Below are 56858 nucleotides of genomic sequence, written 5' to 3'. Positions count from 1 at the left end.
CGCCCAGAATGGGTGGGTCTGACGGTCGTGGCCGGCTCGGATAGGGAATGATTTTCTGCGTAAGGAGATCGTTCATGCCGGGCCGTCATGTCACCGACCAACAGATGAGGCTTTTCATGACGCTCAGACAGACCCACACCGTTCCTGTGGCCGCGGCCAAGGCGGGGATCAGCCAGGCAACTGGCTATCGGCTGCAAGCCGACCCAACTTTACCATCCCAGAAGAAGACCCCGCGTGGCCGACGTCGCCCGGATCCGCTTGCCGATATTTTCGATACGGATGTCGTGCCGCTGCTGCGGTCCTCACCGGGGTTCCGTCCTGTCGCCGTTTACGAAGAGCTGCTGCGGCGACACCCCGAGCTGGGCACCGGCATCCGGCGCACTTTGGAACGGCGGATACGCGCCTGGAACGCCGAGCATGGCCCCGAACAGGAAGTCATTTTCCGGCAGGTCCACACGCCGGGCAAGATGGGCCTGTCGGATTTCACCGCCATGGGCAAACTGGGGGTGACCGTGGCCGGTGAGCCGTTGGATCATCGGCTATATCACTTCCGGCTTGCTTATAGCGGGTTTCAGCACGCCCATGTTGTGCTGGGCGGCGAAAGCTATGTGGCGCTGGCTGAGGGATTGCAGAACGCCCTCTGGGCGCTCGGTGGTGTGCCGCACGCACATAGGACCGACAGCCTGTCGGCGGCCTTCAAGAACTTGGACAAGTCCGCCCAGGCTGATCTCACCGACCGTTTCGATGCTCTGTGCAGTCATTACGGCATGACGCCAACGCGTAACACCAAAGGTGTCGCGCACGAGAACGGCTCGATCGAAAGCCCCAATGGCCATCTCAAGCGCGCCATCGAAGATGCGTTGCTCATGCGTGGGTCGCGCGACTTCCAGACTTTGCCGGACTACCGCCGCTTCATCGATGAGATCGTTGGGCGGATCAACGCGCGCAATGCAAAACGCATCGATGTGGAGCGCGCCAGCCTCAGGCCTTTGCCTGCGCGTCGCACCACGGATTATGAAGAGGTCAGGCTGCGCGTCACGTCCTCCGGTGGCTTCACCTTGCGCAAGGTGTTCTACACCGTGCCGTCCCGGCTGATCGGTCATCATCTGCGCATACGGCTCTACGATGATCGGCTGGAGCTGTTTCTCGGAGGCACCTCCCTGCTGACGCTGCCACGCGGGCGCGCATCGAGCAACGGCAGCCATGGTCACGTGGTCAATTACCACCATGTCATCCATTCGTTGCGCAAAAAGCCGATGGCCTTGATGGGACTGATCTATCGTGACCAGCTGTTTCCGCGCCGGGCGTTCGGCGACATGTTCGCAGTCCTGCTGGAACAGACCGGCGAGAAGAAGGCTTGTCGCATGACCGTCGATCTTCTGGCGCTGGCCCACGACCGGGGGTGCGAGGCCGAATTGGCCGCTCAGATCGAGGAGGATCTTCGTCAGAACCGCCTGCCTGACATGGCAGCCCTGCGCGTGCTCTTCAGCCCGTCGACCGAGGCGCTCCCCCAAGTCGAGGTGCGCCTGGCCGACCTGTCATCCTACGACCAGCTGGTCGGCAATGCGGCATCCGCCGAGGAGGTTGCAGCATGACGTCGTCGCAGATCGACACCGCCCGTCTCACCCTCGCTCTGAACGAATTGCGCCTGCCAGCCATCAAGGCGCTCTGGCCGCGCTTCGCTGAACAGGCCGACAAGGAAGGTTGGCCCGCCGCCCGGCTGCTCAGCACCCTGGTGGAGCACGAGCTGGCCGAACGCGTTCGCCGCCGTATCGAGCGACATCTCGCACAGGCCCGCTTGTTGCCCGGAAAGACCCTCGAGACCTTCGACTTCTCAGCCGTCCCCATGCTGTCCAAGGCCCATGTCAGCGCCATCACCGCGGGTGACAGTTGGATCGGAAAGGGCAGCAACATCATGCTGTTTGGCCCGCCGGGCGTAGGCAAGTCGCATCTCGGCTCCGCCATCGGGCTCGCACTTGTCGAGAAAGGCTACCGCGTCCTCTTCACCCGCACCACCGATCTGGTCCAAAAGCTCCAGCAGGCGCGCCGCGATCTCGTCCTCGAAAGTGCAATCGCGAAACTCGATAAGTTCCACCTGCTCATCCTCGATGACATCACCTACGTCACCAAGGACCAAGCCGAGACCAGCGTGCTCTTCGAACTCATCAGTGCAAGATACGAACGCCGCTCCATGCTGATCACGGCCAACCAGCCTTTCGGGGAATGGAATACGATCTTTCCTGACCCGGCAATGACACTGGCCGCCGTCGACCGGCTCGTCCACCACGCGACGATCTTCGAGATGAATGTCGAAAGCTACCGCCGGAGAGCCGCCGAAAAGGCAAAGGGGCCGGGGCGGCCCGCGCACAGGGCCTCACCGACAGATATGAAAGCTGATTGACGCGCCGCGACAATCAAAAACACAAATCCCTTGATCGCGGCTGAAAAGGCCACCATCGTTACCAGTGTCGCGACCAAGGATTCTCATCCTGATTGACGCGCTCTTCTCACCCAGATTGTCGCGCTACATTCGATCGCGTTGTCGATCCATGCTGGGAGCGGGTCTGCTTGGCGGCTGCGCAGGATACCGTTGAACCGCATGGCGAGACTTCGCATCGTTGCGAAGGCGGGAGAACCGGCCTTGAGCGCGTCGACTTTCCGCGCTTGATCCGGGGTGAGCTTTCCGCGGGGTTTGATGCACAGCGCGGCTGCGATGACCGGGGAAATCGCGTGCCCCGTTTCCGGGTCCCGGACTGGCTTAAGGATTTCGTGCTCTACCTTGGAGTCGCTCCCTTGCTGTTCTGCTTTTCGCCAGCCCGCCAACAGACGCTGCAAATGCGACTGACTCCCCTCGTAACCGCGCTCTCGGATCAGACGGAACAGGGCGCTGCCAGTTCGAATGCCCTCCTTCCAGCTTTGGCTCAGGAACTCTTCAAAGTACCACGGCGATGTCGGCTTCAAAGCGGCCCGCCTGCGGTCCGGTGGTGTCTCGAACTGCAGCCATTTCGCGATGCTGCGACGCGGGAACCCTGTTCGCCGCCCGATCTCGCTGCATGAAAGCCCCTGATTTCGGAGCGCATGAATGGTGGCGAAAATCTCTTCCCGAGACGTCCTATGCGCCAGGCGTGACTTCAGAAGGCTGCCGGCTGCGGTGATGTTGTCGGCGTCGGACAGCAGCGCCCTGCCGGTCGCACGGCCGTGAAGGTTCATTTGCTCCTCGATGGCCTGCCGCAGGTTTTGTACGATATGGAACCGGTCAGCGACCTGCTTCGCCTGCGGTGCCCCTTGCCGTGCTGCCTGGGCGTAGAGACCGCAGCGATCTCTGCTGATCACTTCCACCTCGGGGTGTCGCTTCAGCCAGTTGGTGCAGCTGACGACATCTCGATCCTCAAGAATGTCGATCACCACGCGACGCTCCAGATCCACAATGATCGTGCCGTAGGTTTGCGATTTCCGCCAACTCCAGTCGTCGATCCCGATGACTGTCGGCGACTCGCCACTGTCTTGGGCACGGTTCTTCAGCTGCCTAAGCACCGTGTCATCGCTGACTCCAAGGCCCAAACGATGCAACAACCGCTCGGCTGGCCGTCCGCCGCTCGCATGCCCAAGATGGGTGACAATCTCCCCGACACGCGAAGTACGACGTGCAAATGGACGCGCAATCGAGGCGATTTGGTCTGAGAATGTCCGGCGTGGGCAAGCGGGTGCCTGACATCGCCAACGGCAAATTGCGAGATCAACCGTTACCTCGTCTCCATGCGCGGGATAATCCTGCAGCCGCCGACGCCGCCAGCCGTGACGTCGGCGTGAATGCAATCCACAGTCTGGGCAAATGCCGTTGGGAGCCAAGACGCCAGATACAATCCACCCGCCTCTTTCACTTCGCTCAACGCTTTGAACGGCAACATCGCTCCCGGGCGACCAGTGCTTCTTCGAACTCACAACTATACCTCCTGAATTTTCCAGTTTCAGGATAGTTGCGCCACACAAAGTGAGGCAGAACCGATTAAAGGGCAACGCGACAGCTGCGCTCTTGAGCCCCTGTTTTTATATATTTCTAACCAAACTCTTATATCTTCAAGCTTCATTCCGAACCGACGACCTCGCAAGATCAGCTTGAACCGCGCGATCTGTTTGCGATCATAACTTCGTTCACGCCCTTGTAGCGTGGGTTTGAGAAGTTCGAGATATTCGTAATACCGCAGGGTTCGGGGGGTGACGTCGAATTTCCCGACCATCTCTTTGAAGGTGAGCGTTTCGTCATCGGACTTGTTCATGGCGTCACTCCGTTCTGATATATGGTCGTGTTAGCGTCTCGTCGTCTAATCCTAACGTGAACTGGCGAATAACCCTTTGCTGGTTTTTCGATATGCGGACGGCGAATCCCCTGAAACCCGCCGGAAAAATCGCGACAGGCTGGCAGTTTCCGAAAAACCGAGGCGATCTGCAACTTCAGCCAGCGGTAACTCGGATGTATCAAGAAGCTCCCGTGCGCGGCGCAAGCGCACGCTATCGATAATCTGGCGATAGCTCATCGACTGACTGGCAAGTTTTCGATGTAAAGAGCGTTCTGACAAATGAAGCGTTTCGGCCACTTCCGGCGCATTGGGAAAAACGCCGCGCACCTGCATCAACACCTGATAAACCGAATTTGCTGTTCCGGTATGCTTGGGGCCGGTTTCAAGCATATTCTCGCACAAAACACGATAGTTTACCGCAAGAAGGGCATTCGCCAGCGGCAGTTTCAGCGCGCCTGTTCCAGGATGAAAGTGAATGCAACTGCGCGGTGCGCGATACACGATTTCGGTTTGCCAGCGCGCTTCTAGGTTCATCCAGCCTTTCGGGCGGTCCAACGGGCATTCGATCAGACGGATGGGCAGGTTTTCTTGACGCAGGTCCCGGAAGAAGGTCGGGCCGGACCCAAGCAGCCGTTCATGAACAAAATCCAGAAGATCGGGCGGTACATACTGGTCGTCGGCAACAAACCCTGTTGCAAAACCTTCATCGTCCTCTGTGATGTCATATGCCAGCAGTGCGTATCCCAGCCCCTGCATTTGCGTGAAAACCCTCAGCCCCGCTGTCACATTCTCTGAAACTAGCGTGGCAAGCCCGATAGGGCCATACGAGATCAGGCTGTAACGCAGACCGGTGACAAAAGCGACACCTTCAATATGCGCTGTACTCCGGCAAAAGGCACGCAGGAATGTGAGTTCCTGAATACCGTCCAGCGTGCCCCATGGATCCGAGAGAAGGCTGAGCTGCAAACCTGCTTCTTTGAGCAATGGGTCAGGATCAATGCCGTGTTCGATCAGCACGTCACACATGAACTGGATGCTATGTTTGGGAAGACGCAGGTTTTGGAGCAAGCCCACCTTCATGACGATGACCTCAAAATTCTACTGATGGGTAAATAATATCGATTTGGCAGAAAATGTCAAATTTGTGGCGTTTTCGGACATTCCCTGCCAGTCCTAACCCTGCGATGCTTGATGCAAGAGATGGGGGAGGGTTAGGGACACGGTCGCGATCAGATGCACTTTTGCGCCATTTGCAAATCCATGATTTGTTACCGCCCGATTGCTGATCCGACGTATGATAAAACCCGCCAAACTTGCTGATAGTATTCTGCTTTTCCGGGAACGATTTATCCCGGGCAGCGCATCATTCGCCTTGCAGGAGAAACTTCTTGGGGCGTGAAACCGGGAGGAAAACTATGAAACGTCGGAATTTTCTACGCAGCGCCGGGGCGCTAACTTTGGCCAGTACCTTGCCTGCGCCAATGGTTCTGCGGGCCGCAACGCCCGAAGATTATCACATTGCGGGCATTCTGTCTTTCTCGGGCGCATACGGCTTGATCGGCAATGACATGCGCAAAGGCGCGGAACTTGCCGTGGCCATGCGGGGTGGCGAATTGTTGGGCAAAAAAGTCCGCTTCAGCTGGGAAGACGATGAAACCAAACCCCAGCCCGCCGTACAAAAAGCAAGCCGGCTGTTGGCGGAAGGCACGCAATTGATGTTTGGCGCGGTCAGCTCAGCGTCGACTCTGGCACTGCAAAGCCTGTCCACACAGCGCAAGGTGCCGCATCTGGTCACGATTTCCGCAGACGACAGCATTACCAAGATGGACGGTGCGCGTTACTCATTCCGTACGTCCAACACGTTGGCCATGGAAATGAACATGTGTGTTGAATTCGTAAAGAAACGCGGGATCAAGAGAGTATACGCGGTCACGGCTGATTATCAGGCCACGCGCAGCGCCTTTGACGACTTTGCCGCAAAAGCAAAAGCCGCCGGTGTCGAGATCGTCGGGAATGACTTTGCCCCGCTTGGCAACCGCGACTTTTCGGTCATCATCGACAAGATGGCGCGTTCGGACGCCGATGGTATTCTGGTTGTGGCAACGGGCAATGACGGCGTCACCTTCTGCAAGCAGGCAGGTCAGGTTGGGATGGGTCAGAACAAAGTGCTGTTCGGCCCCGTGCTTCAGGATGAAATCTTTGCAGCCGCGACAGGCGAGGCCGCATTGGGCGTGAACTCCGGCGTGCGTTATCACTTCTCGCTCGACAATCCGGCAAACGCCGAATTCGTGACGGCCTACCGTGACGCAAACGGTGACTACCCTTCGGCCTTCGCGGGCGAGGCATTTGACGGTCTTCGCTGGTGGATGGATGTCATCGAAGCGACTGACAGCTGGGATGTGGAAACCTGGGTCGATGCATTTGAAACATCGGTCTATGAAAATTCGGTCGAAGGGCGCAAGGAAATGCGCGCTTGTGACCATCAGGCCAAACAGGTCGGTCTTTGGGGTGAAGTTGTGAAGGGCGAGGCACCATTGCCGGACCTCACCATGAAAATCACCGAAGAGTTTTCGGCAAATAGCCTGTTTAGCGACTGTTAATCGATCCTCCCTGAACTGGGCGGCGCTGTTCCCTCGCGACATGCGTCGCCCGCTTTTTTGGGGTGAAACTGAGGAACCCTGAATATGTCCATTATCGTGATCGGGCTGAGTCTCAGCTTTCTGCTGTTTCTGCTGGCAGCGGGCTTGACCCTTATTTTTGGCATGTTGGGGGTGATCAACTTTGCCCATGGCGCGCTTTATATGCTTGGCGCGTTTGTCGGGTATCAAATTGTTCATATGACCGGATCGTTCTGGTTGGGACTGCTGTTTGCGCCGCTGATCGTCGCCTGTGTTGGTGCGCTGATCGAAATTTTGGCGCTGAAACAGGTCTATGACCGCGACCACATTTTTCAGCTTTTACTCACTTTCGGATTCATTCTGGTCATCGACGACGCGACAAAGATGATCTGGGGATTTGACTATAAGCAAGTGCCGACACCAGAAATCTTCATGGCACCGATTTCCATGTTTGGCAGTCAAATACCGTCATACCGGCTTTTTGTAATCGGTTTTGGTGCAGCGGTTTCTCTGGCACTGTTCTTGCTGCTGGACCGTAGCAAATGGGGCATGATTATTCGCGCCGCCAGTTCCGATCCGGAAATGGCTCAGACACTCGGTGTAAATGTAAACCAGGTTCGCACCGGCGTCTTTGCGCTTGGTGCGTATCTTGCGGCTCTTGGTGGCGTGGTTAGCGCACCGTTGGTGCCGATCGAACTGGGCATGGGATTCAGCGTTATCATCGACTGTTTTGTCGTGGTGATCATCGGCGGGCTTGGGAACATTCGCGGCGCAATCCTTGCGTCGTTGCTGTTGGGCATGACGCGGGCGGCCGGATATACCTACGCAACTGAATGGGTCGAACTACTTACCTTTGCCCTGTTGATCGGAACGCTGATGTTCCGGCCTGCGGGCTTGTTTAGCACAAAGGGGCGTTCGGCATGACACGCAGGATTATCGGTCAGGCCCTGATGGGCATTATTATCGCAGTTATGATTATCGTTCCGTTTTTTGTGCAGGATGAGCAATGGGTGAACCTTGTCAGCCTGATCCTGATCTGGGCCTTGTTCGCAATCGGCTTTGATCTGGTCTTCGGGGTGACAGGTATGCTGTCATTCGGCCATGCGGCGTTGTTCGGGGCAGGGGGTTATGCGCTCACAATCCTCACCCTCAGCTATGGCGTCGGTTTTATACCGGGCCTTTTTGCAGCGGCGATTGTCGGAGCGGTGCTGGCTTACCTGATGGGGCTTTTTGCGCTTCGGGTTTCGGGGCTTTTTTTTGCACTGCTGACACTGGCCCTGGCGCAGATGATGTACATCCTTGCGTCCAACAAGCTGCGCGCAATCACCGGCGGATTGGACGGTATTCCAGGCGTGCCGCGGCCTGACTTGTTCGGGATCAATTTCTACGACAACCACAACTATTATGGGTTTATCGTGGCGGTTTTCCTGATCGGACTGGCGCTGATGGCATTGCTGCGTGGGTCGCCATTCGGGCGGGCATTGCGCGCGGTACAGGCGAACGACGTGCGCGCCGCGCAACTCGGATACAACGTCCATAGCTTGCGCCAATCGGCGTTTATCGTTTCGGGTGCGTATGCAGGTGTTGCAGGAGCCCTGCTGGCATCGTTGATCTTCTACATCTCTCCGCAAATGCTGCATTGGTCCACATCGGGCGACGTTTTGATCATGACCGTGCTGGGCGGCAAAGGCACATTGCTAGGTCCGATTCTTGGCGTGGCCTTGTTTGAATTACTGAAAGAAGAACTGAGCCAAATCACCCAATATTGGTACGGCATCCTTGGTCTGGTGTTCATTTTTGCCACCATCTTCCTACGCAACGGTATTGCCGGAATGTTCCAAGGTGATCAGGACGAAGGAGACATGCAATGACTGCCGGATCATTGAGTTGCAACGATATTCAGGTCTCCTTCAGCGGGTTGAAAGCTGTCAACGGTGTGACGTTCGACTTCCAGCCGGGTCAGCTTTACGGGATTATCGGACCTAACGGTGCGGGCAAGACCACGTTGATGAATGCGCTTTCGGGTCATGCCAAGCTAAGCGGTGGTCAAGTGATGCTGGACGGGCGCGATGTAACGGGCCTGTCGGTGCATAAACGGACCCGCATCGGTCTGGGCCGCAGTTTCCAGATCACCAAGATCTTCGCCGGCATGTCGGTGCTTGAGAACCTTCAACTTGCTGCTTTTGCGCATCTGTACAGGTTGCAGCCCTTCTGGCTTCCGGCGGGCCGCTTTCCTGCAGTCAGGGAACGGGCCGAAAGCGTTCTCGAAGAGATCGGCCTGACGGTGATGGCGCACCGCCCCGCCGAAACCTTGTCTCACGGCGATCAACGCGCATTGGAAGTCGGGCTGGCATTGCTGAGCAACCCATCGGTCCTGTTGCTCGATGAACCATTGGCCGGTGTTGGACATGACCAGATCGGGCCTGCGATGGAGCTGATAAAACGGATCGTCAAGGGCCGCACCGTGCTGCTGATCGAACACAACATGGACGTTGTAATGCGGGTCTCCAGTGCTTTGGTCGTGATGGTTCAAGGGCAAATTCTGGCGTCTGGCAGCCCTGAAGAAATCCGCGCAAACGCCGAGGTGCGAGCGGCTTATCTGGGAGAAGAGGAATGAAGCTGCTTGCGTTGGAAAGCTGCAATGTCACTTATGGCAAGGCGCAGGCGTTGCATAGCGTGTCGATCGAAGTCGCACAGGGCGAAGTTGTTTCGCTGATCGGGCGCAATGGCGCAGGCAAAAGCACCATTCTCAAGACGATCATCGGTTTAAAGCAACCGGTTTCAGGGCGCAGAGTCTGGAAAGGGGACGACGTTACCGCGCGACTCCCGAACCAACTGGGCCGTCTGGGCATTGGGTATGTCCCCGAAGACAGGCGCATTTTTGACAATCTGACAGTGCATGAAAACCTGCGCATCGCAACCGTCATGGGACGCACTGGCGCATGGACCGAAACCCGGATTTTTGAAATGTTTCCGGTGCTGCTTGATCGCGCGTCACAGGCGGGAAACACGCTTTCGGGCGGCGAACAGCAAATGCTGGCGATTTCGCGCGCGCTTTTGACTAATCCGGAACTGTTGCTGCTGGACGAACCGACTGAAGGCCTTGCCCCGCTGATCGTTGATGAATTGGTCGATTCGATGCGGCGGATCAACGAAGAAGGTATGACGCTTTTGCTGGTTGAACAGAACCTGCGCGTGCCGATGAAATTGGCCCATCGACAGTACGTTGTCGACAACGGGACCGTCCAGTGGAGCGGCACGACAGCAGATTTGCTGGCCAACCGCGAAGAGATCGAAAAGCTCATCAGTGTATGAGTTCAGACTGGCAAGGCGGGAAAATCCCGGAAACCAAGATAGGAAACCGTTATGCGTGTGATCGATTTCTTCGACAGGGGTGTCGCAATCAACCCTAACGTGATCGCTTTGGAAGATGCTAAAATCGGCCGGAGTTACGGCGAAGTTCAGGAACGCACATATCGTTTCGCCAATGCCATCACTGCCGAAGGGTACGGACGCGACAAGATGGCCGGCGTTTACAGCCCCAACTGCGTGAGCGGCCTTGAAGTTATGCTGGGCTTGTTTCGTGCCGGCACGATCTGGGTTCCCGTCAATGCCAAGAACGGCGTAGAAGAAAACGCGTATATCCTGGATCATAATGATGTGGAGATTCTGTTTTATCACAGCGATCTTGCACCGGCGCTGGAACAATTGCGTGAACTTTGCCCAAAGATACAAAAATTCATCTGTCTGGATAAACAAGACGGCGCGGCACCATGGCTGGAAGACTGGATGGCCGCGGCCCCTTCAACCGATCCCGATGTGCCGCTTGGCCCTGATGATCTTGTCGGAATTTTATCCTCTGGTGGGACAACGGGGCGGCCCAAGGGGATCATGCTGACGCAGTTGAACTGGACCACGCTAATCGCGAACTATTATGCCAGTTTTGATGCCGGACCTGACCCTGTGCATTTGCTGATCACGCCTATGACCCACGCGTCAGGGGTGCTTGCCATTGCGTTGATGGCCGCTGGTGCGCGCAGCGTCATCCTGCCGGGATTTGATGCCGCCAACGTTCTAGACACAATTGAAAGCGAGGGAGTGACCCATCTGTTCCTGCCGCCGACCGCCGTTTACATGCTGTTGTCGCAACCGGAAGTTGCGCAACGTAGCTTTCCGTCATTGCGGTTCTTTCTTTATGCCGCCGCACCTATGGCCATTGACAAGCTGCGCCAATGCCTGAAGATTTTTGGGCCGGTCATGGCGCAGTGTTTCGGACAAGCAGAATCGCCGATGTTCTGCGCGCTGCTGACGGCAGAGGATCACAATGTTATCGGAGATCCGGCCCGCGAACACCGGCTTGCAAGTTGCGGCAGGCCCGCACTTTTGACACCGATGGCGATCATGGATGATGACGGTAACATTATGCCGCGTGGTGAGCATGGTGAAATTGTTGTGCGCGGAAATCTGGTGATGAAGGGGTATTACAAAAACCCCGAAGCAACCGCAGAGGTTTCCCAGTTCGGTTGGCACCATACCGGCGACATCGGGTATCTGGATGACGAGGGTTACCTTTATATCGTGGACCGCAAGAAAGACATGATCATTTCGGGCGGCTTCAACGTTTATCCCTCGGAAGTCGAGCAGGTGATCTGGTCGCATCCTGCCGTGCAGGATTGCGCGGTGATCGGTGTGCCTGACGAAAAATGGGGTGAAGCGATCAAGGCGGTGATCGAACTCAAACCCGATGCAACGGTGGAACCCGAAGCAATCATTGCATTGTGCAAGGAAAACCTTGGCAGCGTAAAGGCCCCCAAAACGGTTGACTTCTGGGATGAACTGCCGCGCAGCCCCGTTGGGAAAGTGCGCAAAAAGGACATCAGGGATACGTTCTGGCAGGGGCAAGCGCGCAGAATTTAGGGAGCAGAATTATGAACATCGCGTACATTTTGACACAGTCCGCGCGCGCCTATTGCGATCGACCTGCCGTCTGCTTGGGGTTGTCGACGTTCAGCACCTACACCCAATTACAGGACCGCAGCGCGGCCTTGGCCGCTGCGCTGAAACAGCGCAATCTGGTAAAAGGTGACCGTGTTCTGATCTTCATGGGCAACCGGCCCGAATATATCGAGATCCTGTTTGCCATCTGGACTGCCGGATGTGTTGCCGTTCCGTTGAATGCCAAACTGCACCCTAACGAAGTGACCTATATCCATGCTAACTGTGATGCCGCACTTGCCTTTACCGACCGGCCGGAAGACGTCGAAGGGTTTTCAGCAGTCATTGCGGTCGGTGGACCGGAATATAATGCGGCGTTACAAGCGTCAGCGGATTTGCAGCCTGCACACGCTGCGCAAACCGATCCAGCATGGATTTTTTATACCAGCGGCACGACGGGCCGCCCGAAAGGGGCGATACTGACCCACCGCAACCTCTGGACCATGACCACGAGTTTTCTGGCCGATATGTGTCCGGTTACGGAAATGTCGGCGGCGCTGCATCCGGCACCGCTGTCTCATGCGGCAGGACTGTTTATGCTACCGTTTGCGCAGCGGGGCGCGGCGAATGTTGTGCCGCAAAGCGGTGGATTCGATCCGCATGAAATCGTGACGTTGCTGCATGAATATCCCCATTCATCTTTTTTTGTCGCACCCACGATGCTGACGCGTCTGACGGCCTGTCCTGCGCTTGACACGGCGGCCATCGAAAACCTTGATCTGTTGTTCTGCGGCGGTGCGCCGATTTATGTCGCAGACCTGCGCCGGGCGATGGCGCTGTTGGGCAACCGCATCTGGATCGGATACGGACAAGGCGAGGCACCATGTACGATCACTTATCTACCACCGCATATATTGAGCTGGGAAATTCCGGATAGTTGGCTGGGATCCGTCGGCATTCCACGCACCGGCGTCACGGTCTGTGTGGTGGATGAAACAGGCACACAATGCCCCCCAGATGTCGCGGGCGAAGTGATCGTCAGTGGCGATGTGGTGATGGCGGGATACTGGGGCAATGAAACGGCAACGGCGTCAGCCTTGCGGGACGGCTGGCTCCATACCGGCGACATTGGCAGCGTGGACGCCCACGGTTTCCTGACGCTCAAGGACCGGTCCAAGGACGTGATCATTTCTGGCGGGTCAAATATTTATCCGCGCGAGGTCGAAGAGGTGCTGCTGCGTCATTCCGGCGTGGTCGAAACTAATGTTGTTGGCCGCGAGGAGGCCGAATGGGGCGAGGAAGTCATCGCGTTTGTCGTGGCAGAGCCGGGCGTGACCGCACAGGCGCTGGACCGTTTTTGTCTGGATAACATTGCGCGGTTCAAGCGACCCAAGGCCTATTGCTTTGTTCTCGAACTGCCCAAAAGCAGCTACGGCAAAATACTTAAGACAGAGTTGCGCCAGATGCTGACCGACCCCGATACACAATTCGAAAAACCATAAAAAAGGAGACCCAAAATGACTGCCATTATTGCCGGTGTCGGCATGATCCCTTTTGCAAAACCGGGCGCATCGGCACCTTACGACGAGATGGGCGAGGTGGCGATCCGTCTTGCACTGGATGACGCCGGTATCGCGTTCGAAGACGTGCAACAGGCCTATGCCAGCTATGTTTACGGCGACAGCACAAGCGGGCAGCGTGTGATTTACCGCGTGGGCATGACGGGCATCCCGATTATCAACGTGAACAACAATTGTTCGAGCGGTTCAACAGCGCTTTTCCTCGCACGGCAGGCTGTCGAAAGCGGTGTGGCAGAATGTGTGCTGGCGGTGGGTTTTGAACAGATGGCCCCCGGTGCGTTGGGTGTTGTCTTTCCCGATCGCCCGTCACCGCTGGCGGAATTTGATGCCGCCACGGACCGGCTGATAGGGGACGTCGATCTGCCGATGACGCTTCGGTATTTCGGCGGTGCGGGCAAGGCGCATATGGAACGATTTGGTACGAAGATGGAGACATTCGCCAAAATTCGGGCCAAGGCTAGCCGCCATGCCGCGAACAACCCACTCTCGGTTTTCCGCAAGGAGATGACCACGCAGGATGTAATGGGTGCGCAGGTGATCTGGCCCGGTGTAATGACACGGCCAATGGCTTGTCCGCCCACCTGCGGCGCTGCGGCGGCGCTTGTGGTGTCCAAAGGGTTCGCTGAAAAAATGGGCCTTGATACAACTGTACAAATCCGCGCGCAGGCAATGACAACGGATAAACTGCTGGACCCTGAAACCGGCGACATGATCGAAGTGGTTGGCGCCAGGCTGAGCCGTGATGCCGCGCGCATGGTCTATGAAAAGGCGGGCGTGGGTCCTGACGATATCGACGTGATCGAATTGCATGACTGTTTCGCGCAGAACGAATTGATTTCCTACGAGGCCCTGGGGCTATGTGCCGAAAGTGATGGCGAAAAGTTGGTCGATGATGGCGACAACACCTTTGGCGGGAAATACGTCACGAACCCGTCTGGTGGTCTGCTGTCAAAGGGGCATCCACTGGGTGCTACGGGGCTGGCACAGTGTTTTGAGTTGACCAACCAACTGCGTGGAAAGGCAGAGAACCGGCAGGTCGATAATGCGCGGCTTGCCCTCCAGCATAACGTTGGGCTGGGCGGTGCGGCGGTTGTTACACTTTATGAAAGGATTACAGCATGACAAAACCACCAATGAGAGATCGTGACGATTTCGGCGTGGCACTTGTCACCGGTGCAGGTTCTGGCATCGGACAGGGGATTGCTTTGCGGCTGGCGGAGTTGGGCGCGAGGGTTGTTGTCACTGATATTGCCGAAACAGGCATAGCCGATACGGTCAAGCAGATCGAAGCGGCAGGTGGTACAGCGCTTGGGCAAAAGCTTGATGTGTCGGATCCGGCATCGGTGAATGCGGCATTTGACGAGACGGAACGCTGGGACAAATGCGTGGATGTGCTGGTGAACAATGCGGGTATCGTCGGGATTAATCCGTTCCTCGATTTTCCTTTGGAAGACTGGAACCGCGTTATGGCTATCAACCTGACAGGCAGCATGTTGTGCGCGCAACTTGCTGCGCGTGAAATGGTTCGTCAGCGATATGGCAGGATCATCAATATCACGTCGGTCAGCGGCATCCGCGCAGGGGTCGGGCGCACGGCTTACGGCACGTCCAAGGCGGCCTTGGTGGGGCTGACACGCCAGATTGCGCTTGAAGTTGCGGCGCATGGCGTCACGGCAAACGCGATTGCACCGGGCGCCATTACAACTCCGCTCACCGAAAGCACCTATACCGAAGAAACGGTTGCGCGCCTGTTGCCGATGATTCCGGCGGGTTACATGGCCGACCCTGCGGATATCGCGGCGGCAGTTGCCTATCTGGGCTCGCCTGATGCGCGATATGTGAACGGTGAAACACTGGTCGTTGATGGTGGATATGTCTGTGGCGGCATGATGCAGACTGGCTCGCTGGATCTGGGCACAAAAAGTTCGTCCTGAACACAAGGTGTCGCGCGGCGAGGCATTTTTTCATGTCGCGCGCATCATCGGGGAACGCACTATCTTGATGTCGCCGGATTGCTGATTCTCCGATCAAATCGGACGGGAGAAACCGACAACCTACAAGCCTATGTAACCTAACGTAAATTAGTTCTTGATTTGATTATATATTTTTGATTACTTATTGGTAAGTAAATAGAAAGACGCACGCATGACTCAAGCGAATGTACTGGTCGAATACCGTGGTCCGGTTGCGTGGCTGACGTTGAACAGGGCCAACAGTCTTAATGCACTTTCTGTCGACCTCATTGGGGAACTGCGCGCCGCGATAAGAGAGATCGCTGTGGCAAAACAGGTGCGCGCAATTGTGCTGACGGCTGGGGGGCGTGCGTTTTGCGCCGGTGCCAATCTGAAGGAAGTCCTCGCTGGTCTGGATGATGCCGATACGCAAAAGGGTGATTTTCTTGACGCTATCGGCGCGACGTTTCAAGCGCTGCGTGATTTGCCGAAACCGGTGATCGGCGGGCTGAATGGCATTACCGTTGCGGGCGGGCTGGAACTCGCGATGTGTTGCGATGTGCTGATTGCGGGCGAGAGCGCCAGAATTGGCGATGCTCATTCGAATTTTGGTGTGTTCCCTGGCGCAGGCGGCGCTGCTGTCTTGCCGTGCCGGATCGGACTCGCAAACGCGAAATACCTCTTGTTTTCGGGCCAAAGTCTACCAGCGCGCGAATTGATGCGCATGGGGCTGGTGCAGGAAGTGGTTGGTGATGACGCGCTTGAAGCGCGGCTGCACGAGTTCAGCCAGTTGCTGGCGACCAAAAGCCCGCTGGTCCTGTCGCAGATGAAGCGGGTAGCCAATGCATCCATCGAAATGACGCAGGTGGAGGCGCTGAAACAGGAACTTGCCGTGCTGCGCGAACATCTGAAATCCAACGATGCGGCCGAAGGACTTGCCGCATTCGGTGAAAAACGAAAGCCGGTTTTCACCGGCACATGAGCGGAGATTGAAATGACAAAAATTTACATTGCCGGGGTCGCGATGACCAAAATGGGACGCCTCGACGGGGCAACGGTAAAGTCGCTGACCTGCGAGGCTGTCGATGGCGCGATGGCGGACGCCGGCATTGGCAAGGATGACATTCAGGCTGCCTACTACGCGAACACAACACAGCGACATCTTGAGGCGCAGTTGATGATCCCGGGCCAGATCACCCTGCGCGAGATGGGATTTGAGGGCATCCCGATGGTAAACGTCGAAAATGCATGTGCCAGCGGGTCAACCGCGTTGAACCTTGCGGCTCAATTTCTCAAAGCAGGCGAGGGTGACGTGGCTTTGGCCGTTGGGGCCGAAAAAATGTGGACAGGTGACAAAGCTAAGATGTTCAGCTTTTTCGATGGCGCGTGGGATGTGTCCACCGTTGAGGAAAATACCGAAAAACTGATGGCGCTGGGCAAAGGCATCGACGTGCCGAATGACACCACTTCGGACAAGCCGTTTTCAGTCTTTATGGCGATTTACGGAGCGTTCGGGCTGGCGCATATGCGCACGTTCGGCACGACCCAAAAACAGATTGCTGCGATTGCAGCAAAGAACCACATGCATTCGGTTGAAAATGAAAAGGCGCAATTCCGCGCGCCTTATACCGTTGACGAAATATTAAGCGCACCACCGATCACTTATCCTTTGACCCTGCCAATGTGCGCCCCGATGAGCGATGGCGGTGCCGCTGCGGTTCTGATGACCGAGGCCGGATTGAAAAAGTTCGGGATCAGCCGGGATCGTGCCATCGAAGTGCGCGCCAGCGTGATCCAGACCGGATCAAACCGCGCGCCGGAGGATTATGAGAACCACCTGACCGCGATTGCGGCACGGCGGGCATATGAAATCGCCGGTATCGGTCCCCAAGACGTATCAGTTGCCGAAGTGCATGACGCAACAGCGGTGGGTGAGTTGATCCAGATCGAAAACCTTGGGCTGTTCCCATTTGGCGAAGGGGGTGCTGCATCCGAGCGCGGTGACACCTCCATCGGCGGGCGGGTGCCGGTGAACCCGTCGGGCGGGCTGGAATGCAAAGGCCACCCGATTGGCGCGACTGGGTTGGGCCAGGTTTACGAACTGGTATCGCAACTGCGCGGTGAATGTGGACCTAGACAGGTCGAAGGTGCGCGGATCGCCATCGCGGAAAATGGCGGCGGTTTGATCGGTATCGAAGAGGCCGTGGCCTCCATCCTTATTCTCGGGCGCTAGGAGCGAAAGATGTTCAAAACCGAAGAGCAGATAATGGCTTGCGATTCCTTGCGCCGGTTTCTGGATGACCAGATCGAACCGGAATACCTGAAGGTTAAGGATGCGCCGTTCGAAAAAGAAGTCATTCAGGGTTTCATGACGCGACTTGCCGAGTTCGGTCTGACATCGGCCCCGCATCCCGAAGAAGCGGGCGGTATGGGGCTGGATTGGACCACCCACCTGATGCTGTTCGAAGAGGTTGGTGTTACGGCAATAGATATCGCGCTGCCCATTCTGATCAACGTGGTGGCAGGTGAGATTCTGCTGAAGCTCGGGTCTGATGAGATTCGCAAAAAATATATCGGTCCGTTGCTTGCCGGTGAAATTACCGCGTCGATGGGCATATCGGAACCAAATGTCGGGTCCGATGTGGCCGCTGTCAAAACCCGAGCGCGGCGGGACGGCGATGACTGGGTGATCAATGGCGAAAAGACCTGGATCACCAATGGTCGCTTTTCGGATTTCCTGATATGCACCTGCGCCACCGATGAGGGCCTGACCCATATTCTAGTGGATCGCAAAGAGCATGGCTATGAAACCCGCGACATCAAAAAAATGGGTCTGAACGCACAATCCACGGCACAGATCTTTCTTGATGACGTGCGTGTGCCGATTGCAAACACGATAGGCGAGGTCGGCCGCGGCTTGCAGCAAACGCTTGTGGTGTTTGAACGGGCGCGCGTTCACATGGCCATGTGGGGAATCTCCCTGGCACGGCGCGCGTTGGAAGAGTCGATCAGATATGCGCAGGAACGCAACCAGCACGGCAAGCAGATAGCGGGTCACCAGCTCATCGCAGACAAGATCGCCGTAATGGCCACAGAGATTGATGCTGCGCGGCTTTTGACCCTCCGTGCCGCTGGCATGATCGACCGCGGCGAACGCTGCGACAAGGAATGTGCCATGGCCAAATGGTACGGCACGGAAATCGCAGTGAACGCAACGCGCCAAGCAGTGCAGATCCACGGTGGCAATGGTGTCACCACCGATTTTATCGTCGAACGGCTGGCGCGCGAGGCCATTATCGGGCCGATCCCGGACGGGACTACAGAAATACAAAAATTGCTGATCGCACGGACGCTTACCGGCGTGCAGGCATTCAAATAGGAGCGGTCATGGAAATCGAAGGCAAGACAATCATCGTCACCGGCGGGGCATCGGGTCTTGGCGCGGCGACGGCGAAATATCTGCGAGCACGCGGTGCCAAGATTGGTATTTTCGATATGTCGCAGGGCGCTGGCGATGCGCTGGTCAAGGAACTGGGTGCTTCAAACGCAATGTTCTGCAACGTCGATGTGACCGACGATGAAGGCGTGGACGCGGCAGTTGACGCCGTGGTTTCAAAATTCGGTGCGCTGCATGGGTGCATCAACTGCGCCGGGGTCGTCAGCCCGATGAAAGTGATCGACCGTGACGGCAAGGCCGCGTCGCTCGACACATTCCGCCGCACGGTTGATATCAATCTTGTAGGCACATTCAACGTAATGAGCAAAGCTGTTCAGCGGATGTTGTTGAATGAACCCGAAAACGGCGAAGAGCGCGGTGTTGTTGTCAACGTCTCCTCTGGTGCTGCGATGGAAGGGCAAATCGGCCAGCCGGCTTATTCGTCGTCAAAGGCGGGGGTGATGGGCCTTAACCTGCCTGCCGCGCGCGAACTGGGTGCCAAGGGCATTCGCGTCAACGCGATTGCACCCGGCCTGTTCGGCACGCCGATGGTCATGTCGCTGCCCGACAACGTGATCGCAAACCTCGAAGCCTCTGTCGAAGCGCCCAAGCGTGTCGGCCGGATGGAAGAATTCGCTCATTGCTGTGCCTTTCTGATCGAGAATTCATATATGAACGGCGAAACCGTGCGGCTTGATGCTGCCACGCGCCTGCAGGCGAGATAGGGCGATGCTGCAACGCTCAGGTCCCCTCAAAGGTGTACGCATTGTTGAAATGGCAGGTCTTGGCCCTGCGCCGTTTGCTGCGATGCATCTGGCTGATCTGGGCGCTGAAGTGGTGCGCATCGCGCGGCCCGGTCAGAAATTTCCGTTGCCGATTGATGCGAAATACAATCTGTTCAACCGCTCGCGCCGCAGCCTGACACTTGACCTGACAAAGGCCAGAGATGTCGACCGGCTCTGGCAGTTGATCGAACGTGCCGAGGTGCTGATCGAAGGGTTCAGGCCGGGCAAAATGGAAAAGCTGGGATTTGGTCCGGAACAGGTGCAGGCGCGCAATCCGGCCTTGGTCTATGGCCGATTGACCGGATGGGGACAGGAAGGGCCGCTGGCACATGCAGCGGGCCACGACATGAATTATGCCGCCATAACCGGTGCGGTTTGGGGTTTGGGCGATGCGGACCGCCCGCCACCTGCACCGATGAACCTGATCGCGGATCAGGGCGGCGGCGCGATGATGCTGAACGTTGGTATCCTTGCAGCCCTGACTCATGCGCGCGCCACGGGGCAGGGGCAGGTGGTCGATACGGCCATGACGGACGGGGTTAACCTGCTGATGACCATGCAGCACGGGTTGGTCGCATGTGGCGCTTGGTCTGATAAACGGTCTGGCGATTTTATCAACGGCGGCGTTGCGTGGTATCGTTGTTACGAAACGGGCGATGGCAAATATGTGTCCGTTGGATGTCTCGAACCGCAATTTTTTGCCGAACTTCTGGCACTTCTGGGCCTCACAGACGATCCGCGCTTTGCCGATCAATACGCACCCACCGCGCAGGCCAGTATGATGGACGCGCTTACGGAGATTTTCCTGACTGCGACCCAACAGGAATGGTGCGATATTCTGGAAGGCAGCGACGCGTGTTTCGCACCTGTGGTTTCTCTGGCTGACGCATCGGATCATGCGCATAATCGCGCCCGGGGCAGCTTTGTCACAGTAGGTGGCATCGAGATGCCGACGCCCGCACCGCGATTCTCGCGAACACAACCCGACACACCGACGACCGGAGATGCGGGAGAAATCAGCCTTGATGAAATCCTTGAACACTGGGGGAACAACGCATGACTGCCTTGTCTTTTGCCGATGCGATGCAGCTTTTTGTGGTCGGCCTGTCACAAGGGTGCCTTTATAGCCTGATCGCGATTGGTCTGGTGCTTGTGTATAAGGCGACTGAGCAGGTGAATTTTGCCCAAGGCGAATTCATGATGCTGGGGGCATTTGTCGGGTATCAGTTCATCGTGCTGATGGGGATGCCCTACTGGCTGGGTGCGATGTTGACATTGGTCTTCATGGGCGCATTCGGCTACGGCGTCGAAGCGCTTGTGGTGCGGCGCCTGACGGGCCAGCCGGTGTTCACTGTCTTTATCCTGACGCTGGCATTGGGTATCGCGCTCAGGGCGGTTGCAGGGATAATTTGGGGGTTTGGCAACTATTCGTTGCCTGCTCCGGTTGATGGCAATCTTACACTGGGCCCAGTGATCATTTCTTGGACCAGCGTGTTGTCGATTGTTGTCACCGCGGTTGTCGCCAGCGCGCTGTACCTGTTTTTCCGTTACGCTCGGCAGGGTGTCGCCATGCAGGCGTTGTCCCTGAACCAGTTAGCAGCGTTCTACATGGGTATTCCTGTGAAACGGCTGACATCCTCGATCTGGGCAATGTCCGCGATCTTTGGCGGGATTGCCGGACTGCTCCTGGGGCCAATGACGTTGGTTTCGACGCAGATGGGTTTTATCGGGTTCAAGGCATTTGCAGGGGCAATTGTCGGTGGTTTCGGCTCCATCCCCGGTGCGGTGATCGGTTGCTTGCTGATCGGTGTGACGGAACCGTTTTTCGATATCATGTTCCCGACCCTCAAAGGAATTGGTGCCTACTTGATCATGTTCCTTGTGCTGTTGATCCGTCCGCAAGGCCTGCTGGCCCAAATTTATGCAAAGAAGGTCTAAGCCATGCGCGTAATTTTTCGCAAATCCTATGTTCAGGACATCCAGCTTTTCCGCGACCGTGGACAGGCATTCTGGTATCTGCTGTTTGCCGCGATCGCACTGGCCGCGCCGCTGTTTCTGGACGGCTATTTTCTGGATGAACTCTCATTCGTATTCATCTATGCTATCGCGGGTCTCGGGCTAATGGTGCTGACCGGATTTTCCGGGCAGGTGAGTTTCGGACAGGCGGCGTTTGTCGCAATCGGTGCCTACACTCACACGATCCTGCTGACCCGTTACAGCGTGCCGTGGCTTTTGTCGCTGCCGATAGCGGCGTTGGTGGCTGGGCTGGTCGGGTTGGCCGTCGGACGGATCTGCGGAAAGATGCACGGGCTGTATCTGGCGATTGCCACGCTTTCGATTGCGATTGTGACCGAACGGCTCATCGGTGGTGCGGGCGATTTCACAGGCGGTCATCGTGGCCTTTCGGTGCCGGAAATCAATATTCTCGGGCTGGCCATCGACGAAAGCTGGAAAGTTTATCTGCTGAATTTTGTCATCTTCGTGGGTTGTATCCTGATCGTTCGCAACCTGACACGCACAAGGTCGGGTCGCGCCATGATTGCGATCCGCGACTCCGAAGTGTCGGCGCGGGCGTTGGGAACCAATGTGGCCTTCTTCAAGGCATATGCGTTCTTCATCTCGGCAGTTTTTGCGGGCCTCGCGGGCGGGCTGCTGGCGCACGCCTTCTTCTACATCACGCCGGAAACCTTCGGAATGGGGGAATCCATCCGTCTGCTGTTGATGATCGTCGTCGGCGGGATCGGAACCATCCACGGCGCGGTTTTTGGGGCGTTCTTTATCGTGCTGCTGCCAACCGTGTTGAGCTGGGTCAAGATCGTGCTGCCCAGTGCAGTCGCCACGTCCGGCGGTTTCGATAGTCTTGCATTCGGTCTGATCCTGCTGGGGTTCATCCTGTTCGAACCTGACGGACTTTATGGACGCTGGACCAAGATCCATCACTATTTCAACGTGTTCCCGATGTACAAGAAGCGCAGTTTCCAGCGTCAGAAGACATTCCTCAAAACGGAGCGTTTAAGATGAACGGGTTGGAGATAGATAACGTATCGCTTTCCTTTGGTGGTTTGAAAGCGGTGGATGGCTTGAGCTTTTCAGTTGAACCGGGGTCGGTGTTCACCATCATTGGCCCCAATGGCGCGGGCAAAAGCACGGTGTTCAACCTCATCTGCCGGATTTACGATCCGTCGCAAGGCGACATCCGGTTCAACGGCAAAAGCCTGCGAAAAGCGAAATCCCATGAGGTAATCAACCACGGCATTGCGCGGACGTTCCAGAATATCGAACTGTTCGAACATGCGTCATTGCTTGATAACTTGCTGATCGGGCGCATCCGTCACGGCAAATTCGGGCCTCTGAGTGAGCTGTTTTTTACCCGTTCGCAGATGCGTCAGGAACTGGCCCACCGCCGCAAAGCCGAAGAAATAATCGAGTTTCTTGATCTCGAAGGCTACCGTCATGCACGGGTTGCGGATTTGCCGTATGGCGTGCGCAAAAAGACCGAAATGGCCCGCGCGTTGGTGTCGGAGCCAAAGATCCTGTTGCTGGACGAACCGTCAAGCGGACTGACCAGCGAGGAAACCGACGATACTGCTTTTGTGATTGAAGATATCCGCGAGGTCCTGGGTGTCACCGTTGTTATGATCGAACACGACATGAAACTGGTGAACAAAGTTTCGGACATGGTGCTGGCCATCAACGAAGGCCGGTTTCTTGCAAGCGGCAGCGCATCCGAAGTTCAAAGCGATCCCGATGTTCAGGCGGCATATCTGGGAGGGCAGGCAGCATGACCGAGGTACTGCGCGCCAGCAACGTCGAAACGATGTATGGCAGGGTGATGGCCATTCGCGGCATCAGCCTGACGGTCAAGGAAGGGTCGGTCGTTACGGTCATGGGCTCCAATGGGGCGGGCAAAACGACGATTTTGAAAACCATCTCCGGCGCGCTTGATCCGTTCAAGGGGCAGGTGGAATTTGAAGGGCGCGATATCACCGCGCTTGACCCAGATGTCATCGCGCGCGCCGGCATCGCCCATTCACCCGAAGGGCGCGAAGTGTTTTCCCTCTTGTCGGTCAAGGACAACCTGATGATGGGTGCCTATTGCCGCAAGGATCGCGATGAAGTGGCGCGTGACTTGGAAAAGGTGCTGGGCTGGTTTCCCGTGCTGCGCACCTTTCTGGAAAAGCAGGCGATCTATCTATCTGGCGGGCAACAACAGATGTTGGCTTTGGGTCGCGCGTTTATGCAGCGTCCGCGCGTGATGTTGCTGGACGAGCCGTCGCTGGGCCTGTCACCGCTCCTGATTTCCGAGATTTTCCAGATCATCAAACGGATCAACGTCGAAGAAGGCGTGACCATGTTGCTGGTTGAACAGAACGCCAGTGTTGCGCTGCCGGCCGCCGATTTCGGGTACGTCCTTGAAACCGGCCGGATCGTTATGGAAGGTGAACGCGACGTTCTCATGAAAAGTGCTGACATTCGCGAATTCTACCTTGGCATCAAAGCAGAAAGTGCGCGCGGCGACCGCCGCTGGAAAGCAAGAAAGACGTGGCGATGAACACAATGCAAGACCAATCCACCGCAGGATGGACGCCGCCGCCGGTCCAGATTGACGGCTGTGACACGTTCTCCAAACTGTTCCGGCAGAACTGCAAGAAGTTCGGCAACAAAATCGCAATCCGCGAAAAGGATTTCGGCATCTGGAAAGAATTCAGCTGGCTGGACTATTACGCATCCGCGCGCAGGGTCGGGTGTTCACTTATGGCGTTGGGCTACCGTGAAGGTGACGTGGCCGCGATCATTAGTGAAGACAACAAGGAGTGGGTGTTTGCCGACCTTGGCATCCAGTGCATCGGGGCCACGACTCACGGGCTATATCCTACTTTGCAGGAAAAGCAAGTTGCCTATCAGTTGAACGATAGCGGAGCGAAGGTGCTATTCGTTGAGGATGAAGAGCAGCTAGATAAGTATCTGGGTGTGGAGGACCAGCTTGATCATCTCGAAAAAGTTATCGTATTTGATATGGAAGGGTTGCGCAGTTTCCAGCATGACAAAGTCATAGGCTGGGAAGAATTTCTCGCACTGTCGGACGCTAAAATCGAAGAACTGAGCGTTGAATTTGAGCGCCGCGTTGATGCGGGCGATCCCGAAGATATCGCAACGCTGATCTATACGTCCGGCACAACCGGTGCTCCCAAAGGTGCCGCGATGTCGCACCGCTTCTTTCTAGCGCAATCGGATAATTACCCCGAATTGCCGCTCGGACCGGGCGATGAAGTTTTGACGTTCCTGCCGCTGTGTCACGCGGCCGAACGGATCCTGTCTGTCTGCGTGCCGATCCGTCACGGCATAACCATCAACATCGCGGAAAGCGGCGATACATTTGCCGCTGACATTCAGGAAGTCGCGCCAACATTCATCTTTGCGGTGCCGCGCGTGTGGGAAAAATTCTATTCCCGTATCAATTTTGTGATGAATGATGCCACCGCATTTGGCCGGTTTGCCTATGACCAAGCCCTGAAAACGGCTGGACGCAGGGAGGCATTGATTGCTGCGGGAAAATCTGTGCCGACGATGCTTAGGCTTAGGCATAAGGTGCTGGACTTTCTGGTGCTTCGAAATATCAGGGTCGAACTGGGACTGGCGCGCGCGCATACGATCGTATCGGGTGCGGCACCGATTTCAGCCCGACTGCTCAGCTGGTTCAATGCCCTTGGGGTGACAGTACAAGAGGCATATGGCCAGACCGAAACCGGCATTGTGACTGCAACCATACCGGGCAGATCACCGATCGGTTCCATCGGCCGGGCAATGCGCAATGTCGAAGCGAAACTGGCCGATGACGGTGAAATCCTCATTCGCTCATCCAGCAATTTTTCGGGTTATCTGAACCAGCCTGAAAAGACGGCGGAAACCGTGGTCGATGGCTGGGTCTATACGGGTGATGTTGGGACGATGGATGCCAATGGTGACCTAACTATTCTGGACCGCAAGAAGGACATCATCATCACCGCAGGCGGCAAGAACATTACGCCTTCGCAGTTGGAAAACGAGCTCAAATTCTCGCCCTATATTTCTGATGCGGTGATCATCGGGGACAAGCGCAAATACCTGAGCGTGCTGATCATGATCGACCACGAAAACGTTGAAAAATACGCGCAGGAAAAGCGTATCCCGTTTTCCAACTACAAATCCCTGTGCGCAAACACCCAAATCCAGGACTTGATCGAAGGCGAGGTGGAACAGGCGAACAGCGGTTTCGCGCCGGTCGAGCAGGTAAAGAAATTCCGGCTGATCGACGTACTTTTGACAGCCGAAGACGACGAGCTGACTCCGACGATGAAGCTTAAGCGCAACGAGATCGAGCGCAAATACAAAGACCTGATCGAAACGATGTATTGAAACACCAAAGGGAGAGACCAATGAAGAAACTAGCAACAGCACTTGCGTTTACCGCAATGACAGCCACCGGCGCGATGGCCGAGGGGCTGCAGGGCGTGACCGACGACATGATCACGCTTGGCACCTATACGGACCTAAGCGGGCCGTTGGCAGTCTGGGGTGTGCCCGAGGCGAATGGCCTGCGCATGCGCGTGGACGAGATCAATGCGGCGGGCGGCATTCACGGTCGCCAGCTTGAGATTATAATCGAGGACACGCAATATCAGGTGCCCCGCGCGATTCAGGTTGCAAACAAACTGATGCGCCGCGACCAGATTTTTGCGATGGTTGGCGCGCTTGGCACACCGATGAACCTAGCGATCATGCCGCAACAAATTGAAGCGGGAATTCCCAACATGTTCCCGATGTCGGCCGAGGTCGAGATGTATGAACCATTGGATCCGATGAAATACGCATTTTTTCGCAGCTATACAGACCAGTTTCGCGCGGGCGTTGCATACTTCAAGGAAAATGGTGATTTCTCAACACCCTGCATTGCGCAACTCGCAAATGAAGCTGGTGAATCAATGGCGCTTGGCGTCACGCAGCAATTGGCAGAGTATGACATGAAAGTCGCGGCCAAAACGGAGCATTCGGCAACCGAATCCGATATGCTCTCGTCTGTAACCACATTGAAAAACGCCGGTTGCGATATCGTGTTTCTGGCGGGTGGGGTGCGCGATACAATTCTAGTTGTTGCAACATCTAAAAAGCTTGGTTTTGAACCGACTTTCGTGACTGGAATGGTGTCCTATATGGATGCAGTTGCGACTGCCGCTGATGGCGCGATGGATGGTCTATATCTGGTATCGCCTTTTGTTTTTGCGAACGCAGGAGACTCCGAAGGGGAAGCAAAACGTATCCTGGAGAGTTACAGCGAAATTTACGGTGAAAAGATGGCCCCACAAGCGCAGCTTGGTTACGTTTTCATCGACCTGATTGCCGTGGCGCTCGAAGCTGCTGGTCGCGATCTGACGACCGAAGGATTTCTGGCCGCAACCGACGCGATCACTAGCTATGTTGATCCGATCGGCGGCCAGTCGGTCAGCTTTGGCCCGGAAGACCATCAGGGCATCGAAAGTCTGATTATGGCAAAAGTCGAAGACGGTAAATGGACTATTGCGGCCCGCGGGCTCGACTACTAATCTGTCAGTGATAAATGCGGGCGGTGCTTCGGTTCCGCCCGTTGGTTTTGAAAGAGTAGCTTTGACTAGAATCCATTGGCACAAAAAAACCAAAGATGCCAAAGGCCAGCAAAAGCTGAAACGGCGGGCCATGCTCAATCTGGCCGCGCATTCGTTTTCAACAGTCGGATACAAACAGACATCGATGGATGACATCGCAGCGGCACTCGCAGTCACCAAGCCCGCGCTTTATTATTACGCCAAAAGCAAAGAAGATATCCTGATGCAATGCGCCCGCATCTCGCTGGAGCGGGTCGAGCTATGCTTCACATCGGCACAGGAAGTTCAGGGTAACGGGCTTGATCGTATCCGCGTATTCTTTAGAGTCTATGCGAACATGGTTGTGAGCGAATTCGGCTCTGCCTTGATGCGCGAAGCGCGGCGCAATCTGACCGGAGAAAATCAGAAGAATTTGCGTCAGACACTGATACACGGTCAGAATTTTCTTGAAAGTATTATCGCAGAAGGGATCAAAGACGGTTCTATCCGCGATTGCGACTCAAAGCGCCTCGCACATGTGCTTTTTTCGGCCTTCAACCAGATGCCGATCTGGTATAATCCGAAAGGGCCGCTTAACCCAGAGAGTATTGCAGATGAAATGCTGGAACTAATCATCCATGGCGTGGGTGCGAAGAATACTTGATTCTAAATTTGTTGCCTATTCAAACAGCGCCGATTTTATTAAAGATTTAACATAAGATGGACTCTCGGATTTTTGAAGGAGCACTTTCATAATTAACATAAACTTCATTATGCGCCTTTATATTTTGTTTCGGGCACATTCTAAACTGATGGATTGGATGCCCCTCCTGCTGGTTCATTATAGAACCGTCCGAGCCATGGTGGTGCGGACGTCTTGCAGGAGGAACAAATGTCAGAAGCATTTATCATCGGTATCGACCTGGCGAAGCGCGTTTTTCAAATACACGGCGCTGATGCCGCAGGTAAAGTCTTATACCGTAGAAAGCTGAGCCGGCCTCAGTTCAATAAGTTTCTAAATGAGCACCCAAGTTGCATTTTTGCGATGGAAGCGTGCGCGTCCGCCCATCATTGGGGGCGTGAAGCGCTTGCTGCAGGTCATGAGGTTCGATTGGTACCGGCACGATATGTGAAACCGTTTGTCAAACGCCACAAGAGTGATGTTGTCGATGCAGAGGCCATTGCAGAAGCCGCGATGCGTCCCTCAATGCGCTTCGTCCCAGTGAAAGCCCCGGAACAGCAAGCACAGGCGATGTTGTTTCGGACGCGCGAATTGTTCGTGCGGCAGCGCACCCAGCTTATCAATTCGCTTCGCGGATACTTGGCGGAGTTTGGGATTGTGCTGCGGCTACGCATTCGGAACGCTGATATTCTCAAACGAGAAGTAGAGGAACAGGCACATAAACTGCCCGACGAAGCCAAAGGCTTGGCGGAACGGCTCCTAGCGCAGATCGAGACTATCAGCGCAGAAGTCGAAGGTCTGGATCATTCCATCAAGATGCATGCAAAAACGTCAGAGGAAACGCGGCTTATGCAAACGATGCCTGGCGTCGGCCCGATGTCCGCCATCGCAATTTCGGCCTTCTGTCCTCCCGCCAAAAACTTTCGCACGGGGCGGGATTTTGCAGCATGGCTTGGTCTTGTACCTCGACAGCATTCGACAGGTGGTAAGGAACGGTTGGGGCGAATTACAAAATGGGCCAGAAAGATGTGAGGCGGTTGCTGATCATCGGTGCAATGTCCGTCATCAATTCCATCGAACGATGGAAGCGTTGTGCCGAACCATGGTTAGCGCGTATGCTTGAAACACGCCCCCGTATGGTTGTTGCTGTTGCTTTGGCAAACCGCATGGCTCGGAGGCTTTGGGCCATGTTGATGACGGGCCAGATTTATCGCATTCGCGGGGCCGTCGCTTAGCGGCAGACCCACGGATACCGGCAGGTATGTGAGGACGAAAGGATCGACTAAGGAAAGCGGATCGACGAGAACGAACATGGAAAAACCAGTGCAACCCTTCGCGGCTTCGAGCCCGATAAACTGATTTGGAGCCAAGTTCGCGCATCTCCATAAGGGCCAGCAGCCAAGTGTGCTGCACAAACAGGCCGGACACGTGACTGCACCCGATCATGCTATCTAAACGTCGAAACAATCACCCACATAAACCGGGGCATCCACACGTGGGTTGCGACAAATCCCCTATCTTGCTGGAAAGCAAGGAGAACGGACATGGCCCACACAGAGTTAGGATTGCGTGAAAGACGCGCGATTGAAGACATGTTGAACGCGAAGATGTCAGTGGACAAGATTGCAGCTGAGATTGGGAGACATCGTTCGACCGTGTTTCGCGAGATCAAGCGAAACAGATACATTGATAATGAGCTCCCCAATCTTAGCGGTTACTACGGTGTGACTGCACAGAGGTCCGCCGTCGACCGGCGCGCGCGTCGACGCAAGCTGGTACGGTTTATTGAATTGCGAGATGCCGTGATCAAACAGCTCAAAGTTGGCTGGTCTCCGGAACAGATCGCGGGTCGACTTCAGTTGGACGGCCAGGAACTTCGTGTCAGCCACGAGACGATCTATGCCTACATTTACGGTCCCGATGGCCAGTCCGAAGAATTGGCGCGGTATCTACCGCATCGCCGTAAGAAGCGGCAACCAAGACGCAGGCGAACACCTCGAGGCCTTGCTTTCCCACCAGATCGGTCGATTCACCAGCGGCCTGACTATGTTAAAACCCGCGAAACATTTGGTGAATGGGAAGGCGACCTCATGATTTTTGAGAGAGCGCACGGTAAAACCAATGTTGCTTCTCTGGTGGAACGCAAAACGCGCTTTGCCGTTCTGTTCCGCAACAACGACCGCAGTACGACGCACCTGATGAACAAGCTGATGAGTGTGATGGAACCCCTGCCCCAGCCGGCGCGAAAATCGATCACCTTTGATCGAGGGATCGAATTCCGCGACTGGCGCAAGCTGAAGCCCGGTATCGGAACCGAGGCGTGGTTCTGCGATCCGCAGGCTCCGTGGCAAAAGGGTGCAGTCGAGAATCTGAATAAGCGCGCACGGCGGTATCTACCACGCGATGCACCCGTGGCCGCGCTCTCAAATCGAGACATGAAATCGATTTGCGATCGCTTGAACGGCACGCCAAGAAAGTGCCTGGGCTGGCGCACGCCAACGGAAGCCTTCAGAGAAGAACTGATGAAAATGAGATAGAGGAACGCGTCGCAACGTGTCTTGAGATTCCAGGGGCGCGCGCTACCCTCAAGTACGACTCTTGTTAGAAAACAGTAGTTTATCTAGTGAGAGGAATCGGTATGGGAGCCGTTTACAGCCAACTGAGTATCACAGAACGACGCAAGATAGAACGCTGGAGACACGCAAAGGTCCCCGTCGATGAGATGGCGCGCGTTCTGAAGCGCTGCAGATCCACGATATTCCGTGAGCTGAAGCGCAACCATTTCTCGGATGAAAACATGCCCGGATGCGATGGCTATTACGGTGCAGCTGCGCACCTGATACAAGCGGAACGCCGTGCTCGGGAGCGCAAACTGATCAAACATCCTGAGCTTCGAAAGCGCGTGATTGAGCGTATCAAGAACGGTTGGACACCAGAGCAGATCAGTAACCGCATGATCCACGAGCGCGCTTCCCTCAGGGTCTGCCAGGAAACCATCTATCGCTACATCTATTCCAAGGAAGGTCAGCGCGAAGACCTGTGGTGGTATCTACCGACCCACCGTGTCGCCCGCAGACCGCGTCGCACCAGAAGGCGCAGAGAACCCAAATTCCACCGCGATGTCAGTATCCTGTTCCGACCCGATGATGTCGCTCATCGCCGTCAGTTTGGCCACTGGGAAGCTGATTTAATGCTGTTCAAACAGAAGCTTGGCCAGTCCAACGTTACCTCATTGGTTGAGCGCGTCAGCCGCTTCACCGTGATCCTGAAAAACCCGAACAGGCGCACCAAGCCGGTCATGGGAAAGATCATAAGGTCTCTCAAAGATCTTCCCCTCGTCGCCCGTCGGTCCATCACTTTTGATCGCGGAACTGAGTTTGTCAGTTGGCCACACCTACAAGCTGAGATCGGAACCCAGACGTGGTTCTGCGACCCCTCCAGCCCCTGGCAGAAAGGCACAGTCGAGAACACAAATCGACGCCTTCGAAGGTGGTTGCCCCGCAAACGCGACCTCCGGCAATGCACAGATCACGATATGAAGGTGATCTGTGATCGCCTCAACAACACGCCGCGCAAGTGCCTCGGATGGAAGACGCCAGCCGAGGTCTTCCGCGAAAAGATGTTGGAGGAAATGCGATGACGCCCCTACCCTGAGCTCGATAAGAGTCGCAGTTCAGGTATCGCTCACAGATCGAAATTGGGGCCGATGTGGTGTTGCGGGTGCCGGGCGATGTTCCGGCGGAGCGAGCAGCAGCGGTGGCGCATGCGTTGCGAGGATCGACATGATTGTCGCGGGGCAGCGCCAGCCTATCTTGATCGCGACGCGGCCGGTAGACTTCCGCTGCGGCCATCGGGCGTTGGCGTTGATCGTACAAACTGAGCTGAAGCTCGATCCTCATTCGGGGGTAACGATCGTGTTCCGTTCGAAACGCGGTGACAGGCTGAAGATTTTGGTTTGGGATGGAACAGGTCTTGTGATGGTTTACAAAGTTCTGGAGCAAGGCAGCTTTGCTTGGCCGAAGGTTCAGGACGGGACAATGCGGCTGTCGCGCGCCCAGCACGAAGCTCTGTTTGAAGGTTTGGACTGGCGCCGGATCATTGCGCAGCGGGTCGCTGCCCCCGTTGCTGCGGGTTGATTTATTAGGCTGTTTTGGCTTTGTTTTATTGGCTTTCCTTGCGGGAACAGCTATAAATCCACATGTCGCAGCCCTTCGATCTCAGCCTATTTCCAGACCTTCCGCCCGAAGTTGTGAAGGCGTTCGAGGCCGCGCAGTTTGAGCTGGCGGTTGAGCGTGCGGCCCGCCAGCATGAGCAGGCGGTCGTCGCCGAAAAGGACACCTTCATCACCGAGTTGAAGGCCCTGATCGAGAAGCTGCAAGGTCAAGTCGGACAATACCGACATGCGAAGTTTGGGCCTAAATCCGAGAAGTTGGACACTGCGCAGCTCGAACTGGCGCTGGAGGATCTGGAAGCCGCCATCGCCGAGACCCAGCAACAGATTGACGCTGTCGAGGCGAAGATTGCGGCCAGTGAGGCCAATCCCGAGAAGAAGGCGCCGCGCAAGAAGCGCAAAGCGCGCGCCTTGCCGGAACACCTGACGCGCGTCGAGCGCATCATTGAGCCAGACAGCATCGTCTGCCCTTGCGGTTGTGGCGACATGGTCAAGATCGGCGAGGATCGGGTCGACCGGCTGGATTACATCCCGGCGCGGTATCAGGTGATCGTCACAATCCGCCCTAAATACGCCTGTCCCAAAGGTCGCGCAGGCGTGGTGCAGGCGAAAGCTCCGGCGCATCTTCTGGAGGGCAGTTGGCCCACCGAGGCGCTGCTGGCGCAGATCGCCGTGTCCAAGCATTCCGAGCACATGCCGCTGAACCGCCAAGCTGTGGTCATGGCGCGGCACGGTGTGCCGATCGACCGATCGGTCCTCGCCGACTGGATGGGTCGGACCGGTGCGCTGATCGCGCCGGTGGTGGACCGAATGGCGGTGCTGCTGAAACAGGGCAGCACCCGGCTTTATGTCGATGAGACGACCGCCCCCGTTTTGGACCCCGGACGTGGCAAGACCAAGACCGGCTATCTTTGGGCGGTGCTGCGCGACGATCGCGGCTGGAACGGCCCGGCGCCACCGGGCGTGGTGTTCCACTATCGGCCCGGCCGAAAGGGCGAATACGCCAATGAACTCCTGACTGGCTTCAATGGCACGATCCAAGTCGACGCCTATGGCGGCTATACCCATCTGGCTAAGCCAAACCGCAAGGGGGGTGAGCCATTGAAGCTGGCATTCTGCTGGGCCCATGGGCGGCGCAAGCTGATCAAGGCCACGCCGCAGAAAGGCTCGCCCATCGTCGATGAGGCGTTGGTGCGCATCGCGGCGCTGTACAAGATCGAGGATGCCATCCGCGGGTCAGCGCCTGAGCATCGTCGGGCGGTCCGCCAAGAATTGTCTCGCCCTCTGGTGGATCAGTTCTTCGCCTGGTTGGCCGCTCAGGCCGCGCGCGTCTCGCGCAAATCCGACCTCGGTGTGGCGCTTGCCTACATGCTGCGGCGACAAGACGGCTTCCAGCTCTTCCTCGAAGATGGCCATGTCGACATGGACTCCAACCTTGTCGAGAACGCTATCCGCAGCCCGGCCATGAACCGCCGCAACGCGCTTTTTGCTGGCCACGATGAGGGCGGCCGTTCTTGGGCGCGCTTCGCAAGCCTGATCGGCAGCTGCAAGATGAACGGCGTGGAGCCCTATGCCTACTTGCGCGACCTCTTCACCAAGCTCGCCAACGGTCATCTCGACCAAGACATCGATGCTTTAATGCCATGGGCCTACGCTGCGGCCTCATCCCCTCATAATGAGCTCATCCGGTAGTCCCCAGTGAGCTCATTCTGAGCACTCACGAAAGCGAAAACCCGACCGCAAGTAGATTCACAATGGGGCGTGGACGCCGCATACAATTGAGACGATGACAATAGGGCTGCAGTTGGATCAGATGGATACGGCAAGCTGACCTGGCAAGGAAAGCTCCGACATCGAGCCCTTTGTGACACCGTTGCTCCAGATGACATGAATGTTTGAGCGCAGATAGATTGCAATTTGCCGCTAGTATCCCCAATTCAGCTAAAACGCAGGAGGCTACCTATGCAATGTCCGATCGATGGAACCCAACTGGTGATGACAGACCGCTCCGGTGTAGAAATTGACTACTGCCCTCAATGTCGTGGGGTTTGGTTAGACCGAGGCGAGCTGGACAAGATCATTGAACGGTCGGATCCCGAACCTGCCCCCCGTGAGGTCGCCTCCCTGCGCAGTTCGGGACAAGATCGCGACCACGGCAAGCCTTATAAAAAGAAGCGTCGCGAAGGCTTTTTGAGCGAGCTTTTTGACTTTTGAAAGGCCTGATGGGCTTAGGTGGTACTTCTTGAAAAATCATGCGTTTCCGACGAGCTGCCTTGGCGTGCTTCTGACTGTCGCTTCTCTCTTTGGCACTTCCGCGATCGGGCAGGAACCGGAGCAGGAGAAGCAATTGCGCATGCTCGGCAGATGTTCCGGTTGTACCTTCGAGCAGATGGACCTCACAGGTCGGAAGTTGACCGGAATTGACCTGACCGAAGCTCAATTAAGGGACGTCGACTTCTCGGAAGCAGGTCTCAACCTTTCGCTGTTTGACCAGGCTACCCTCGAGAATGTTTCGTTTGCCTCTGCCGATTTGACGGGCGCCAGTTTTACCGGTGCCAAGCTCATCAACGTAACATTCGAGAACGCGGTTCTCAAAGCAGCCGTCTTCGAAGATGCCATTCTCATCGACACTGATCTTGATGCTGGGATCTACTGCAACACGCAGGTGCCAGATGAGACGATGGTCAGCACCGAATGCGATTGAGCGGCCATCTAATCGGTCTGGCTTGAGCTACATCTTCATGCGGCCTCGGCCGGGAATATTCAGGAAGGCTAGCTGATCGCGCCGCTTTGGAACAGGTATCCAATGTAAACTGCATAACCCGCTATGAACAGGAAGCCTGCTACTCGACCGATGCGCTTGGCTGCAAACAAGATCACAGCCAGGCCGCAGGACAGTAGTAGCATGAGCACCATATCAAGCCCCTGGAACCGTTCACTGACTTCAATCGGAACGATTGCGGATGTGATCCCAAGGATCGCTAGGACGTTGAAAATATTACTCCCAATCACATTGCCTATGACCACGTCAGACTGTTTTTTGAGGGCCGCAGAGATAGATGTGGCCAGTTCAGGCAGGGAGGTGCCGATGGCTACGAGGGACAGACCAATCACAGCATCGGAAACCCCGAACGTTTTCGCGATGGACCCGGCCCCGGACACCAGCAGATTAGCACCCGCCACGAGCGCTATGATGCCGCCTAGAACAAAGACGGTGGCAACGCTCGTTTTGGTGATGCCGGAACTTTCAAACTCCTCGGTCTCATGCTCGAACATCTGGGAGTCCCGGCTGCGTTTTTCCATCCAGAACGTCGCACCGAGGTAGACAGCTAGAACCGCGAGCAAAAGTGCGCCCTCGAGGCGGTTTAGAAACGCTCCTTTGAGCAGGCCAAACAGCGCGAAAGCGACCAAGGCCGCTACCATCGCTTCCCGTACAGCAGACCTATCCCAACCGGCGATCGGCATGATCAAGGCCCCAGCCCCGATGATAAGTAGGATATTGGCGATATTGCTTCCGACCACATTGCCCAGAGCAATTTCGGGGGATCCGCTGAAAGCGGCCTTCAAGGAGACCAGCAGCTCTGGTGCTGATGTGCCAAACCCAACGATCGTCAAGCCAATGACCATTTTGGAGAGTCCGGCCCGTTCGGCAATCGCAACGCTACCGCGAACAAGACCTTCGCCCCCTGCGAAGAGCAAAACGAGGCCGGCTGCGATGTAGATCAGATCAATGCCCATGCGGTCTCAGTTCATAAGAATATTGCATAGGCTCTTGGTTCCCTCAGGTTCATACCCAAATAGAGTTCCATTCAGCTCCCTACAAGAGTGGAACAGGGCGCATTCCGAAGGGACCTGCCAATCAATACCCCAGGCAGATGGGCCCCCAAGTTAAAGGCAGACCAATGACCACCATCCGAGAGACACTTTTCTATACTCCTCCCCATCGGGGCTTGGGAAAATCGTGACAATCGACTTCAGTTATCCACTGTCGAAAAGGCAAAGGACCGTCAAAAGTCGTTCTCTATCGTTCAATTTGCTTTGCGTGCTTCGGAGTGAGCGCCCGCGCAACGCGATACCCCTTGGTCATCTCTTAGAACAGTTGGGGGAGCGGTCATTCGGTTGGGCCATTCTGCTCTCATCCCTAATTAACCTGTTGCCGCTGCCTCCGGGCGCCACGCTTGTAACGGCCATCCCCCTGGTGTTCTTTAGTGTTCAATTGGTGCTCGGGCGTTCTTATATTTGGCTGCCGCCTTGGATTGCCAAACGGTCATTGTCCCGTTCCGCTCTGAGAAATACTGTGCTGCGTCTACGGCCGATTTCCCGACGCGTTGAGCGCCTGACTCGACCGCGCCTGCAAGGCGTATTCCAAACCAAAACTGAGCGTCTAATCGGATTGCTTCTCTTAGCAATTGCCTTGGCACTGTTTGTTCCTTTACCGCTCAGCGGGTGGTTTCCTGCTATTTCACTTTTCGTCTCAGGTATTGGTTTTGTTGAGCGCGATGGACTTGTTGTACTTGCTGGTATCGGCATGGGGCTGGCTTCGATAGTCCTGACGGTTCTCGTCGCGTTGTCAGTTGCAGCCGGGGCGGATGCCATTATGCATTGAGGGTGTCCTATGCAAATTTAGACCCAATACCTATTACGTCGGGTACTGTCCTTTGGAGCATTAGCCCACCGAGCATGGCAAAGCCGAACGTTAACAGGGTTACCGTCCTTCTTGGACCCCGCTGTGAATAGCAGAAGATGGTAGGATGCGCGGGATAACGGCGAGGATGATCAGCACGATCACCGTCGCTAGGACCGCAGTTGCCTCGAGACCGAGCCCCGCGACGATACCAATCCCAGCGGTAGCCCAAATGTTTGCAGCAGTCGTCAGCCCTTGGACCTTTTGTTCTGCTGCGCGTATAATGATCGCTCCTGCCCCTAAAAAGCCAATACCCTGAATGATACCTTGCAGAACCCGTGACATGTCTGGAGTGGGCATGCCACTCTGTAATGGGCCGATCACGAAGAGTGCCGCCCCAACAGCCACCAGCATATGGGTGCGCACCCCGGCGCTTCGCGCTTTGAGTTCTCGTTCATAGCCAAGCAGCCCGCCCAAAAACGCGGCCAATACCAAACGCAGCGTTATACGCGTCATGGTGGACAAATCGGGAATATCGGAAAATTCGTTGATGATGGTTGCCCAGACTTCTTGCCACACGGGTTTAATCCTTATTCAGCGCAACCTCGGCCGAGGTGCAACAACACCAGGGCGCCTCAGAACACCCTGCGCAGTAATCAGCTAGGGTAACAGCCTTACAAGCGCCACTCAGTATTCAAAGAAAGTTTGGGAACATGAGCGGGCACTCCGATGACCTGAAAAGCTCTATGATCACCTAAAAGCTCAGAGCAGACCGTTAACGAGATTGCTTTTTAGAGAAACGTGCGAAAGTTGGTGATGCCCTGAGGGGCGGCATATCATGGCGGTGTTCAGACGCCGTCGATTCTCTGCTGAGAAAAGGATATGCCACATGTCAGAGTCTACCATCACCCAACTGCCCGATCCATCGGGATTTAGCGCTGATCCGTTCACGGATGTCATCCGCGATGGCGCGCGCAAGCTGATCGAACAGGCGGTCCAGGCCGAGCTGGCCACCCTCATGGCGGCCTTTTCCAATGAAAAGCTTCAGGATGGGCGGGCACGTCTTGTCCGTCATGGTCACCTACCGGAACGCGATGTGATGACCGGCATTGGTCCGGTGCCCGTGAAGGTGCCGCGGGTTCGGGATCGGGGTGCTTACGAAGACAAGATCACCTTCACGCCCAGCATCCTGCCGCGTTACCTGCGCAAAGCGAAATCTATCGAAGAACTCCTGCCGTGGCTTTACCTCAAGGGCGTGTCTACGGGCGATTTTACCGAGGCGCTTGAAGCGCTGCTGGGCCCGAATGCCAAGGGTCTATCCGCTAAGACCGTCACGCGCCTGAAAGCCGATTGGTGGCAGGACTACGAGGCTTGGCAGAAACGCGATCTTGGCTCGCGGCGCTTTCTCTACATCTGGGCAGACGGTGTCTACTTCAAGCCGCGAATGGCTGAGGAAAAACAATGCGTTCTGGTAATCGTGGGTGCTGATGAATATGGCCGCAAGGAACTTCTGGCCATGACCGATGGCTTCCGTGAAAGCACCCAAAGCTGGCGCGAGGTGCTGCTTGATCTCAAGCGGCGTGGCCTGAAACAGGACCCCAAGCTCGCCATCGGGGACGGTGCCCTGGGGTTCTGGACAGCCCTGCGCGAGGTGTTCGCCACGACGCGGGAGCAACGCTGTTGGGTCCACAAGACCATGAACGTGCTGAACGCGATGCCGAAATCTGTGCAAGCCAAGGCCAAGGGTCATCTGCACGACATCTGGCAGGCCGAGACAAAAGCCGAAGCCAACGTCGCCTTCGATTTCTTCGTCGAAACCTACGGCGTGAAATGGGACAAGGCGGTCACCAAGCTGGTCAAGGACCGGGATGCGCTGCTGACCTTCTACGACTATCCGGCGGAACACTGGAAGCACATCCGGACGTCAAACCCGATCGAGAGCACCTTCGCCACTGTCCGGCACCGCACGAAACGCACCAAAGGATGCCTCAGCCGCACGACCGGGTTGGCCATGGCCTTCAAGCTAATGATGTCAGCGCAGAAGAAATGGCGCAAACTCGATGGACAGAACCGTCTGCCCGAGATCATCCAAGGGGTTGAGTTCCGCGATGGGATCCGCCAGCTTCAAACTGCCGCCTGATCAGGCATCACCAACTTTTGCCCATATCTCTGCTTTTTAGAGGTACTTGTTGTGGCCCGTCTGTAGCTGTCCTGTAGGCCTAATGAGGTCATTCTGTAGGCGCCTTGTAGACGTGACGCTGAAGGAGGATTTCTCTCCCGAGACCTTATGCCTATCGGTATAGACGGGGTGGTCGAAATGCAGGTAGCTGCGCATTAGGGAAAAACCAATCTGAAATGCGCAGCTAACCATCAGTCTCGCTCCCCGGATGTCTAGTTACTTTTCGGTCCCGAGATAGTTGAAATTCTAGGTTTCCACCGGTCAGATACGCATAGCATCGGGTGCAGTGCCGCTCTCGACCTGACTACGGAACCAATTTGGCTGTCGGCCCTTACCTGTCCAGGTCTGTTTCTTATCGTCTGGGTTGGCATACATTGGTTTTGAGGGCTTCGAAGTTTTCTTAATCTTGGCCCGCTTTTGCGCAGGAGCTGAGGGTTGCGTCTCTGAAATTTCGCCTAAGGAAAATCCAAATTCTGCGGCCGCTTTAGTAGCAGCTTTTCTTGCCTCTCGCTGATCTCTGTTTCGAGCCGCCTGCAATGCCTTTTTAACATCAGACAGAAGCCTCTCGAGCTCTTTTCGCGACATTGCCTTCAGGTCATTTTTCGTAAACATACCAGCCTCTATTTCAGATACGCCCCATATATGTATCAATAGGCATTAACGTCGACCCTCTAAAGTACATAGGTATCAGTATTTCTCTTTTCCGGGCAAAGTGGCTATAGCACTGGATATGAGGTTTCCCGGTTACATACATGGGGCCAGATCGTAGGCGCCGTCCTGCTCAAGGCAATCCTTCAATCGGGTCGTTCAACGGCAGCCTGCGCGATGAGCTGCTGAATGAGGAGATATTCGACACTCTGGACGATGCGCGGCTGGCCACGCTGCCTCAGCGAGGGACAGAGCTTACCCGTTCCAAGGCAAAAGTTCATGGATGGGCGGTGGATATCTACCAATGCCCGTCTTTCTGATGGGCTGTTCGATCGTTTATCGATGGCCCTATGTGCGCGTACGAAGTTACCCCCGCCTTTTTATCGGTCTGTGATACCGGCCACCGCCGCGAGCACAATGACGAAAAGATCCGTATCGTTGAGGAAAACTGCCTCTTTTGAGACTTCTTTCCGGGCGCACCGTCAAACGGTGATCGGTTGGCTCTTAGCTGGCCCATCGACGATCATCATTGCGCAGCCTCGCGAGCAGCGCTCAACGCGGCTGTTGATACCATAGAGGCGGCGGATCATCGCGGGTGTGAGTACTTCTAGCGTCGGACCGGTGGCGAGGATGCTGCCCTCGCCCAAAGCGATGGTGGTCGTGCTGCACCGCATCACCTGATTTAGGTCATGCAAAGCGAGGATCATCACAGCTCCGCTTTCAGCGGCATAGGATTGCAACGCCTCCAATACCTCGTATTGCCGGTAAAGGTCGAGCGCGGAGGTGGGCTCGTCCATCAGGATAACCTGTGGCCGCGTCACCAGCGTCTGTGCGATCGACACAACCTGACGTTGCCCGCCGGACAGTTCCGGCAACTGCCGCTCAGCAAGTGCGGTGATGCCCAATCTGGCCAAAACGTCGTTCACGGCCGTCAGCTCGGAAGCCGAAAGGCGCCAGCCGCCCCCACCCTGCTTCAGCGCGAGTATGATGGATTCGTAGACCGTCAGCGCTGCATTCATCCCCGTATCCTGAGGCATGTAGCGCAAGTCGTCCGCGGCTGCACCGCTGAGGCGCACAGTTCCTGCCCCCCGCATCTGACCTGCGATGCGCCGAAACAGCGTGGACTTACCAGCCGCATTGGCTCCCACAAGAGCGGTCAAGCTGCCTCCTCGAATTGGCGGTGTTGTTGCCTTGCTGAGGACCTCGTGCCGACCATAGCGCGCACCGAGGTTTTCAAGTTGCAGCGTCACCATGCTTTACGCCCCTTGGTCAGAATAAGAGCGGCAAAGAAGGGAACGCCCACCAATGCCGTGATAATGCCAATGGGCAGGACAGCGCCGGGCAGCAAGGCCTTCGAGAGCACAGATGTGGCCGAAAGGATCAGCGCGCCAGCTAACATCGCTCCAGGCAGGAAGAACCGTTGATCTTCACCCAAGAGAAGCCGTGCCACATGTGGACCGACAATGCCGATGAAACCAATCGTGCCGACGAAGGAAACCGGCACGGCCGCCAAGAGCGAAACGAGAAACAAAGCCTCCAGTCTCAGCCGACGCACCGGCACACCCATTGCCGCCGCGCGCGCTTCACCCAGTCGAATGGCGGTCAGGGCCCATGCCCGGCGAGCAAAGAGCGGCACACAGAGCGCGAGGACCACCGCCGTCACCGCCACCTTGCCCCAAGTGGCTTTGGTGAGGCTGCCCATGGTCCAGAAGACCACAGCAGATAAAGCCTGCTCCGAGGCAAAATATTGCAACAGCGCCAAGGCCGCATTGAAGCTGAAGACCAGTGCAATGCCCAGAAGGATAATGGTTTCGACCGTCACGCCCCGTAGAGTGGACAATCCAAAGATCAGCAAAGCGGCTGCCATCGCCATCAGAAAAGCATTGATCGGCACCATCAGGGAAATCGCCGCCGGAAAGAGTGCGACCCCCAACACCATCGCCAACGCCGCGCCAAAACTGGCTGCTGCCGAAAGGCCGAGCGTGAAGGGACTGGCCAACGGGTTCGCCAGGATGGTCTGCATCTGCGCCCCGGCAAGCGACAGGCTTGCCCCGACCGTCACCGCGAGCATGGCCATCGGCATCCGAATGTCCCAAACGACGACCCGCATCTGCACATCCGCATCGGTTGGAGAGACGAGGGTCCGCAGCACATCTGCCACCGAATAGCGCGCCGGTCCCAGTGATACGTCCACCGCGACAGAAAGTATCAGCAAACAGGCCAGCAGAGCCAGAATGAAGATACGTCGCGTCACCAGCCCGCGGTAGGCGAACGCGGGTGCCGTAGTGTCGGATGTGATACTGGTCATTGATCTGCCTTATTCGACAAGAGGGCTGCGCTGCGCGCCCTGGTTACTTCAGTGAAACCCAATATCCAGGACGGTAGTCGACGGGCAGGAACCGCTCGTGAAGTTCCTTAAGTGTTGCCTCCGCGTCGAGGTCGGCAAACAACTCCGGGTGCAACCATGTCGCCAGCCGTTGGACGGCGACAAAGCTATAGGGCGAATTGTAAAACTGATGCCAAATCGCGTGAACCTCGCCTGCCTCGACGGCCTTAACACCGGTAAAGGCGGGACGCTCCATCAAAGCTTGCAACTTCGCACGGGCCTGCGCTTCGTCCGAGCCTGGCCCGACGCCAACCCATGCGCCACCGGGGACGTAGGCTTCCCAATTACCGCCGGTGACTATGATTTGATCGGGGTTGGAGGCGATCACCTGCTCCGCGTTCACCGTACCAAATGTCCCGGGGATGAACGGGGCAGCCATGTTTTGCCCACCCGCCAGTTCGACCATGCGACCGAAGTTGCCGCTGCCGAATGACATGCAGCAATCCTCGGAGTAGCCCCCTGCCCGTTCGACAAATACCAAAGGACGCTCCAGATCGTTCTGCGCATCGATCACGTCTGTGACACGGGCGATCTGCTCTTGATAGAAGTCGTTGAAGTCAGCGGCACGCTCTTCTTCGCCAAACAATTTACCGATGATTTCCATCGACTTCGCGGTGTGTTCAAACGGCTTTTCGCGGAAATCAACATAAACGATAGGGATGCCGACCTTGGCGAGTTTTTCCTCATAGCCTGCCTCATCGGTAGCCGCCTTGGCTTCGAGGTTCATGAACATCACGTCAGGGGTCAGGGATACGGCCTGTTCAATATCGAATGTGCCATCCTTGAAGCCGCCGAAGGTCGGAATATCAGCGATCTCGGGGAATTTTTCAGCATAGGCCTCATAGCTCTCGGGCGCGGCCTCACGGAAATCGTCCCGCCACCCCACCACGCGCTCGAATGGGTCTTCGCCGTCCAATACGGCCGCAAAGAAAATTTGCCGCCCTTCGCCGAGAATTACCCGGTCCACAGGTGCTTCGAGTGTGACTTCTCGCCCTGCAATATCCGTTATGGTGATCGGGGCTGCAAAGGCAGGAGCGGAGAAAAGACACAGCGCACCGGCGCTCAAGGTGTAGCGAAGGGACATCAGGAGACCTTTATGTTTGAACTGGCCCATCGCCTATTAATTCCGACTTAAATCGTCAAGTTTTAATATTGACAAAAATTGTCGTCTTTAACATGGAAGTCATCGACCCGTCTTGGAGCAGACCTATGACCCAACCGCTTGGCAGCAACCGTGATCTACGCGATGAGATCCGCGACTACTGGTCGGATAGAGCGGCCACTTTCGACGCCGAGCCAGGCCACAAGATTGGGCAAGGTGAAGAACAAGCAGCTTGGCAGGCGCTTGTCCAAAAACACCTCGGACCTGCCGCGGGGCGCCGACTGCTCGATCTGGCGTCCGGAACGGGAGAGATTGCCCGCCTGTGCCACGATCTTGGTTATGCGGTAACAGGTCTCGATTGGTCCGAGCCCATGCTCGAGCGCGCCCGCGCCAAAGTTCCGGCCGCAGTTTTTATGCAGGCTGACGCGGAGCGTACCATGCTGCCCAATGCAAGTTTCGATGTGCTCGTAACCCGCCACCTTGTATGGACCCTCGTCGATCCGGCTGCGGCCTTCGCAGAATGGAAGCGCGTTTTGGTTCCGGGTGGACAGCTGCTGTTGGTCGATGGTGATTTCGTCACCCGTGGCTGGGTTGCGCGCACCCTGGCTCGGCTTTCTCCACGTCGGTCCCAGAACATGGATTCTCGTCATCAGGAAATTCTGTCGCAAGTTCATTTCGCTCAAGGCGCTCGGGCGCAGCAAGTTGCTTTCCTGTTGGCCGAGGCAGGCTTCAAGGATATTCGCATCGATACCGATCTTAGTAAAATACATCGCGCACAGGCACGACAGCTCGGCTGGCGCAGGTCTTTGATCCGTCACAGTGAGCATCGGTATGCTATCAGCGCAAAGATTTAAGCGGAGGGAAGGACGAGCGCTTGTCTCACAGGCATCTCGATACACAAATTGCTCTTGCAACCAGCATGGTCCTGTTCTCTAGTAATTTCTCGTTCATGAATAATGGTGTTATCCATATGCAGGTCAGTGTCCGCGATAATAATGTCGATCAGGCTCTTCGGGTTTTAAAGAAAAAGCTTCAACGCGAAGGCGTTTTCCGCGAAATGAAGCTCAAGCAGCACTTCGAGAAGCCTTCTGAGAAGAAAGCTCGTCAACAAGCGGAAGCAATCCGCCGGGCTCGCAAAGCGGCGCGCAAGCGCTTGGAGCGTGAAGGCGTGATGTAGGTCTACCGATACACATCACTCAGAAAATTGCCCTTCGGCGTGAGTTCCTATCTAAAACAAATGGCTTTTTCCCGACTGGGCTCATTAGTTGACCTGCTCGTAGCCATATTTGCCCTCGTAATCCCGCCACTCGACGAATACCGAACGGTGGCGGATGCTCGGACAATTATCGCCCCACCTCTCCAGCCCCACATGATCTTTCGGCAAGGTTCCGATCGATGAACGCTGCCAAGAGAAGTCTCCTTGAACGCCATAAGTTCCAAGTACAACGACCGCGCTCCGCTCGCAGTCCCCCTCGCTACCTGCCTCATATTGTCGAGCGTTCCGCACATCAAAGATTCGTATCGAGCGCACGAAGTTAAACTCCGGACCGCTGATGTCGATGTCGGCGCGTTCTTGACCAAGCGTAATAGAAAAGTCACTGCTCTTATCACCCGTTTCAACCCTTTCCGCCGGGAACACGCCCGTCGATGACAGGCCGACTTCCTGAGATCGGGCAACGGTAATCGTCTGGAGCAGCGGATGACGCGGTCTATCGAACAGAATGTCGAAGATACGGCCGCCATTTTTACCAGTGCCATTGAGTTCATGGGATGCTCTCATCGGACAACGCCATATCTGCAATGGAGGCTCTACTGGCCAGGGGGTTATTCTTCGAATGAATTCCGCGCGGGCGCGTGAGCATGGCACTGATGCGGGCCAACCCCCTGAAAGACAGAGGAGAATCGCGCAATCGATCGGATAGGTTTGCGCCCTAACCCGCTCGGCCGTTCCGAAGAAAGACGTGGAGCCAAGAGCGACAAGGACGACGAAACGAGTAAGCGCTTTGGGCATGAATACTCTCCTACAGTTTTGGCAGGTTGACGGTCTCTCTAGATATTTTATATTCATTGCGCCAATAGTATATTTTTGAAAGACCTGCTCCGATGACTATTAAGGCCTGCTAATTTGGGTATGCTCGCCGCCACTCGAAAGCGCTTCGAGGTACTCGATCACTTTCACTGGTGTCGACGATTTTGCCTCTGCCAGCACTTCGGGATGAAGCGGCGGCTCGATAGAACCGGCAGGTACCTGCTCGTCCAGCCAGAGCACCGACAACTCAGAGGAATCCCACAGGTATACCCATCCAACCGTGCGCTCCCGATCATTTCCAAACAATCGGGCTATGGGCTCTGCTTCTTCTTTCAACAGTCTCACCGCTTTCTTCATTCCAGTTTCCAACCACCAAGCAGGATTTCGATCACGTCAGACATTCTCTGGCCCAGTAGATGGCGATCGAATCACACTGCCTGTAGTTGCACTGTCGTGAGCCGCGAAATCACGATACGAAGCGAACGCCAGCGAAATAGAACGAAACGAACAACGGTACGTCCTTGATAAAAAATGGAAAATACTTCGTTCCTCCGTTGGATGACGGAAGTGACTTCAAGGAGTTGTTCAGACGGTTGAGCGCAGCGGGAGCGGGTCGGCCTATTGACAAAGATGGGATACCCTTGGGGCCGTGGACAGCCGAGCTACTTGCCACCGCAATTACTCAGATCGAAGCCAACCGGTCCGGGATCGAGCTGCGAACGGTGCAGCTTTGGTACCAAGACAACGAGAAAGGAATCAGCACCGAGAACATTCGATGGCTAGCAAGGGTGTTTGGGTGTGATGATCCGAAGGCGACCAGTGAATGGCAGACGGAGCTAAGTGCGGCCCGGACACGATTGGTAGCCAGGAGGCGAGCGCTGCGTGCGGGGCCAGACGGCCACGATGCGCATAGTCCTCCAGATACGGTTCAGAACGCGGCAATCGATGTTGATACCGTGGTTCCGTCACCGCTGGCGCACAAAGGTGAGGTTATCTCGCCGAGGCGGGGATTTAGCTTGGCGAGAACATCGGAGGCCGTGTTCAACCGGGGATCCCCTTTGGATTTGTCGGCGTCGGTGTTCGCAGGGGCAGTGGCCCTTGGATTTTCCTCTTACTTTTTGGGCATTCACAGCATTGTTTTTCCGCAGGCGAATGGTGTGATTAAGCAGGTTGGGTACTTATGGGCACCGAACTGGACACTCCTCTTCATGGTGCTCATGCCGCTATACTTCGTATTCGTGCGGGACTTAGTGGTCTTTTGGAGGGGTACAAGGCGGTCACTGTTAAGTCCTGAAGGTGAAGGAATCGCGAATGACGACATGTGGGTGCGAAAAGTCGCGACCTTTTCGGTGACGTATTGGGCGGCCTTTCTTGTTTGTTTACCTATAGCTACGGTTCTTCAGTGGATCGATAGGTGTTTAGGCCCATTACTGACCCGCGATACCGGCAACTACCCGGTGGAATGGGCTCGGATGGCGATTGAGCGCCCGCACGTCATTTCAATACCGGAGGCGGTCGCGTTCACCGGGTTCGCCTATCTCTACATGGGTGTGGTATTTTTTCTCTTCTTTGCAGGACTCATTTTGCTCTTCACAATAGCGCACGATTCTTGGGAACTTGGACGAAAGTCTGAATCGTGGGTAGATGGAGAATATCAATGTCAGCCTAATCAAGTCGGTCTCAAAATCATGCGTGGGATTTTTCGGTGCTGTATTTTAGGACTCTTGATTGCCATATGCATGAAGCTCCAAAGCACTTTTATGCTATCAAGTGAATCGACCATAACGGGTTGGTTGGCTAACGATTTCCTGTCAGTCTTGGGAAATCATGAGAAGGCAAGCGACTGGCTCGAATACAGCATGCCGACAAACTATAGCAGCCTGCTGATCGTATTGGCGACCTGCACTGTGTTTCTCTATGGGCTCATTCGAGTCCACGCCGCCTTGCGTCAGCAAGGGCACATTGGACATGGTCGAAATCAGAGAGAATTTAGAATCATGTTGGCGCGCGTCGCCCTGCTGGTCATCGTCTACGTGCTGATCGGTGCGGTCGCCGGTTTCTCGATCTTGCTGTGCATCGGGCTGCTGTCTGCAATCTACGGCCTGATTTATCCAAGCATCGATACCTGGCGGGCGACTAACCAAGGAGACAAACAAAGTGTATCATAGCTGGCTTGACCATTGGGATGAGCGACGAGCAGAGCGCGGGGACGAAGTAAAGAGGCCGACCGACTTCGCTCTGGACACTGAACTTGCCTTCCCTGGCTCCGGGCGTCCGGCAGGTATCGAGGCCTTTTGTAAACTTGCAGAACAGGCTGTTGAGGACCCAACCTATTTCGATGAACCAGATAACAACGACTTGGTCGTCGAACGCGAAGGAGAGTGGGTCAAGTTTCCTTCAGGAATTTCTACTGACGTCGCAGAGAACAATGTCGTCTGGGCGAAAGTAACAGAAAGCAGGTCATTCGACCAAGCATTGATTGTGTTTCACCATTGGAATGCAAGCGCGCGGTATCAACAGATCGCCAACTTTTTCGCCCGGCGCGGGATTACGGTTGTCGAGATAGCACTGCCGTATCACTTCGAACGTAGCCGTCCCGGCGCCGTTTATGCCGACTACATGCTAAGCCCGAATCTCGGACGGACGGTTCAATCCGTGAGACAGGCGGTATGGGATGGCCGAAAGCTCATTAGATGGCTGAAGGGGCAAGGTTATAAAGAGATTTCTGTACTCGGAATGAGTCTGGGTTCCTGGGTTGCCGGGTTGATTGCCGCCCATGACAAAACTGTTTCAAAAGCTGCGCTATTCCTGACGGCCGGAAGTCTTGCTGACATGGTGTGGACCGGGCGCGCAACGCGAACGATTTGCGAGAGCCTTCAACCCGTGATCGAATTGGGGGACCTCAGAAGGGCTTGGGGACCACTAAACTTGGTGAACCATGCGCATCATCTTGCGCGGGACAATCTCGAATTAAATGTGGTATTGGCCAAACGAGACAAGGTGGTGCTGCCGGAGCTTTCTGAACGGCTGATACAAGGGCTTAAGGACGCCGGAGCCGAGCCCAGCATATTGGAACTAAATTGCGGCCACTATTCGCTGTCCATGCCGCCCTACATTGTGTCGGCCGGCCGAAGCGTGGCTCGCTTGTTGAAACCCGACCCCTAAGCCGCTGACGACGGGGCTCGAACGGGTCTCGGCTGAATTTCGCTCGTAGTCCAGTTATCGAATTCGGAACCCGCGCGACTCGGACCAAAAGTTTCGCCCCGAAGTTATCGGTGAAGCGAGCCCAAGAAGCGCCCATATTCCTCGCTGACTTCGCGCGCTTCCTCGAAGGCGCGAGCACGCTCCTCGTCGAGGCAGCGAAAATAACCTGTACGTCACGGAAGTAGAGTTCGAAGTCATGACGGAGGATGTCCATAAATTCCGTGGCAACCTTCGGATCTCTTGGAACAAATGGCCGAGGCGGGGGGATGCATGGACCGGCGAGCGCCGGACAACCGACGAGCGACAGCAGAACGAATGTGCGCATCAAAGGTAGGATGCGCAACCGAAGGTAGCAAAAGCCGCTTAAATCCTTGAACGAGTGCATGTTACGTGCCTAAAGGTATCAGATCAACGTATACCGCGAAAATTATAATATACTATTGCGGTCATCAGTATACTATCGTAACCCTAGGCATCAAGTAGGAGTGCCCGGGTGTTGCGTCTTTAGAGAAAGCGTGAGCCGGGCCATGAACTGGGACATAGAAGCACCAAATGTGGTTACGGAAGCTAGGTTCCGCGAGCTCGTGGAAAGCGGCTATAGCGCAGAAATCCTGTGCCAGGAGTCGGCACACAAGAAAGGCCCCAGCTATTACGGGGTCTGGATCATGCGTGTTGCCTCTGATGACGGGGTGGAAAAGCTCCTCGTCACCGCCCGCACGCGGACGACCTACAACGATATCAAGATCCGTGAGTTCAAAACGATCTCTGGCGTGGTGTCATTCTTCATTGGCCTTGGCTTTGCGCATGTCGACCTGCCCCTTGAGGCGGGTACAAGCCGTACGCATAAACTCGCCCCGCCAGACAAAGCCCCATCAGACAAGGGCGCTGGCAACTAAGTTCGTCTGTCTCTGGCTGGTCGCCGCGCCAGCCTCAGCGCAAATCGTTCTGGTCATGGAGGGCGACGGCTCTCTGACCCCGTCGCGGTCTCAGAGCGGTTTTGCCCGGAACTACAATGACGGCGTTGGTCAGGGATCGGCGTCCGATGGTTTGGCCATTCTTGGTGAGACGGAAGCAGCGCCCAAACCTGACGCGCTGCAGCTTGCGGCACTCGCCCAGCCAGCACCCCTGCCCCGCGCGGACGTTCTCTTAGGCATCGAGGCAACGGCCCTGCGCTATGCCAATCATCCTGGTTTGCGCCGCGCGGAGCTCTCCGTGAGGGATTGGCTGGCTCTCTACCGGGCCAACATCGAGGTTGAGAGCGCCTACCGGCAGGATGCGATCTCAACCGCGGGCGCCATTGGTCTGGGTCAACTGATGCCAGCAACCGCGCGTGATCTCGACGTCAATCCGGAGGACCCGATGCAGAACCTCGACGGTTCCGCCCGCTACCTCGCGATGATGCTCGAGACGTTCGGCGATCCGCGCCTGGCGCTGGCCGCTTACAACGCCGGACCCGACGCCGTGCGCCAATATGGCGGCATTCCCCCCTACCGAGAAACCCAGAACCATGTGGCCCGCGTGATGGCGGTGGCCGCCCGATTGGAAGGATCAAATTCATGATGTCCCAACCTTTTTGGAAATCATTCCTCAAAACACTTATCGGCAATGTCACGAGAGCACGCAGCGCGGCAGTGCATTGGCGATACAACTTTTTCCAAACAAGTTGGTTTTCAAACCTCTTTGTCGCCTCGCTGGCGCTATTTCTGGTGATTGCCGAGCCCGCCCTAGCACAGAGCATCGACCTCTCCCCGATCCAAAGCTTGTTGCAGGGCATTGTCGATGCGCTGACCGGACCTCTTGGTGTGGTCATCGCCACACTAGCGGTCCTCGGCGTTTTCTTGAGCTGGTTCTTCAACATCATCGATCTGCGCCAGGCGCTCTGGGTCCTCGTCGGGATCGCCGGTGTTGCGGCTGCCCCCACCATCGTTGCCGCGGTCTTCGCCGGTGGCTGAGCGCGCGCCTCTCTTCCTCGGCCTCGTGCGCCCGCCCAAGCTTCTGGGCCTGCCCATCATGTATGCGATGGTCTGGCTCTTCGGTTCGGTGCTCTTGTTCGTCTGGGTCCAGCACATCGCGGTACTGGCTGTCGCGGCCCTTCTCTACCCGGTGCTTTGGAAGGCCGCAGATTGGGACCCGCGTTTCATCGACGTGATGATGACAGCCCTGCAGGAGACACCGCCCACGCGCAACAGGTCCATCCATGGCGGGGACAGCTATGCCCCGTGATGACGCCCGTGATGCTGCGCTCGATGCCCGCACAATGACGCCAGACTGGTATGCGCGCGAGACCCGGCTTGCGCATATGCTGCCCTATGTGAGCCTCGTCGACGACCAGACCGTGCGGACCCGGGTGAACGAACTCTTCCGCTGCATTCGCCTTGAGGGGATCAACAGCTACACGACGGACGATGCCTATCTCGACAAGGTGACGGCGCTTTTTGCTCGCATCGTCGCGCAACTCGGGCCAGAATTCAGCTATTACGTCCACAAGGTCTCCAAGGCCATCAAACCTGATCTCGACCCCATCCGTGAGGACAGCTTCGCGGGCGAGGTGGACCGGCGCTGGCGCGCGAAATTCGAGACCAGCGAGCTGCGCGACAAGACCCTGACGCTCACCGTCATTCACCGCCCGCCCCCGAAAAGCCTCCTGCCGCATCTCGGCCGCAGCGCGCCGGACCGGCTGAAGGAAGAGACCCGCAAGCGTCTCCAGCGCCTCGGTGAGGCCGTGAACGTCTTCCTGTCCGGCCTCGCAGAACTCAAACCGCGCCTCCTGTCGGCTGCATCGGGGGAGTTGGTGGGGTTTCTGGGCGCGCTGAACACAGGCACCGAGCTGCCGCTCTACCCTGCAAACACCTACGGCTTTTTGTCCGTCAACGTCGCCAATACCCGCGTGACGTTTCACGGAGACCATTTCGAGCTTTCCGAAGGCGTCGTGGGCCATCGCTACGGCAAGAGCTTCACCATCGGAGAATACTCGGAAGGCACCTCCTGCACCATGTTCGACATGCTGAACCTGCCGGTCGACATGATCGTGACGCACTCCTTCACGCCGATCAATTCGAACCTCATGGCGGGCCGCATCAAGCGGCAAAAGCGCCAGATGCAGGCCAGCCAGGACGCAGCCCTGTCGCTCCTGGAAGCCCTCGACATCGCCGCCGATGATCTCGAGGCCAAGCGCCAAAGCTTCGGCGAGCATCACATGGTCGTGACGCTCTTTTGCGACACGCTCGAAGAGCTGCAGACGCTCAGCGCCGAAATCGTGAACGCCGCCGCAACCGAAGGCGTGAAGATGATTGGCGAGCGGGTCGCGGCCAAGGCGCATTACCTCAGCCAGCACCCCGGCAACCAGTCAAAGCGCGTCCGCGCCAGCGCCGTCACCAACCGCAACTTCGCGGATTTTGCGGCCTTCCACCGGACACAGCTCGGCAAACCTGCAGCACTTACCCCCTGGGGCCGGGTCGTCACATATTTGCCCACGCCGGAGCAGAGCGCCTACCGGTTTTCCTATCACGAGCAAGGCTCGCCCGATAAAGAACCCACCAGCGGCCATACCCTGATCATGGGGCGGCCCGGGTCAGGTAAGTCTGTGCTTTCGGCCTTCTTGATGACCCAGGCCCGTCGCGCGGGCGCCCGGGTCTTCGTCTTCGATTACCGTCTTGGTATGGAGATGGCGGTCCGCGCCAATGGCGGGCGCTACGCGTCCCTGAACGCCGGTCAGCCCACGGGCCTCAACCCGCTCTGGACAGAGACCGATGCCCGCGGCACCGCCTGGCTCTCGGACTGGCTTGCCACCTTGCTCTACCGCGCTGACAAGCCCCTGACCCCGGCGCAGACCAATCGCATCCAGGAGGTCGTGCGCCAGAATGCCCAGGCCACCAATCCGGCCCTGCGGAACTGGCGGGATTTTGCGTCGCTTTTTGTGTCCACCGATGATGGCGGCGATCTGCACCAGCGCCTGCTCGAGTGGACCGAAGACGGCCGCTATGGCTGGATCTTCGGGCAGAGCCTTGAGGACACGTTCTCGCTCAAAGGCGATGTGGTGGGCTTCGATCTGACCGGCATTCTCGACAGCGAGGCCGACAAGGAGCGGATGGCGGTTCTCTCCTATCTTTTCCGCCGGGTCGAACGTGAGATCGAGGATCGCCACCCCACCATCATCGTGATCGACGAGGCCTGGAAGGCCCTCGATAACGCGTATTTCGCCGAACGGCTGTCGAACTGGCTGGTGACCGCGCGCAAGCAGAACACCGTCGCCGTGATGATGACGCAATACGCCAGCCAGCTCGAGCGCACCCGGACCGGCAAGACCATCGTCGAAGCCGTTCCGACACAGATCCTGCTGCCCAATATCCGCGCGCAGCCTGCGGATTACGCCATGCTGAACCTCACGGAGAAGGAACTCGACGTCCTTCTCAACACGGGCAGCAACAGCCGCCTCGCACTGATCCGCGACGATCAGGGCTCCATTGTCGTCGATGCCGATCTGAGCGCCCTTGGGCCCAATCTCACCATCCTTGGCGGCATGGAAAAGGGCGAAGCGCTTGTCGGCGCCGATTACCGCGACCGCTCGGACTTCTGGAGGCTTTCATGATCCGTACCCTGTTTCTTCTCACCGCGCTCGGCGCACTGGCCTCCTGCACCCAGTACCGGGAGCCGCAGGCGAATTGCTTCACCTTCCTTGCGTCCACGGCACCCGTCGCGCCTGATTGTGACTTCACGCCCCTTGGCACCCCGGAGGGCGACATTGAAGTCTAGCCTGCCTCATATCCTCGCGTTTTGCCTGCTGCCCGGTCTCGGCTTCGCCCAAGGCGTGCCGACCAACGACAGTGGGCTGACCGCGCGAGACATCGTCGAGACCGGCGACCGCGAGGCTGACTTGGCCGTTCAGGCGGACAAGCTTGCCGTGCGCGAACTCATTGCCGAGATCGACCGGGAGCAGCTGGAAACCCTGCAACGCATCCTTGATGCCCATACCAGCTTCGGCGGTCAGGGCTTACCGGCTATGGTCTCGGGGCTGGAAAGCGGCAGCGGGGATCCGGCCCGGTCAGTCGAGGCGGTCTATGGCAATGCCGACATCGACCCCAATCCCGGCGGTGCGCAGATGTTCGGCGACGCCGCCGAGAACATCGAGCAGCTCATCATCCGCGTCGCCCAGGAAACCAGCGGCTTTGCGGGTGTTGGCCGCGCAGGGCTCTCGCCCGTCCAGTGGCGCGCGTTGCTACAAGCGCTGATCTGGCAGGAAAGCCGCTTCACCATCGGCGCGCGTTCGCCGGTCGGGGCCTTTGGCCTCACCCAGATCATGCCCGGCACCGCCAGCGATCTTGGTATCAACCCGGAATACTACGACAGCCCTTACCTGCAGGTGCATGGCGGCGCGCGGTATCTCGCGACCCAGCTCAACACCTTCGATGGCAACATCATCAACGCGCTCGCGGCCTATAACGCGGGGCCGGGCCGAGTGTTCGAATATGGTGGCGTGCCGCCCTTTGCCGAAACCCAGCATTACGTTCAGGTCATTCCCGAACGCTATAACCACTATTTGACCCGTATCGGCGGGATCGATGCGCTTGGCACGATCGATCCGGCGCTTCTCGCCAATGCCAACCTCTCGCTCACGGGTCATGGGGCGGCCTTTTATGGCAGCAACTCACCAGCCGCGATCCGCCAAGCCGCCCTGCGCATTTCCGACATCGTCGAACGGATTTCCGAGACTGAAGACGTGCAGGAAAGCATCGCACTCAACACCTATGCCCGCGCCGAACTCGTGCGCCTCGTCGCTGCACGCATCCGGCTTCAGGCGGCACGCACCCGCGTCCTTTCTGCCGAGGAGTTGGCCCAGGCCAGCGCCCGCATGGCCGAAGGCGCGTTCATGGATTTTACGATCAGGGAGATTGAATGATGGGACATCTGCTCTTGAGGACGGCCTTGGCCACAACGCTTGGGATTGGCCTGCATCTGGACGCCCTATCCCCTGCCCTCGCGCAAGGCGTGCCCGTCGTCGACACCCAGAACATCACGCAAAATATCCAGCAGCTCCGGCAGATGATCGAGGACGAGATCCTGCAGAACGAGCAGCTGACGCAGCTCCGCGAACAGCTTGCCACGCTCACGGACCAACTCGCGGAGCTGCAAAGAACCTACGAGGCCCTCACCCGCCTCGCCGAGCTTCCAGAAATCATCCGCACCGAGATGGAAGACGAACTCAATGGCCTACTCGACCAGGAGTTCGGGGACATCCTCGCCACGATTGAGGCGATCAAGACGGGGGATTTCTCCGGCCTGTCCGGCTCCGGCGCAGGCGAGATCGAAACCCAGATGGACCGGGTGCTGGCCGACCTCGGCTTTGACGAAGACACCCTCTCGGAAATGGCCGCAAGCGGCAATCCCGGGGCCAACCGCGTGGCGACGCAGGCCACCACCGGCGCGCTCGTCTCAGCCGCCGCCCAGAACAGCTATGAGGATGCCGGCCAATCGCTCGAGCGGGTAGACCGCCTTGTCGGGCTCATCGACGACATGGACGAACTCAAGGAAAGCATCGATCTCAACACGCGCGTGACCGCGGAGCTCGCCATTGCGCTGGTCGCCATGTGGCAACTCGAAGCCATCCAGACCGTGGGCGATGGCACCGGCGGCGTGATCGATGCCGCCACCATCGCCGAAGAGCAGCGCTTCATGGATTTCACCTTGCCGGACCTCCGGGCAGACTAATCGTGGGGGCATGACGGGTGGCGACTGAACAAGAAATCATCGAGGAAGAACTGGTCTATGGTGCTTTACGCCGCGAACGGCTCTGGCAACGCCTTGGCCTGATGGGCCTTGTCTTCGGTATCATCGGCTGTCTGAGTGCCGCGGCTGTCTCGATCCTCGATGTCGACCCGCCCCCCGTCGTTGTCCCCTATGATCCCGCCACTGGTTTTGCCCTGCCCGAGGCGTCCGTTGGGGCCACATCCGTCACCGCCAACCAGGCGATCATTGAGGCGGAGGTGTTCCGCTATGTGGCCGACCGGGAGGTCTATAACCAGCTCGACAACGATCTGCGCATCCGCAGCGTCCTGCGTCGCTCGGACGGAGCTGCCGAGAGCGGGCTGCGCCAGATCTGGAACAGCGCCAACGAGAATTACCCGCCGACGGTCTATGGCCCCAATGCTCGGCTCGACGTGGAAATCCTCAGCATCAACCGGATCGGAACCAACCGCGCGACGGTCCGCCTGCGCAAGCGCCTGACGTCCATTAACGGCACCCAGACCGGCCTCTTCACTGCGACGCTTCTCTTCGAGTTCCGCCCGGAGACCCGCCGCTCCATCGATGAGGTCTGGACCAATCCATTCGGCTTCACCGTTCTCGAATATTCCATCCGCTCCGACAGATTGGAGAACTGACGTTGTTGTTTATAAGATCGCTTATTTTTGTCATTGCCCTGTTGCCCGGCCTCGCCTCTGCCGAAGCCATCCCGCGTGGCGGTCCCAACGACAGCCGAGTGCGCTTGGCCACCTACCAGGAGGGTCAGGTCTACCGTCTCAGCGTGTCGCTCACCCATGTGACCACCATCGAGTTCGGCGAGGGCGAAAGCATCCGCTCGATCATCGCGGGCGACACCGAGGGCTTCGAGATCGACGGCGTCCCGGGCGGTCAGGCCTTCGCGATCAAGCCTGTGGCGCGCGGGGTGCATACCAATGTGACAGTCTATACCAACCGCCGCAGCTACTACTTCAACGTCCAGGAGGTCCGCAGCCCAACCTTCTACGTGGTGCAGTTCCGCTATCCGGAGGACGATGCGCGCCCGACCCGGGCCATCGCCGCCCAAGCGCCGAACTACAACTACGGTGCCAGCGCGCGGACCGAGTTTACGCCAACCCGCATCTGGGATGACGGGACGTTCACGTATTTCGCGTTTCCAAGAAACGCGCCTGTGCCCGCGATCTTCCGCTACGCGGGAGCCCGCGAGCGCACGGTCAACACGCAAACTCCTGAAGACGGCGTGATCCGCGTCAGCGGCGTGAACCGCCAATGGATCCTGCGACTTGGCGAAGAGGTGGTCTGCATCGAGGCGATCCCGCCCGCGGAGGCCACCTCTTGAGCGATACCGAGAACACCGAGCTGGAAAGGCGCCTCGCCGCCCTTGAGAAAGGCAGTGCCCGCGCGCCCATAGCGGCGCAGCGCCGGTCGCCCCTTCTCGCGCTGGCCGTGGTCTTCGTCATCGGCGCGGGTGGTGCCCTGCTTTATCTCCTCTCACAGCCCGACGAAGAGGAAGCCTTGCCGACGGCCACTCCGGACGTCTTCCAAAACGAAGGGGATGGCTTTGGCGCTATCGAGACCTTGCCCCCGCCCGAGCCCGAGGTTGTGTTCGCTGGACCAGACCCCTTCGAGCCCAACGCGGAGCTTCTGGCGCAGATCACCGCCCTGCAGGCCCAGATCGAGGAGTTGCGCAACGCCCCTGAACCAGTTGTCGAGGAAGACACCGCCGCCGCAGAGGCAATTGACGCGCTGACTGCTCAGATCGCGGCGCTACAAGCCGCCTCGGAAGCAGCACAGCAACGATTTCAGGACGAACTGACGGCGCGGGATCGAAGCCTTGAGCAACTCCGCATGGATCTGGAACTGGCCCAACTCGAGGCCAGCCGACCCCAACCCGCG

The 56858-nt window shown here is 56.9% G+C and carries 56 protein-coding genes and 3 pseudogenes (1 of these 59 only partly in view); 48 read left to right on the top strand and 11 right to left on the bottom strand.

Features of this window, described 5'->3' with window-relative positions:
- The first annotated feature begins 74 nt into the window (after positions 1-74).
- Positions 75-1595 (top strand): IS21 family transposase, encoded by a 1521-nt coding sequence (istA, locus tag O4H31_RS16860; protein WP_120350674.1) that lies wholly within the window; start codon positions 75-77, stop codon positions 1593-1595.
- The gene (istB, locus tag O4H31_RS16855; protein ID WP_120350673.1) at positions 1592-2401 is read left to right on the top strand and encodes an IS21-like element helper ATPase IstB; all 810 of its coding nucleotides are present in this window, start codon (positions 1592-1594) and stop codon (positions 2399-2401) included. The genes istA and istB overlap by 4 nt, the downstream gene beginning before the upstream one ends.
- A gap of 95 nt (positions 2402-2496) precedes the next feature.
- Here the strand turns inward: istB and O4H31_RS16850 are convergent.
- The 3 genes and pseudogenes from O4H31_RS16850 to O4H31_RS16840 all read right to left on the bottom strand — a co-directional run.
- Positions 2497-3942 (bottom strand): annotated as a pseudogene (locus O4H31_RS16850) (ISL3 family transposase); the annotation flags it as partial.
- Between the two features lie 26 nt (positions 3943-3968).
- Positions 3969-4277 (bottom strand): MerR family transcriptional regulator, encoded by a 309-nt coding sequence (locus O4H31_RS16845; protein WP_120352511.1) that lies wholly within the window; start codon positions 4275-4277, stop codon positions 3969-3971.
- Between the two features lie 51 nt (positions 4278-4328).
- The gene (locus tag O4H31_RS16840) at positions 4329-5378 is read right to left on the bottom strand and encodes an AraC family transcriptional regulator (protein WP_064223623.1); all 1050 of its coding nucleotides are present in this window, start codon (positions 5376-5378) and stop codon (positions 4329-4331) included.
- Positions 5379-5713: 335 nt separating this feature from the next.
- Here O4H31_RS16840 and O4H31_RS16835 point away from each other — a divergent pair, with 335 nt between their 5' ends.
- From O4H31_RS16835 to O4H31_RS16700, 28 genes and pseudogenes are all read left to right on the top strand, one after another.
- The gene (locus O4H31_RS16835) at positions 5714-6898 is read left to right on the top strand and encodes an ABC transporter substrate-binding protein (RefSeq protein WP_067296557.1); all 1185 of its coding nucleotides are present in this window, start codon (positions 5714-5716) and stop codon (positions 6896-6898) included.
- Between the two features lie 84 nt (positions 6899-6982).
- Positions 6983-7840, top strand: coding sequence for a branched-chain amino acid ABC transporter permease (locus O4H31_RS16830; protein WP_120352510.1), 858 nt, complete (start codon positions 6983-6985; stop codon positions 7838-7840).
- Complete coding sequence (locus O4H31_RS16825) at positions 7837-8787, top strand: branched-chain amino acid ABC transporter permease (protein WP_082894733.1); 951 nt, start codon at positions 7837-7839, stop codon at positions 8785-8787. Before O4H31_RS16830 ends, O4H31_RS16825 begins: the two co-directional genes overlap by 4 nt.
- A complete protein-coding gene (locus O4H31_RS16820) occupies positions 8784-9533 on the top strand; it encodes an ABC transporter ATP-binding protein (RefSeq protein ID WP_064223626.1) in 750 nt (249 codons plus the stop codon). Before O4H31_RS16825 ends, O4H31_RS16820 begins: the two co-directional genes overlap by 4 nt.
- Entirely contained in the window at positions 9530-10231 is a 702-nt protein-coding gene (locus O4H31_RS16815) for an ABC transporter ATP-binding protein (RefSeq protein ID WP_176832926.1), read from the top strand. Before O4H31_RS16820 ends, O4H31_RS16815 begins: the two co-directional genes overlap by 4 nt.
- A gap of 51 nt (positions 10232-10282) precedes the next feature.
- The gene (locus O4H31_RS16810) at positions 10283-11833 is read left to right on the top strand and encodes an AMP-binding protein (protein WP_067296559.1); all 1551 of its coding nucleotides are present in this window, start codon (positions 10283-10285) and stop codon (positions 11831-11833) included.
- A gap of 11 nt (positions 11834-11844) precedes the next feature.
- Positions 11845-13353, top strand: a complete 1509-nt coding sequence (locus O4H31_RS16805) for a class I adenylate-forming enzyme family protein (RefSeq protein WP_074647007.1) — start codon at positions 11845-11847, stop codon at positions 13351-13353.
- A gap of 15 nt (positions 13354-13368) precedes the next feature.
- The gene (locus O4H31_RS16800) at positions 13369-14553 is read left to right on the top strand and encodes a lipid-transfer protein (protein ID WP_120352509.1); all 1185 of its coding nucleotides are present in this window, start codon (positions 13369-13371) and stop codon (positions 14551-14553) included.
- A gap of 35 nt (positions 14554-14588) precedes the next feature.
- Complete coding sequence (locus O4H31_RS16795) at positions 14589-15365, top strand: SDR family NAD(P)-dependent oxidoreductase (protein ID WP_269347655.1); 777 nt, start codon at positions 14589-14591, stop codon at positions 15363-15365.
- Between the two features lie 211 nt (positions 15366-15576).
- The gene (locus O4H31_RS16790; protein ID WP_269347653.1) at positions 15577-16365 is read left to right on the top strand and encodes an enoyl-CoA hydratase/isomerase family protein; all 789 of its coding nucleotides are present in this window, start codon (positions 15577-15579) and stop codon (positions 16363-16365) included.
- Between the two features lie 12 nt (positions 16366-16377).
- A complete protein-coding gene (locus O4H31_RS16785; RefSeq protein ID WP_009808031.1) occupies positions 16378-17616 on the top strand; it encodes a thiolase family protein in 1239 nt (412 codons plus the stop codon).
- A 9-nt stretch (positions 17617-17625) separates the two neighbouring features.
- Complete coding sequence (locus O4H31_RS16780; RefSeq protein ID WP_009808032.1) at positions 17626-18762, top strand: acyl-CoA dehydrogenase family protein; 1137 nt, start codon at positions 17626-17628, stop codon at positions 18760-18762.
- Positions 18763-18770: 8 nt separating this feature from the next.
- Positions 18771-19544 (top strand): SDR family NAD(P)-dependent oxidoreductase, encoded by a 774-nt coding sequence (locus O4H31_RS16775; RefSeq protein WP_009808033.1) that lies wholly within the window; start codon positions 18771-18773, stop codon positions 19542-19544.
- A 4-nt stretch (positions 19545-19548) separates the two neighbouring features.
- Positions 19549-20664, top strand: a complete 1116-nt coding sequence (locus tag O4H31_RS16770) for a CaiB/BaiF CoA transferase family protein (protein WP_009808034.1) — start codon at positions 19549-19551, stop codon at positions 20662-20664.
- Positions 20661-21542, top strand: coding sequence for a branched-chain amino acid ABC transporter permease (locus O4H31_RS16765; protein WP_120352508.1), 882 nt, complete (start codon positions 20661-20663; stop codon positions 21540-21542). The genes O4H31_RS16770 and O4H31_RS16765 overlap by 4 nt, the downstream gene beginning before the upstream one ends.
- A gap of 3 nt (positions 21543-21545) precedes the next feature.
- The gene (locus O4H31_RS16760) at positions 21546-22625 is read left to right on the top strand and encodes a branched-chain amino acid ABC transporter permease (protein ID WP_009808036.1); all 1080 of its coding nucleotides are present in this window, start codon (positions 21546-21548) and stop codon (positions 22623-22625) included.
- On the top strand, positions 22622-23389 hold the full coding sequence (locus O4H31_RS16755) for an ABC transporter ATP-binding protein (protein ID WP_009808037.1): 768 nt from the start codon (positions 22622-22624) through the stop codon (positions 23387-23389). Before O4H31_RS16760 ends, O4H31_RS16755 begins: the two co-directional genes overlap by 4 nt.
- Positions 23386-24156 carry an ABC transporter ATP-binding protein gene (locus O4H31_RS16750; RefSeq protein ID WP_064223630.1) on the top strand — a complete coding sequence of 257 codons (771 nt, stop codon included), beginning with the start codon at positions 23386-23388 and terminating at the stop codon, positions 24154-24156. The genes O4H31_RS16755 and O4H31_RS16750 overlap by 4 nt, the downstream gene beginning before the upstream one ends.
- Positions 24153-26000 carry an AMP-dependent synthetase/ligase gene (locus O4H31_RS16745; protein WP_009808039.1) on the top strand — a complete coding sequence of 616 codons (1848 nt, stop codon included), beginning with the start codon at positions 24153-24155 and terminating at the stop codon, positions 25998-26000. The genes O4H31_RS16750 and O4H31_RS16745 overlap by 4 nt, the downstream gene beginning before the upstream one ends.
- Positions 26001-26020: 20 nt before the next feature.
- A complete protein-coding gene (locus tag O4H31_RS16740) occupies positions 26021-27184 on the top strand; it encodes an ABC transporter substrate-binding protein (RefSeq protein ID WP_120352507.1) in 1164 nt (387 codons plus the stop codon).
- Between the two features lie 61 nt (positions 27185-27245).
- Positions 27246-27866 carry a TetR/AcrR family transcriptional regulator gene (locus tag O4H31_RS16735; RefSeq protein ID WP_120352506.1) on the top strand — a complete coding sequence of 207 codons (621 nt, stop codon included), beginning with the start codon at positions 27246-27248 and terminating at the stop codon, positions 27864-27866.
- Positions 27867-28094: 228 nt separating this feature from the next.
- A pseudogene (locus O4H31_RS16730) lies at positions 28095-29119 on the top strand (IS110 family transposase).
- A 309-nt stretch (positions 29120-29428) separates the two neighbouring features.
- Positions 29429-30421 (top strand): IS30 family transposase, encoded by a 993-nt coding sequence (locus O4H31_RS16725; protein WP_132447155.1) that lies wholly within the window; start codon positions 29429-29431, stop codon positions 30419-30421.
- 101 nt (positions 30422-30522) lie between these two features.
- Positions 30523-31524, top strand: a complete 1002-nt coding sequence (locus O4H31_RS16720; protein ID WP_120352504.1) for an IS30 family transposase — start codon at positions 30523-30525, stop codon at positions 31522-31524.
- A 142-nt stretch (positions 31525-31666) separates the two neighbouring features.
- The gene (tnpB, locus tag O4H31_RS16715) at positions 31667-32020 is read left to right on the top strand and encodes an IS66 family insertion sequence element accessory protein TnpB (protein WP_120352502.1); all 354 of its coding nucleotides are present in this window, start codon (positions 31667-31669) and stop codon (positions 32018-32020) included.
- A 62-nt stretch (positions 32021-32082) separates the two neighbouring features.
- Positions 32083-33747, top strand: coding sequence for an IS66 family transposase (tnpC, locus tag O4H31_RS16710; protein ID WP_120352501.1), 1665 nt, complete (start codon positions 32083-32085; stop codon positions 33745-33747).
- A 270-nt stretch (positions 33748-34017) separates the two neighbouring features.
- The gene (locus O4H31_RS16705; RefSeq protein WP_120352500.1) at positions 34018-34269 is read left to right on the top strand and encodes a zf-TFIIB domain-containing protein; all 252 of its coding nucleotides are present in this window, start codon (positions 34018-34020) and stop codon (positions 34267-34269) included.
- Positions 34270-34297: 28 nt separating this feature from the next.
- Positions 34298-34759: a pentapeptide repeat-containing protein gene (locus O4H31_RS16700; protein ID WP_240791654.1), complete on the top strand. Its 462-nt coding sequence runs from the start codon at positions 34298-34300 to the stop codon at positions 34757-34759.
- 68 nt (positions 34760-34827) lie between these two features.
- Here the strand turns inward: O4H31_RS16700 and O4H31_RS16695 are convergent, their stop codons facing one another.
- Positions 34828-35793, bottom strand: a complete 966-nt coding sequence (locus O4H31_RS16695; protein ID WP_120352499.1) for a calcium/sodium antiporter — start codon at positions 35791-35793, stop codon at positions 34828-34830.
- 223 nt (positions 35794-36016) lie between these two features.
- Here O4H31_RS16695 and O4H31_RS16690 point away from each other — a divergent pair, with 223 nt between their 5' ends.
- The gene (locus tag O4H31_RS16690; protein ID WP_240791655.1) at positions 36017-36661 is read left to right on the top strand and encodes an exopolysaccharide biosynthesis protein; all 645 of its coding nucleotides are present in this window, start codon (positions 36017-36019) and stop codon (positions 36659-36661) included.
- Between the two features lie 99 nt (positions 36662-36760).
- On the opposite strand, the gene O4H31_RS16685 is transcribed toward O4H31_RS16690, so the two are convergent.
- The gene (locus O4H31_RS16685) at positions 36761-37258 is read right to left on the bottom strand and encodes an MgtC/SapB family protein (RefSeq protein ID WP_206054330.1); all 498 of its coding nucleotides are present in this window, start codon (positions 37256-37258) and stop codon (positions 36761-36763) included.
- A gap of 310 nt (positions 37259-37568) precedes the next feature.
- Between O4H31_RS16685 and O4H31_RS16680 the strand changes: the two genes are divergently transcribed.
- Complete coding sequence (locus tag O4H31_RS16680) at positions 37569-38819, top strand: IS256 family transposase (protein WP_120350724.1); 1251 nt, start codon at positions 37569-37571, stop codon at positions 38817-38819.
- Positions 38820-39119: 300 nt separating this feature from the next.
- Here O4H31_RS16680 and O4H31_RS16675 read toward each other — a convergent pair whose 3' ends face one another.
- Positions 39120-39470, bottom strand: a complete 351-nt coding sequence (locus tag O4H31_RS16675) for an H-NS family nucleoid-associated regulatory protein (protein WP_120352498.1) — start codon at positions 39468-39470, stop codon at positions 39120-39122.
- A 170-nt stretch (positions 39471-39640) separates the two neighbouring features.
- Between O4H31_RS16675 and O4H31_RS16670 the strand changes: the two are divergent.
- Positions 39641-39730 (top strand): annotated as a pseudogene (locus O4H31_RS16670) (integrase core domain-containing protein); the annotation flags it as partial.
- Positions 39731-39988: 258 nt separating this feature from the next.
- On the opposite strand, the gene O4H31_RS16665 reads toward O4H31_RS16670, so the two are convergent.
- Genes O4H31_RS16665 through O4H31_RS16655 form a run of 3 tightly spaced genes read right to left on the bottom strand, consistent with a single transcriptional unit; the run spans position 39989 to position 42976 of the window.
- Positions 39989-40759 carry an ABC transporter ATP-binding protein gene (locus O4H31_RS16665; protein WP_120352497.1) on the bottom strand — a complete coding sequence of 257 codons (771 nt, stop codon included), beginning with the start codon at positions 40757-40759 and terminating at the stop codon, positions 39989-39991.
- A complete protein-coding gene (locus O4H31_RS16660) occupies positions 40753-41814 on the bottom strand; it encodes a FecCD family ABC transporter permease (protein ID WP_120352496.1) in 1062 nt (353 codons plus the stop codon). Before O4H31_RS16660 ends, O4H31_RS16665 begins: the two co-directional genes overlap by 7 nt.
- A gap of 43 nt (positions 41815-41857) precedes the next feature.
- A complete protein-coding gene (locus O4H31_RS16655; RefSeq protein ID WP_120352547.1) occupies positions 41858-42976 on the bottom strand; it encodes an ABC transporter substrate-binding protein in 1119 nt (372 codons plus the stop codon).
- Between the two features lie 125 nt (positions 42977-43101).
- Here O4H31_RS16655 and O4H31_RS16650 point away from each other — a divergent pair, with 125 nt between their 5' ends.
- Complete coding sequence (locus O4H31_RS16650; RefSeq protein WP_120352495.1) at positions 43102-43848, top strand: class I SAM-dependent methyltransferase; 747 nt, start codon at positions 43102-43104, stop codon at positions 43846-43848.
- A gap of 116 nt (positions 43849-43964) precedes the next feature.
- Complete coding sequence (gene rpsU, locus O4H31_RS16645; RefSeq protein WP_120352546.1) at positions 43965-44171, top strand: 30S ribosomal protein S21; 207 nt, start codon at positions 43965-43967, stop codon at positions 44169-44171.
- Between the two features lie 84 nt (positions 44172-44255).
- Here rpsU and O4H31_RS16640 read toward each other — a convergent pair whose 3' ends face one another.
- Positions 44256-45005 (bottom strand): hypothetical protein, encoded by a 750-nt coding sequence (locus O4H31_RS16640; RefSeq protein WP_419723612.1) that lies wholly within the window; start codon positions 45003-45005, stop codon positions 44256-44258.
- A gap of 99 nt (positions 45006-45104) precedes the next feature.
- Positions 45105-45380, bottom strand: coding sequence for a hypothetical protein (locus tag O4H31_RS16635; RefSeq protein ID WP_132446209.1), 276 nt, complete (start codon positions 45378-45380; stop codon positions 45105-45107).
- 164 nt (positions 45381-45544) lie between these two features.
- Between O4H31_RS16635 and O4H31_RS16630 the strand changes: the two genes are divergently transcribed.
- From O4H31_RS16630 to O4H31_RS16565, 13 genes are all read left to right on the top strand, one after another.
- Entirely contained in the window at positions 45545-47191 is a 1647-nt protein-coding gene (locus tag O4H31_RS16630) for an RcgA family putative transporter (protein WP_120352493.1), read from the top strand.
- Positions 47181-48188, top strand: a complete 1008-nt coding sequence (locus O4H31_RS16625; protein ID WP_120352492.1) for an alpha/beta hydrolase family protein — start codon at positions 47181-47183, stop codon at positions 48186-48188. Before O4H31_RS16630 ends, O4H31_RS16625 begins: the two co-directional genes overlap by 11 nt.
- Positions 48189-48754: 566 nt before the next feature.
- Positions 48755-49123: a hypothetical protein gene (locus O4H31_RS16615; RefSeq protein WP_120352491.1), complete on the top strand. Its 369-nt coding sequence runs from the start codon at positions 48755-48757 to the stop codon at positions 49121-49123.
- A 43-nt stretch (positions 49124-49166) separates the two neighbouring features.
- On the top strand, positions 49167-49787 hold the full coding sequence (locus O4H31_RS16610) for a lytic transglycosylase domain-containing protein (RefSeq protein ID WP_120352544.1): 621 nt from the start codon (positions 49167-49169) through the stop codon (positions 49785-49787).
- 71 nt (positions 49788-49858) lie between these two features.
- Positions 49859-50179: a TrbC/VirB2 family protein gene (locus O4H31_RS16605; protein ID WP_120352542.1), complete on the top strand. Its 321-nt coding sequence runs from the start codon at positions 49859-49861 to the stop codon at positions 50177-50179.
- Positions 50172-50450: a type IV secretion system protein VirB3 gene (locus tag O4H31_RS16600; protein WP_025042451.1), complete on the top strand. Its 279-nt coding sequence runs from the start codon at positions 50172-50174 to the stop codon at positions 50448-50450. Before O4H31_RS16605 ends, O4H31_RS16600 begins: the two co-directional genes overlap by 8 nt.
- Positions 50440-52815: a type IV secretion system DNA-binding domain-containing protein gene (locus O4H31_RS16595; RefSeq protein WP_132446211.1), complete on the top strand. Its 2376-nt coding sequence runs from the start codon at positions 50440-50442 to the stop codon at positions 52813-52815. Before O4H31_RS16600 ends, O4H31_RS16595 begins: the two co-directional genes overlap by 11 nt.
- The gene (locus tag O4H31_RS16590) at positions 52812-52979 is read left to right on the top strand and encodes a hypothetical protein (protein ID WP_162931912.1); all 168 of its coding nucleotides are present in this window, start codon (positions 52812-52814) and stop codon (positions 52977-52979) included. Before O4H31_RS16595 ends, O4H31_RS16590 begins: the two co-directional genes overlap by 4 nt.
- Positions 52969-54123 (top strand): lytic transglycosylase domain-containing protein, encoded by a 1155-nt coding sequence (locus O4H31_RS16585; protein WP_240791657.1) that lies wholly within the window; start codon positions 52969-52971, stop codon positions 54121-54123. The genes O4H31_RS16590 and O4H31_RS16585 overlap by 11 nt, the downstream gene beginning before the upstream one ends.
- Positions 54123-54932 carry a type IV secretion system protein gene (locus O4H31_RS16580; RefSeq protein WP_120352541.1) on the top strand — a complete coding sequence of 270 codons (810 nt, stop codon included), beginning with the start codon at positions 54123-54125 and terminating at the stop codon, positions 54930-54932. Before O4H31_RS16585 ends, O4H31_RS16580 begins: the two co-directional genes overlap by 1 nt.
- A 17-nt stretch (positions 54933-54949) precedes the next feature.
- The gene (locus tag O4H31_RS16575; RefSeq protein ID WP_120352489.1) at positions 54950-55603 is read left to right on the top strand and encodes a virB8 family protein; all 654 of its coding nucleotides are present in this window, start codon (positions 54950-54952) and stop codon (positions 55601-55603) included.
- A gap of 2 nt (positions 55604-55605) precedes the next feature.
- Entirely contained in the window at positions 55606-56301 is a 696-nt protein-coding gene (locus O4H31_RS16570) for a TrbG/VirB9 family P-type conjugative transfer protein (RefSeq protein WP_120352488.1), read from the top strand.
- Positions 56298-56858, top strand: partial view of a TrbI/VirB10 family protein gene (locus O4H31_RS16565; protein WP_120352487.1) — the start only. It continues 819 nt past the right edge of the window; the window shows 561 of its 1380 coding nt (coding positions 1-561); it begins with the start codon at positions 56298-56300; its stop codon lies beyond the right edge, outside the window. The genes O4H31_RS16570 and O4H31_RS16565 overlap by 4 nt, the downstream gene beginning before the upstream one ends.

Origin of the sequence: Sulfitobacter dubius, assembly GCF_027214245.1 — a bacterium.
GTDB classification, from domain to species: Bacteria; Pseudomonadota; Alphaproteobacteria; order Rhodobacterales; family Rhodobacteraceae; genus Sulfitobacter; species Sulfitobacter dubius_A.
This window is presented reverse-complemented; position numbering and strand designations above follow the sequence as displayed.

What these genes read in the sequence shown, in the direction of transcription:
- istA (WP_120350674.1), top strand. Translation starts at nt 75, where the DNA reads ATGCCGGGCCGTCATGTCACCGACCAACAGATGAGGCTTTTCATGACG.
- istB (WP_120350673.1), top strand. Translation starts at nt 1,592, where the DNA reads ATGACGTCGTCGCAGATCGACACCGCCCGTCTCACCCTCGCTCTGAAC.
- O4H31_RS16845 (WP_120352511.1), bottom strand. Translation starts at nt 4,277, where the DNA reads ATGAACAAGTCCGATGACGAAACGCTCACCTTCAAAGAGATGGTCGGG.
- O4H31_RS16840 (WP_064223623.1), bottom strand. Translation starts at nt 5,378, where the DNA reads ATGAAGGTGGGCTTGCTCCAAAACCTGCGTCTTCCCAAACATAGCATC.
- O4H31_RS16835 (WP_067296557.1), top strand. Translation starts at nt 5,714, where the DNA reads ATGAAACGTCGGAATTTTCTACGCAGCGCCGGGGCGCTAACTTTGGCC.
- O4H31_RS16830 (WP_120352510.1), top strand. Translation starts at nt 6,983, where the DNA reads ATGTCCATTATCGTGATCGGGCTGAGTCTCAGCTTTCTGCTGTTTCTG.
- O4H31_RS16825 (WP_082894733.1), top strand. Translation starts at nt 7,837, where the DNA reads ATGACACGCAGGATTATCGGTCAGGCCCTGATGGGCATTATTATCGCA.
- O4H31_RS16820 (WP_064223626.1), top strand. Translation starts at nt 8,784, where the DNA reads ATGACTGCCGGATCATTGAGTTGCAACGATATTCAGGTCTCCTTCAGC.
- O4H31_RS16815 (WP_176832926.1), top strand. Translation starts at nt 9,530, where the DNA reads ATGAAGCTGCTTGCGTTGGAAAGCTGCAATGTCACTTATGGCAAGGCG.
- O4H31_RS16810 (WP_067296559.1), top strand. Translation starts at nt 10,283, where the DNA reads ATGCGTGTGATCGATTTCTTCGACAGGGGTGTCGCAATCAACCCTAAC.
- O4H31_RS16805 (WP_074647007.1), top strand. Translation starts at nt 11,845, where the DNA reads ATGAACATCGCGTACATTTTGACACAGTCCGCGCGCGCCTATTGCGAT.
- O4H31_RS16800 (WP_120352509.1), top strand. Translation starts at nt 13,369, where the DNA reads ATGACTGCCATTATTGCCGGTGTCGGCATGATCCCTTTTGCAAAACCG.
- O4H31_RS16790 (WP_269347653.1), top strand. Translation starts at nt 15,577, where the DNA reads ATGACTCAAGCGAATGTACTGGTCGAATACCGTGGTCCGGTTGCGTGG.
- O4H31_RS16785 (WP_009808031.1), top strand. Translation starts at nt 16,378, where the DNA reads ATGACAAAAATTTACATTGCCGGGGTCGCGATGACCAAAATGGGACGC.
- O4H31_RS16780 (WP_009808032.1), top strand. Translation starts at nt 17,626, where the DNA reads ATGTTCAAAACCGAAGAGCAGATAATGGCTTGCGATTCCTTGCGCCGG.
- O4H31_RS16775 (WP_009808033.1), top strand. Translation starts at nt 18,771, where the DNA reads ATGGAAATCGAAGGCAAGACAATCATCGTCACCGGCGGGGCATCGGGT.
- O4H31_RS16770 (WP_009808034.1), top strand. Translation starts at nt 19,549, where the DNA reads ATGCTGCAACGCTCAGGTCCCCTCAAAGGTGTACGCATTGTTGAAATG.
- O4H31_RS16765 (WP_120352508.1), top strand. Translation starts at nt 20,661, where the DNA reads ATGACTGCCTTGTCTTTTGCCGATGCGATGCAGCTTTTTGTGGTCGGC.
- O4H31_RS16760 (WP_009808036.1), top strand. Translation starts at nt 21,546, where the DNA reads ATGCGCGTAATTTTTCGCAAATCCTATGTTCAGGACATCCAGCTTTTC.
- O4H31_RS16755 (WP_009808037.1), top strand. Translation starts at nt 22,622, where the DNA reads ATGAACGGGTTGGAGATAGATAACGTATCGCTTTCCTTTGGTGGTTTG.
- O4H31_RS16750 (WP_064223630.1), top strand. Translation starts at nt 23,386, where the DNA reads ATGACCGAGGTACTGCGCGCCAGCAACGTCGAAACGATGTATGGCAGG.
- O4H31_RS16745 (WP_009808039.1), top strand. Translation starts at nt 24,153, where the DNA reads ATGAACACAATGCAAGACCAATCCACCGCAGGATGGACGCCGCCGCCG.
- O4H31_RS16740 (WP_120352507.1), top strand. Translation starts at nt 26,021, where the DNA reads ATGAAGAAACTAGCAACAGCACTTGCGTTTACCGCAATGACAGCCACC.
- O4H31_RS16725 (WP_132447155.1), top strand. Translation starts at nt 29,429, where the DNA reads ATGGCCCACACAGAGTTAGGATTGCGTGAAAGACGCGCGATTGAAGAC.
- O4H31_RS16720 (WP_120352504.1), top strand. Translation starts at nt 30,523, where the DNA reads ATGGGAGCCGTTTACAGCCAACTGAGTATCACAGAACGACGCAAGATA.
- tnpB (WP_120352502.1), top strand. Translation starts at nt 31,667, where the DNA reads ATGATTGTCGCGGGGCAGCGCCAGCCTATCTTGATCGCGACGCGGCCG.
- tnpC (WP_120352501.1), top strand. Translation starts at nt 32,083, where the DNA reads ATGTCGCAGCCCTTCGATCTCAGCCTATTTCCAGACCTTCCGCCCGAA.
- O4H31_RS16705 (WP_120352500.1), top strand. Translation starts at nt 34,018, where the DNA reads ATGCAATGTCCGATCGATGGAACCCAACTGGTGATGACAGACCGCTCC.
- O4H31_RS16695 (WP_120352499.1), bottom strand. Translation starts at nt 35,793, where the DNA reads ATGGGCATTGATCTGATCTACATCGCAGCCGGCCTCGTTTTGCTCTTC.
- O4H31_RS16680 (WP_120350724.1), top strand. Translation starts at nt 37,569, where the DNA reads ATGTCAGAGTCTACCATCACCCAACTGCCCGATCCATCGGGATTTAGC.
- O4H31_RS16675 (WP_120352498.1), bottom strand. Translation starts at nt 39,470, where the DNA reads ATGTTTACGAAAAATGACCTGAAGGCAATGTCGCGAAAAGAGCTCGAG.
- O4H31_RS16665 (WP_120352497.1), bottom strand. Translation starts at nt 40,759, where the DNA reads ATGGTGACGCTGCAACTTGAAAACCTCGGTGCGCGCTATGGTCGGCAC.
- O4H31_RS16660 (WP_120352496.1), bottom strand. Translation starts at nt 41,814, where the DNA reads ATGACCAGTATCACATCCGACACTACGGCACCCGCGTTCGCCTACCGC.
- O4H31_RS16655 (WP_120352547.1), bottom strand. Translation starts at nt 42,976, where the DNA reads ATGTCCCTTCGCTACACCTTGAGCGCCGGTGCGCTGTGTCTTTTCTCC.
- O4H31_RS16650 (WP_120352495.1), top strand. Translation starts at nt 43,102, where the DNA reads ATGACCCAACCGCTTGGCAGCAACCGTGATCTACGCGATGAGATCCGC.
- rpsU (WP_120352546.1), top strand. Translation starts at nt 43,965, where the DNA reads ATGCAGGTCAGTGTCCGCGATAATAATGTCGATCAGGCTCTTCGGGTT.
- O4H31_RS16640 (WP_419723612.1), bottom strand. Translation starts at nt 45,005, where the DNA reads ATGCCCAAAGCGCTTACTCGTTTCGTCGTCCTTGTCGCTCTTGGCTCC.
- O4H31_RS16635 (WP_132446209.1), bottom strand. Translation starts at nt 45,380, where the DNA reads ATGAAGAAAGCGGTGAGACTGTTGAAAGAAGAAGCAGAGCCCATAGCC.
- O4H31_RS16615 (WP_120352491.1), top strand. Translation starts at nt 48,755, where the DNA reads ATGAACTGGGACATAGAAGCACCAAATGTGGTTACGGAAGCTAGGTTC.
- O4H31_RS16595 (WP_132446211.1), top strand. Translation starts at nt 50,440, where the DNA reads ATGCCCCGTGATGACGCCCGTGATGCTGCGCTCGATGCCCGCACAATG.
- O4H31_RS16590 (WP_162931912.1), top strand. Translation starts at nt 52,812, where the DNA reads ATGATCCGTACCCTGTTTCTTCTCACCGCGCTCGGCGCACTGGCCTCC.
- O4H31_RS16580 (WP_120352541.1), top strand. Translation starts at nt 54,123, where the DNA reads ATGGGACATCTGCTCTTGAGGACGGCCTTGGCCACAACGCTTGGGATT.